Raw genomic sequence first — 57,671 nt, 5'->3', positions numbered from 1 at the left:
CTTGGGCGTCCAGGCCCGAAGGCGCTACGGCCTGGGCGACGGTGGTCAGGCCCAGCAGCGCGGCGGCGGCCAGCGCGCGGCACAGCGCGAGCGGGTGGGAGGGCTTCACGACGGGCTTCCTCTCAAGCCGCTGCGGGCTCGGCGGCGATGACTTCAAGCACGCTGCGCTCGTCCAGCTCGCCGCGGCGGTAGACACCGCCGGCGCGGCGGTCGCGCAGCACGAGGACGCGGTCGCTGCAGTGCAGCACCTCGGGCAGCTCGGACGAGATGAACAGGATGGACATGCCCGTGCCGTCCTCCTTGTGGGCCAGCGCGCGCACGGCGTCCATCAGGTCTTCCTTGGCGCGCACGTCGATGCCGCGCGTGGGCTCGTCGAGGATGAGCACGGCGGGCTCGGTGGCCAGCCAGCGGGCCAGCAGCGCCTTCTGCTGGTTGCCGCCGGACAGTTGCCCGATGGGCGTGTCGGCGCTGGCGGTCTTGATGCCCAGGCGCTGGATGTAGTCGTCGGCCAGGGCTTGCTGCTGTTCATGGCTCATCACCAGGCGCAGGCCATGGCGGGCCTGCAGCGCCAGCAGGATGTTGTCGCGCACCGAGAGGTCCAGGATGGCGCCCTCGTGCTTGCGGTCCTCGGAGCAGAAGGCGATGCCGGCGGCGATAGCTTGGCGCGGCGAGTGCCAGCGGCCGCTGTGGTCGCCGGTCTCGACATGGCCCGCATCGGCAGCATCAGCACCGAACAGCAGCCGCGCGGCCTCGGTGCGGCCAGAGCCCAGCAAGCCGGCCAGGCCGAGCACTTCGCCGCGTCTGAGCTCCAGGTCCAGCGGGTGCAGCGCGCCGCGCCGGGTCAGCCCTTGCGCCTTCAGGACAGGGGCGCCGGTCGTCGGGGCGCGGCTGTCCAGCCGGGTGGGTTGCTGGTCGGGCGGCGCGCCCACCATCTTGTTGACGAGGGCCAGGCGGCTGAGGTCGCTGGCCAGGTACTCGCCCTCGGTCTCGCCGTTGCGCATGACGGTGATGCGGTCGGCCAGCGCGTAGGTCTGGTCGAGGAAGTGGGTGACGAACAGGATGGCCAGGCCCTGGCTGCGCAGGCGCTTGAGCACGGTGAACAGGCGCTGCACGGCGGCGTCGTCCAGGCTGGACGTGGGCTCGTCGAGGATGAGCACCTTGGCCTGCACACGCAGCGCGCGGGCAATGGCAACCATCTGCTGCACGGACAGCGAGTAGCGCGACAGCGGGGCCGTCACATCGATGTCGAGGTCCATCTGCGCGAGGACGCGTTTGGCCTCGGCGTTGACGGCTGGCCAGTCGATGCGGCCCCATTTGCGGGGGAAGCGGCCGGCGCAGATGTTCTCCGCGACGCTGAGGTTGGTGCAGAGGTTGACCTCTTGGTAGACGGTCTGGATGCCCAGGGCCTGGGCTTCCTCGGTGCGCCTGGGGGCGATGGTGTCGCCGTCGAGCGTGATGGTGCCGGCTTCGGGTTGGTAGAGGCCCGTCAGCACCTTGATGAGCGTGGACTTGCCGGCGCCGTTCTGGCCCATCAGCGCGTGGACCTCGCCGGGGTAGAGGCGCAGGCTGACGTCGGTGAGGGCTTTGACGCCGGGGAAGGATTTGTGGATGCCGGAGAGGGCAAGCACGGGGGAGGTGGTCATGTGGGTTGCTCGCTCCACAGCTCTGTAGGGCGGGTCATGACCCGCCGTTTGGTGGCGACTTGCCACCCATGCTGGCGGGTCGCGACCCGCCCTACAGAGCTGTTGACTGTTGGCTGTTGCGGCTGTTTCGGGGCCTCCCCTACAGAACCGCCGAGAAGCGCAGAAGCCCAGGGCGCGCGTGCAGCGCGCTTCAAGAACTGACTCGCGACGCTTGCTTGAACGGAGCGCAGCGAAGTGAGTTCGGCGCGGCCCTGGGTTTCGAGCATCGCAGGGCAGCCCGCAGGGCCGGTTTTGCAGGGGAGAGCTTTTTGCCTACTTCTTGGCGGCGCAAAAAGTAAGTCGGCCGCCGGGACGAAATCCCGGCTGGGCCTCGCCACAAACACCCCTGCAACGAAGCCCACGACCTCAATACTTCCGATTCGGCAATTCCTTCGCCGCCACCTCAGCCGGGAACACGCCCTCGATGACGGTGATGCGCTTCTCCACCGGCTTCTTCGCCACCACATCCTTGGCCAGCTGCATCAGCTGCGGCCCCAGCAACGGATTGCATTCCACCGTCACGTTCAGCTTCCCAGCCTTCATCGCCTCGAACGCGCCACGCACGCCGTCGATGGAGATGATGACGATGTCCTTGCCCGGCTTCAGCCCGGCTTCCTCGATGGCCTGGATGGCGCCGATGGCCATGTCGTCGTTGTGCGCGTACAGCACGTCGATCTTCTTGTCGCGCTGCTTCAGGAAGGACTCCATCACTTCCTTGCCCTTGGCGCGCGTGAACTCGCCGGACTGCGAACGGATGATCTGCAGCTTGGGGTTGGTCTTGATGACCTCCTCGAAGCCCTTCTTGCGGTCGATGGCGGGCGCCGAGCCCACGGTGCCCTGCAGCTCGACGATGTTCAGCGCGGCGCCCGGCGTCTTGGCGGCGCGCTCCAGCAGCCAGCGCGCGGCCTTGCGGCCTTCCTCGACGAAGTCGGAGCCGATGAAGGTCACATACAGCGATTGATCAGCCACCTTGACAGCGCGGTCGGTCAGGATGACGGGAATGCCCGCCTTCTGGGCTTCCTTCAGCACCGTGTCCCAGCCGGACTCGACCACCGGCGAGAAGGCGATCACGTCGACCTTCTGCGCGATGAAGCTGCGGATGGCCTTGACCTGGTTCTCCTGCTTCTGCTGCGCGTCGGCGAACTTCAGCGTGATGCCGGCTTCCTTGGCCGCCGACTTGATGGAAGCAGTGTTGGCGGTGCGCCATTCACTCTCGGCACCCACTTGGGAGAAGCCCATGACGAGCGGGGCGGCGAAGGCGCTGAACGCGGGCGTCAGCAGGGCGGCGGCCAGCAGGCTGCGGCGAAGAAGGTTCATGAGCTTGTCTCCAACTCGGTGGGTCTTGTGGTGGCCGATGGTAGGAAGGCGGGCGATGCGCGACCAATGACATTTCGCCGCCAAGGGATGCCGATTTTGGTATGTATCGACCCTCGGCGGGGGCAATCAGCGCAGCAAGCGCAGGCCGTAAAGCCCGCCGGCAATGGAGCCCGGCTTGGCGACGAACTTCACGTTGAGCTTGCCGCCCGCAGCGCGAACCAGTTCGGGCGGCAGCGGGAACTCGCGCGTGTAGATCTCGTCGGCCATGTCGGGCTTGCCCAGCTCAACTTCGGCCACGAGCTGGCCGTTGACAAGGACGTCGAAGCGGCGGCCGGCGTCGCCCTTGGCGAAGCTCAGGCGCAGCGCCCTGGCCTGGCCGTCGCGGTCGTTCAGGTCGTAGCTGAACCACTGCTTCGCATGCCGCCAGCGGCCGGCCGGGGCGATGCCGTTCTCGGCACCCTCGCCCTTGAAGGCATGGTCCGACTCAGGCTGCTGCTCGCCGGGGGCGACCTGGTCGATGGTCTGCGCGTCCAGTGCCAGGCGCGCTTCCTCGGCCTTGGCCAGCTCGGCGCGCATCAGGCTCTGCTGGGCCGGCGTGCTGCGACCCCAATAGAGCATGTAGCGCGAGTCGTGCAGGCGGAAGAAGGGGATGAGCTGCAGGTTCTCGGCCCCCTTGCGGCCCTGGATCAGATCGGGCGCCGTGAAGGTCAGCGGCTGGCCGGGCACGGGCTTGAAGCGGTTCAGAAAATCCGCCTTGTCACTGACGAAGACGGGCGCGCTGTCCTGCGGGCAGACGGCGCCATGGGCGATGTGGCCCATGCGCGAGGCGTCGGCGCGGAAGTTGAGCTGCTCGCCCGGCTGCGGCGTCTTGGCGGCCAGCACGATGGGGCCGTGCAGCACGGCCACGTAGTTCTTCAGGCCGTGCAGCGGCTCCAGCGCCGTGCGCATGGGCAGCGCCACGTCCACGGTGTCGCCGCTTTTCCAGGCCCGGTTCAGCTCGACGTAGCCGCCCGGCTTGGCCGTCACCTTCACCGGCTTGCCGTTGACCTTGACCTTGAGCGCGCCGGGCGCGACCCAGCCGGGGTAGCGCACCTTGAGCGCGAACGTGCCGGCGCCGTCCACCGTCAGCTTCGTGCGCGACTCGTCGGGGAAGCGGGTGCTCTGCGTCAGCTTGATGCCGCGCTCGCGCCAGTCCACGGTGGAGGCGACGAAGAGGTTGACCGTCAGGCTGCTGTCGTCGTGCGCGTAGATGAACTCGCCGTGCCGCGCGTGGCTCTCGATGCCCGAGCCCACGCAGCACCACATGCCGTCATGCACCTGCGAGTAGACGCGGTAGTGCTGCGGCCGCATGGGCGTGAAGTAGACGAAGCCGCCCTGCGGATGCTGGGACGCGAGGATGTGGTTGTAGAGCGTGCGCTCGTAGTAGTCGGCATAGGCGCCGCGGTCCGGCATCGCCTGCTGCAGCAGCGCGGTCAGCTTCAGCATGTTGTAGCTGTTGCAGGTCTCCGGGCCCTCCACCTCGTTCAACATCGGCTTGAAGTCGGTGTCGGGGTGGAAGTGCTCCTTGACGCTGTTGCCGCCGATGGCGACCGTGCGCTTGTCCACCACCGTGCGCCAGAAGAACTCGGCGGCCTGGCGGCCCTCGTCCTCGCCCGTGAGTTGCGCGATGCGCGCGAAGCCGATGACCTTGGGGATCTGCGTGTTGGCGTGCAGGCCGGTCAGCTTGTCCTGGCCGTTGGCCAGCGGCTGCAGGATGGCCTGGTGCGAGAAGCGGCGGGCCAGCGCCAGGTAGCGCAGGTCGCCGGTCATCTCGGACACGTCGGCCAGCACCTCGTTCATGCCGCCATGCTCGGCGCGCAACATGTCCTGCATCTGCGCGTCCGTCAGTGGCGTGGTCAGGCGCAGCGCCCAGTCGGACAGCTTCACGAGCATGGCCTTGGCGTCGGCGTTGCCGCTGTAGACCCAGGCGTCACGCAGGCCCGCGAAGACCTTGTGGATGTTGTACCAGGGCACCCAGCGGCCGTTCAGCGAGAAGCTGTCCACCTTGAGCTGACCCGCGCCAAGCTGGCCCCAGGCCTTGGCGCCGTCGGGGATGCCGCCGATGTAGCCGGTGCCGAGCGCGTCCTGGCAGCGCTTGAGTTCGGCGACGACGTAGTCGAGGCGCTTCTTCACCTCGGCGTCGCCGGTGGCCGCCCACATCAGCGCCAGCGCCGACACGTAGTGGCCGCCCATGTGGCCGTCCAGGCCCGTGGACTCCCAGTTGCCGTAGGTTGGCGACTTGGCCGGCAGCCCGGCCTCGCGCAGGAAGGGCGCCAGCAGCCGGTCGGCGTCCAGCGCCATCAGGTACTGCCGGTTGGTGTCCTGCGCGGCCAGGAACGGGCCGTCCTGCAGGCGCACGCGGTCCAGCGGGAACAGCTGCGTGGCCGCGCTGGCCGCGTGGGTGCACAGCGCGAGGGTCAGAGCGGCAAGCAGATTCTTCACGTCAGCTCCCGGTGCGGATGGCCCAGAGCGACACGCCGCCCATGGAGAGCGCGCTGAAGCTCACGACAAACGCGCTCGCGTTGGTGTTCCATTGCCGGGACAGTACCCCGGCGTAGGTCGTGCCGCCGCTCACCACGCTGAGTTTGTTGCTGCCCTTGTGCGTCCAGGTGCCCGTCATGCCGCCGGTCACCGTGCCATCGGTGTTGAGCGTGACGACGATGGACGCCTTGCTCACGGCCGTGATGTCCTTGGCGTGGTTGACCAGCTTGTACGTGCCCGCTGCCTGGGCCGCGCTGACGTCAGCCGTCTGCGCGGGGTTGGCCAGGCTCAGCGGCGCATAACGCAGCGGTGCGATGACCAGCCAGTTGTCCTCGTTCAGGTGCATCTCGTGCACGCGGATCTCGTGCGCCTCGCCGGTGCCGGGGAAGCGCGTGTGGAAGATGATGAAGTACTGGCCGGTCGCGGCGTCGTAATAGGCCGAGTTGTGGCCCGGTGACACATAGCCCAGCGCTGTGCCCGTCTCGCCGGTGGCGTTGGTGAACTGGTGGCCGCCCATCAGCTTCATGCCGTGAGGGGCAATGCTGGCGTCGTCGAACAGCGGTTTGCTGGCATCGGCCTTGACGGTCGCCATGCTGGTGCCGGCGCCGTCCACATAAGGGCCGTCGGGCGACAGGGAGCGCGCCACCCGCACGTTGTACGCGCCGATAGCATCCAGCCCGCCGAAGGAAACGAACAGGTAGTAGTACTTGCTCGTCGGGCTGTAGAGGATGTAGGCGCCCTCGATGCGGGCATGGTTGCCGCCCATCAGGTGCTTGCCGTAGCCCTGGCCGGCCAGCGGCAGGCCGGTGGTGGCGTTCAGCTCCATGATGAAGATGCCGCCCGAGTAGGAGCCGTAGACCATCCACAGCTTGCCCGTCGCATCGGCGAAGACCGAGGGGTCGACCGCGTTGGGGTGCTTGGTGGCGTCGTAGACGGTGCCGTCCTCGCTGGGCAGGCCCCACATGCCGGACTTCAGCAGCACCTGCTTGTTGACGTAGGGGCCGTCGACCTTGTCGGCCACGGCAATGCCCAGCGCCGAGCGCGGCGAGTCGCCCTTGCAGGCGCAGTAGTACATGTAGAACTTGCCGTCGGCCAGCTTGGTGACGTCGGGCGCCCACAGCGTGACGGGGCCGAAGTCGGGCTTTGCCCAGGCCAGCGTCTCGGCTAGCTCGGTGGTGACCTTGTTGCCGAACAGCGGGTTGGCATCGTTGACGCCGTCGGCCAGCTTGGTCCAGTTCATCAGGTCCGGCGTCCTGGCGGCCGCCAGGTGGGAGCCGAAGACGTAGAACTGGCCGTCGGCCTTGATGACGGACGGGTCATGCACGCCGGCATTGGCGAAGGTCAGCGCCGTCTGCGTGGGCGGCGGGGGTGCCGGAGGAGGCGGCGGCGGCGGCGGTGGGGGCGGAGGCGGCGGGGGCGTGATCGGGCTAGGCGCGGGGGCGGGGCTGCTGCCACCACCGCCGCCGCAGGCGCTCAGGGCGAGCGCGGCCGTACCCGCGAGGATGTCGCGGCGCTTGTGCAAGGCCATGGTGTCTTGTCTCCGGTAGGTATGGTTGTGGGGGCACAGCCTAGGAGGCCGCGCCCCGTCACACCAATGACATTCCGGGCGCTGTCGATCCCGGTTTCGGTATGCCGCTCAGGCGAGCGCGCAGGGCAAAGCCCCGGGCCATCCGCGAGGACGGCCCGGGGCGGGAAGATCGCTGGATCAGTCGACGGCGACGACGACGACGGACTTGGCCGGCAGCTTGATCGTCAGCTTGCCGCCCACGGCCTGGGCTTCAAACGCGACGGGCACGACCTGCGGCGCCTTGCCCAGCTCGTTCTGCGCGTCCATCGCACCGGCGGTCAACACCTGACCCTTGACGGACTTCGGCGTGGCCGTGCCGACCTGAAGGTCCAGCTCTGCGGCCTGCGTGGCGTTGGCGTTCACCAGGCCCACCCAGAGCTTGCCGTCCTTGCCGCGGCCGGCGGTGGCGGACAGGCCGGGCATCTCCAGCTTGTCGACCTTGTAGACCGGGTTGTTCTCGACCTTGACGGGCAGCGAGGTCGCGTCCTGGAAGGGCGTGTAGAGCTTGAACGCGTGGTAGGTGGGCGTGAGCACCAGCTTGTCCTTGCTGGTGATGATCATGGCCTGCAGCACATTGACCATCTGCGCGATGTTGGTCATCTTCACGCGCTCCGCATGGTTGTGGAACACGTGGAAGTGCATCGCCGCCAGCAGCGCGTCACGCAGCGTGTTGCGCTGAACCAGGAAGCCGGGGTTGCTGCCGGGTTCCGGGTCGTACCAGCTGCCCCACTCGTCGAAGTAGAAGCCGATCTTCTTGGACGGATCGTTCTTGTCGAGCACGGCAACGTTCTTGCGGATCATCTCGTCCACGCGCTGCGTGTGCGCCAGCGTCGACAACCATTCGGCCTCCGGGAAGCCCACGGCCGCGCCCTTGCCCTCCCACTTGCCGGTGGGCAGCGTGTACTCGTGGTGCGAAATCGCGTTGACACCGGGCACGCCCTTGCTCAGCGCCTCGGTCCAGCTGGTCATCTGGCCATGGCCGCCGCTGGCGATCATGATGGGGCGGTTGTGGGCGGGCGTGCGCAGGAAGCTGGTGACCTGGCGGTACTGGTCGGCGTAGTACTCGGGGCGCATGTTGCCGCCGCAGCCCCAGGCCTCGTTGCCGACGGCGAAGTAGTGCACACGGAAGGGCTTGTCACGGCCGTTCTTGCGGCGCATGTCGGCGAGCGTGGACTTGCCCTCGGCCGTCATGTACTCCAGCCACTCGGCCATCTCCTGCGCGCTGCCGGTGCCCAGGTTGCCGTTCACATAGGCCTCGGCGCCGAGCTGCTCGACCAGGTCGAAGAACTCGTGCGTGCCGACGGCGTTGTTCTCGGGCACACCGCCCCAGTTGTAGTTGACCTTGACCGGGCGCTTGTTGCGCGGGCCGATGCCCTCGCGCCAGTGGTACTCGTCGGCGAAGCAGCCGCCGGGCCAGCGCACCAGCGGCACCTTCAGGTCCTTGAGCGCGCCCACCACGTCCTTGCGCCAGCCGCGCACGTTGGGAATCTTGGACTCGGGGCCCACCCACATGCCTTCGTAGATGCCGGTGCCCAGATGCTCGGCGAACTGGCCGTAGATGTTGCGGTGGATGACCGGGCCGGGCTGGTCGGCACTGACGACGACCTTGATGTCGGCGGCCAGCGCGCTAGCGCTCACCGCCAGCGTGACCACGAGGGCCAGCAGTTGCTTCTTCATTTCACTTGTCTCCAGGTTGTTCGGTTCGGCTGGTTTCCGACGGGCTTCTTCGAGCCCTTTGGATCTTGTCCGCGTCAGTTGCGGGTCAGCACACCATCACGGCGGCGCCACACGCCGCGCTCGTTCGGCTCGCGCAGCACCGCAGGCAGCAGCGCGCGCGGCAGGTTCTGGTAGCAGACCGGGCGCAGGAAGCGCTGGATGGCGGCCGTGCCCACCGAGCTGCTGCGGCCATCGCTCGTCGCCGGGAAGGGGCCGCCGTGGACCATGGCCGTCGACACCTCGACGCCGGTCGGGTAGCCGTTGGCCAGGATGCGGCCAACCTTGCGCTCCAGCGCCGGCAGCAGATAGCGGGCGGCGGCGAGGTCGCTCTCGTCGTCGTCCTGCAGTTGCAGCGTGGCGGTCAGCTGGCCTTCCAGGCCCTCGATGACGGCGAGCAGTTCGACGAGGTCGGTGCAGGCGATCAGCAGCGAAGCCGGGCCGAAGATCTCGGACTGCATCGCGTGGTTGGCCAGGAAGGCCGCGCCGGTGGTCTTGAACAGGCTGGGTGCGCCCTGGCAGCCGGTGGACTCGCCGCGAAGCAGCGCGTCGACCTGGGGCTGGCCGGCGAGCTGGTCTTCGCCGCGCTGGTAGGCGCTAGCGATGCCGGGGGTCAGCATCGTCGCCGCGGGCACGGGCTTCAGCGCCTCGGCGGCGGCCACGGCGAAGCGGTCGAAGTCGGCGCCGGCAATGCCCAGCACCAGGCCGGGGTTGGTGCAGAACTGGCCCACACCCATGACCAGCGAGCCGGCAAAGCCGGTGGCGATGTCGGCGCCGCGCTTGGCCAGAGCCCCGGGCAGCAGGACGACCGGGTTGATGCTGCTCATCTCGGCATAGACCGGGATGGGTTGAGGGCGGGCAGCGGCCGCCGCCATCAGCGCGATGCCACCGCTGCGCGAGCCGGTGAAGCCGACGGCCTGGATGGCCGGGTGACGCACCAGCGTGTCGCCGATGCCGTGGCCGCTGCCGGTCAGCAGCGCGAAGATGCCGGCCGGCAGGCCGGACAGGCGCACGGCCTCGACGACCGCGCGGCCGACCAGCTCAGACGTGCCCGGGTGGGCCGAGTGCGCCTTGACGACGACCGGGCAGCCAGCGGCAAGCGCGGCGGCGGTGTCGCCACCGGCGACCGAGAACGCGAGCGGGAAGTTGCTGGCGCCGAACACGGCCACGGGGCCGACGCCGACGAAGCGCAGGCGCAGGTCGGGCCGCGGCGGCGTGCGCGTGGGCAGCGCGGTGTCGATGCGAGCATCCTGCCAGCTGCCTTCGCGCAGCAGCTCGGCGAACAGTTTCAACTGGTTCATCGTGCGGCCACGCTCGCCTTCCAGGCGGGCGCGCGGCAGGCCGGTCTCGGCCATGGCGCGCACGATCAGGTCGTCGCCCAGCGCCAGGATCTGCGCGGCGATCTGCTCCAGGAAGTCGGCGCGCTCCTGGTCGCTGGTGGCGCGGTAGGCGTCGAAGGCGGCGCCGGCCAGGGCGCAGGCTTCGGCCACCTGGGCGGCGTCCACGGCGTTGAAGTCGGGGCCGAGCGCTTCGTTCTTGCTGGGGTCGAACGCCTGGAAGGGCTTGCCGGCGCCGCGCACCGGCTGGCCGTTGATCAGCGCCAGGCCTTGGATGGTGTTGCTCATGAAAACCTCGGAATCAGTGTGAATGGCGCGGCACGGCCGAGCCGCGCTTGCCGCGCAGGAAGTCGAAGTCGCAGCCTTCGTCGGCCTGCAGCACGTGGTTCACGTAGAGCTGGCGGTAGCCGCTGGCGTCCTGCGGGTCCACGGTCTGGGCGGCGGCCCAGGCGGCCAGGCGCTGTTCCAGCTCGGCGTCGGGGATGTCCAGGTGCAGGCGGCCGGCGGCGCAGTCCAGCTCGATCCAGTCGCCCTCCTGCACCACAGCGAGCGGCCCACCGGCGCGCGCCTCGGGCGCCACATGCAGCACGACGGTGCCGTAGGCGGTGCCGCTCATGCGCGCGTCGGAGATGCGCACCATGTCCTTCACGCCGGCGGCCAGCAGCTTGGGCGGCAGGCCCATGTTGCCGACCTCGGCCATGCCGGGGTAGCCCTTGGGGCCGCAGTTCTTCATGACCAGGATGGAGGTCGCGTCGACAACCAGGTCGGGGTCGACGATGCGCGCCTTGTAGTCCTCGAAGTGCTCGAAGACGACGGCGCGGCCGCGGTGCTTCATCAGCTCGGGCGTGGCGGCCGAGGGCTTGAGCACGGCGCCGCGCGGCGCGAGGTTGCCGCGCAGGATGCAGATGCCGCCGTCCTTGATGAGCGGGTTGTCCAGCTGGCGGATGACTTCGTCGTCGTAGATGGGCGCGTCGACGACGTTCTCCCACAGCGTCTTGCCATTGACGGTCAGCGCGTCCTTGTTCGGCAGCAGGCCGCCCTCGCCCAGGCGGCGCAGCACGGCGGGCAGGCCACCGGCGTAATAGAACTCTTCCATCAGGAAGCGCCCCGAGGGCAGCAGGTCCACGACCGTGGGCGTGCCGCGGCCGATGCGGGTCCAGTCTTCCAGCTCCAGGTCCACGCCGATGCGGCCGGCAATGGCCTTCAGGTGGATGACGGCGTTGGTGGAGCCTCCGATGGCCGCGTTGACGCGGATGGCGTTCTCGAACGCTTCCTTGGTCAGCACCTTGGACAGCGTCAGCTCTTCCCACACCATCTCGACGATGCGCATGCCGGACAGGTGGGCCAGCACATAACGTCGTGCGTCCACGGCGGGGATGGCGGCGTTGTGCGGCAGCGAGGTGCCCAGCGCCTCGGCCATGCAGGCCATCGTGGAGGCGGTGCCCATCGTGTTGCAGGTGCCCGCCGAGCGCGAGTGGCCGGCCTCGGCGGCCATGAAGTCGTGCATGCTCAGCTCGCCGGCCTTGACCTGCTCGTGCAGCTGCCACACGGCCGTGCCCGAGCCGATGTTCTTGCCGTTGAGCTTGCCGTTCAGCATCGGCCCGCCGGTGACGACGATGGCCGGCACGTCGACGCTGGCCGCGCCCATCAGCAGCGCGGGCGTGGTCTTGTCGCAGCCCACCAGCAGAACGACGGCATCCATCGGATTGCCGCGAATGCTTTCCTCGACGTCCATGCTGGCCAGGTTGCGCGTCAGCATGGCCGTGGGGCGCAGGTTGCTCTCGCCGCTGGAGAACACCGGGAACTCGACCGGCCAGCCACCCGCTTCGATGATGCCGCGCTTGACGTGCTCGGCCAGCTTGCGGAAGTGGGCGTTGCAGGGCGTCAGCTCGCTCCAGGTGTTGCAGATGCCGATGATGGGCTTGCCATTGAACTCATGGTCGGGGATGCCCTGGTTCTTCATCCAGGAGCGGTACATGAAACCGTTCTTGTCCTGGGTGCCGAACCATTCCGCGGAGCGCAGCTTGACCTTGCTCTTCTTGTCCTCAGTCGTCATGTCTTGTCTCGGTGTCGTTCTCGGGCGCAGGGCAAGCCATTGAAACAGGCTGTCAACCGCTCTTGGCCCATGCTAGGCAGCTGGGGAATTGCAATCCAATCAATTTGCGCGGCGTACCGATGCTGTTTTCGGTATCAGTCGCGCCGAGACGGCCTGCCAAACAGCGGCATGCCCTCAGCGCTCCAGCGCAGCGGCTTCACGAAGCTGTGGCGGTCGGGGTTCCACAGCGGGTCGCCGACGATCTCGGTGTAGGTGCGTGCGTGGTAGACCAGCAGCACCTCGTCCGGGCTGTCGCCCACCGTGAAGCTGTTGTGGCCGGGGCCGAAGACGCTGTCCTCGGCCGCGCTGCGCATCACCGGCTCGGGCGACTTGTGCCAGCTGGCAGGGTCGAGCAGGTCGGCGCCCTCGTCCGCCCACAGCAGGCCCATCGCGTAGTTCTCGTCGGTGGCGCTGGCCGAGTAGCTGATGAAGACCCGACCGTTTCTCTGCAGCACCGACGGCCCTTCGTTGACGAGGAAGCCCCGGCATTCCCAGTCGAACTCGGGCTTGCTGAGCATGACCGGCGGGCCGCCCAGCTGCCACGGCGTCTTCATCGGTGCGATGTAGAGGTTGGAGTTGCCGGCGATGGCCGGGTCCTTCTGCGCCCAGAGGTAATACAGCTGGCCGCGATGGGTGAAGGTGGTCGCGTCCAGGCAGAAGCTGTCCATGCCGGAATCCACCTGGCCGAGGAACTCCCATTCGCCGCCCAGCGGGTCCTTGGCCGTGTTCCTGATCGCATACATGCGGTGCTGGAACATGCCGAGCTGGTCCAGCCTGCGGGTGTGGGCGGCGGCGAAGTAGACGTACCAGGCGCCGTCGTTGAAGTGCAGCTCGGGCGCCCAGACCAGCTCGGACCAGGGGCCTGTGTCGGGCTTGTGCCAGACGTCGAAGACCGGCGCGTTCACCAGTCCTTCGATGCTGGTGGCGCGGCGCACCTCGATGCGGTCGTACTGCGGCACCGAGGCGGTGAAGTAGTAGAAGCCGTCGGCGTGGCGGGAGATGTGCGGGTCGGCGCGCTGGCGGATCAACGGCTGGATCAGGTCGGACATGAGAACTGCAAGGAAGAAAAAAGGGCGTTGTCCGGCAGGCCCGTGCAACGCCCTCAAACGAGGAAAGAGGCCCCTTAAATCTTCCAGCGGAAGCCCACCGACAACGCGCGGCCGATCTGCACCGTGCCGAAGTTGGTCAGCTCGGGGCTGCCGGCGTCGCCGAACTTGTAGTACTGCTGCTGCATCTCGTTCGTCAGGTTGACGCCGCTGAAATCGAGCGCCATGCGATCGTTGATGTTGTAGCTGAACTGCAGGTCCACGCTCTTTTCCGGGTGGCGCCAGATGCCGATCGGGTTGGCGAACAGCGCGGCTTCGTTGGCGGCCAGGAAGGCGGAGCGGCGGACATAGGACAGGCGCGCAGAGAACGGGCCCTTTTCATACGCCAGCGTGGCGTTCCACGACAGCTTGGACACGCCGAAGAAGGGCGCCTCCAGCTGCGAGACGATGTTGCCGGCGCTGTCGGCGGTCGGCACGTTCTGCGACGAGGTCAGGCGCGTCACACTGCCCTGGAAGCCCAGGCCGTCCAGATACCACGGCAGGCCCTTCGGGAAGTAGATGGCGCCCAGCTCGACGCCGCTGATCTTGCCGTCGGACGCGTTGACCGGCGAGCTGATGACGTAGTCGTAGCCGTTGGTGTGGTCACCGCCGGAAGTCGAATTGCGGAACGGGTCGTCGGCCGGGCCGACGCGGACGCGGCGGCGCAGCGGCACGACCAGGCCCTCGATCTTGCGCTGGAACACGGTACCGTAGAGCGCACTGTCCTTCTGGAAATACCACTCGCCCGTCAGGTCGATGTTCTTGGAGCGCGTCGGTTCCAGGTTGGGGTTGCCACCGCTGCCGCCGCCGTAGCCGACGCGCGAGACGTCGTCACTGAGCTGCAGCACCGGGTTGAGGTCACCAAAGCCCGGCCGGCGCAGCGTCTCGCCGTAGTTGAAGCGCAGCAGCACGTCCTTGGCCGCCTCGTAGCGCAGCGTCAGGCTGGGCAGGAACTTCTTGGCCGTCTTCTCGCCAGTGGTCGGCGTCACCACCTTGGTGGTGGCATCGACCTTGTAGGCCGTCATGCCGGTGTCGACCTGCACGTAGCGCACGCCCCAATTGGCGCGCAGCGGCCGGCCGAACAACTGGTGCTCGCTGTCCGCCATCACGAACAGGTTGGTGGTGTCTTCCTTGACGTCGAAGGTCTTCTGCAGGAAGAGTTTGTCGGTCGTCTGGAAGTTCGCATCGGCGGCCTTGTACATCGTGCGCCACGCGTCGATGTTGTCGCGGATGTAGTAGGCATTCGGCTCGATCCAGGAGCGCGGGACGTCCGAGATGTCCGTGCCGAAATCGGAGTTGACGTGGTAGTAGTTCGCGCCCAGCGTGGCCAGGTTGCGGCCCAGGAAGGCCGACTGCGTGCGGTTGGCTTCCGAGGCCTTGCGGCTGTCGAAGCGGAAGCCGAAGTTCAGCGTCTTCAGCGGGCCCCAGTCGGCGTCGTAGCTACCGTTCAGGCTGGCCGTGGCGGCGCTGCCCTCGTTGCGGTTGGCGTTGTCGTAGAACTGCGCGACGTTCCACTTGGTGGGGTCGGCCAGGTCGGCGTTGTTGTTGAACTTGAACGCCATGTTGCCGCCGCCGGAATGGAAGTCGACGGTGATCGACGGCGCGACGCGGTCGATGCGGGTGGCGGTGAATTCCGAATGGAACTTGCTGGTCTGGTACGAGATATCGCCGTCCAGCCGCAGCCGGTCACCGAGGTTCCACTTGCCGTTCAGCGCATAGACATAGGAGTCGGTGGCCGAGGTGGTGTAGTCGCCGCTGTTGAAGCCGTAGACGTCATTCACGGTCCGCGTCTTGATGACGTTGGTGCCCGGGAAGGTGGTGATCGTCGACGCCGGGTTGACGCCGAGGCTGCCCCACCAGTCGACGAAGCTGAACAGCAGCCGGTTGAAGGCCTTGTCGCGATAGCCGTTGTACATCGCCTCGAACGTGTAGACGGCGTCTTCGTTCGGCTGCCACTGCAGCGCGAGGTTGGCGGCCGGGCGCTCGCGCTGGCCCTCCACATCGCTCTGGAACACGGCGTCACGCGCCAGGTAGTAGGGGCGCTGCGTGCCGCCGAAGTTCAGCGTCGAGCCCGCCTTCTGCGGCAGGCCGGTGTAAGTGCCGGGCGTCCAGACGTTGTTGTCGAAGACGCGCTGCAGCGGCGTGTAGCCGGCCGGCACTTCCGCGGCATTGGGGCTGACGAAAGGCACCATGGCGCCCGGCGTCACGCTCTCGTTGCGGTAGTCCGTCTTGACCATCGACAGGTTGACCAGCGCGCCGATGTCACCGGCGCCGGTCTTCCAGCGGTTGCTGGCCATGGCGCTCAGCTGCGGGTTCCACTTCTTCGCGGGGTCGAGATAGGTCTCGCGCGCCAGCAGCGAGAACTTCGAGCCCTTGAAATCGAAGGGGCGCAGCGACTTGACGTCGATCTGGCCGGCAATGCCGTTCTCCAGCTGGCCGGCGTCGCGGGTCTTGTAGACGTCGATCTGGCGCACCAGCGTCGACGGGATGTCCTGCAGCGCCACCTGGGTGCCGGAGGCGGTGAAGATGTTGCGGCCGTTCCAGGTGGTGGCGATGTCGGGCAGGCCACGGATGGAGATGGCGCCGACTTCGCCACCGGCGCGGTTCGTGACCTGGATGCCCGTCACGCGCTGCAGCGCCTCGACGACGTTGTTGTCGGGCAGCTTGCCGATGTCTTCGGCCACCACCGATTCCACGACCTGGTCGTTGGTGCGCTTGTTCGCCAGGCTCTTGGTCAGGGAGGCCCTGACGCCGGTGACGACGACCGTCTCCAGCTCGTTCTTGGCAGCTTCCTGCGCCACGGCGGTGGCGGACAGGGCGGCAAGCGCGGCGGCGGCGGTCAGGCTGAGGGCAAAACGGGTGGACTGGGCGCGCGCACGCTGCGCCGCCAGGGCTGGTTTTCTCATGTTGTCTCCGGGATCGTTGTATGGGAGCGGCCAACCTCTTCAGCCGTCAGCGCCTCTGTAGCGGGCCCGTGTGGCTGGGGTCTAAATTCATGCTAGGGGGCCGACCGATTCGCGACTAATCACATTTTTGGACTTCTCGATGCTGATTTGCGCATCGGCGCTCGGGGTTAGCCCCGAGGCTTCCCAGGAGATCGGACGCAACCCGGCCGCCCTCGATGAAACATCGAGTTTCAGCGGTTGTGGAGTGAGCGCAACAGTCCCGACGCGGGCATGCCCGCCAGCGCTCAGCGCCCGTGCGGCCAGGTCGCCTTGGCTGCCGGCCCCTTGGCCTGCTTGCCGCGCGCGGCCCAGAGCTTGTAGGCCGCCGGCGTCAGCTGGCGCTTGAGCAAGGCCACCAGCTCGCCGTGGCCGATGCCATGCTCGCGCAGCACCTTGCCGTAGGGCGGCAGGTCGTCCCAGGCGGTCGCGATGACGCGCTTGATGTCTTCGGGGCTGAGTCGGGGTGCGGTCTTGGCCATTGGTAGATGTTGGCCCCTATCGAGCCAGAAGGTTTCGATGGAAGCCAACACCCCCGCTCAAACCGTGCATGCGGATTTCCCGCACACGGCTTACCAGTGGTCGTCGGCACGCAGCATTGTGCGGTTCTGCCCCAAAGGACAGGCGCTGCACCGAAGCGTTCGCGCTGCAAGTCGCCAGCAGGGCGTCACCCCTCGTGGTTGGGTACTGCACTTGCGCGCGTCGGCACGGTGCCCGCTTGGCTGCGGCCCAGAGCTGCCTTTGCAGTTGTCGCACTTTGTCGCCGCAGTCTCCTGCGTCGGGGTAGTTAGGTCCGGTCTCGCCGGCCATTCCCTCGCGCTTACCCGCTCCATCAGCATGACCACCGCAGGGACCCTTCCCTCCAGCCGCGTTATGCCGCACGGCCTTCGTCGCCTCGGCTTGCGCCGTGGCATGCAGTACTACGATCCCCTCGGACTCCCGCTGCGCACCGCTCAACTTCGCCTTGGGCTTATATGAGCCAGCTTGCCCCGACAAGGGCCGCGCAGACGGGCCTCTCACGTTCCGCACATGTCCTTGCACGCGTGCTGCGCCCCATACCCCGCCGCAGCCGTCAGCGCGCTTCGGTTCTTGCGCCAGCGGTGTTGCCTTCGCCGTGAGATGAGCGGCTCGGCCTGCGGGTTGTAAATCTGTCGAGGCTGCAGGCTTCACTTCATGTTGCGGCCCGCGTGCTTGCTCCCCGCTGCGCGGCATGCGCCGCCTCACGGGCTTTTGACACCCCGCTCGGGCCAAGAGGTCTCCCTCAACGACCTGGGGTCTGCTACCCGGCGCTCCGACGCCTACCGGGACGGGACTCTCACCCGTTGGACTGGCGCAGCATGCAGCAGCTCTCCCTTGCCCTTGCGGGTTCAGTCGAACCTTTGCTTCGTGACGCACCATGCCGCGATTGTCATGCTCAGTTGAATTTCTGCGCCACCCAGGCCGCCACCGCGCCGGCCGCCATGCTCGCGAACGTGCCCCAGGCCGTATCCACCAGCGCAAGCCGCACGGGCCAGTGACGCAGCGTGGCCAGGTTGGTCAGGTCATAGACGCCGTAGGCCACCAGGCCCACCAGCGCCGCGCGCGCGACCTGGTGGCTGAAGGGCTGGCCGGCCGGGAACAGCGCCAGCGCGACCAGCGCTGCCGGGTAGGCGAAGTAGAAGATGGCGGCGGGCGCCCAGCGGATCTGCTCCACCATCTGCGCGCCGATCTGCTCGCGATAGAAGTCCTTGGCGATGACGCCCAGCCAGAGCGCGTCCAGCACACCCATGACGATCAGCGCGGCTAGGTAGGGCTTGAAGGCGGCGTTCATGACGGTGGCGATTGAGCGGAGTGTGCATGCTGCGTCGGCCCGCAAGCACGCCGTGTAGGAGACCACCGCGACCGCCCCGCGAGAGGAGCGACGCCGTTCGTCCTACAGCGCCTGTGGCGCCGCGCTGGCATGTCGCTGCGGGCAGCGGCCCCAGCATCGAGCCACCGAAAACCCGCTCGGCTCAGCCGCCCAGGCCATGACCACTTCCGCCCTGTCCCTGACCGCCAAGACCGCAGCTTCTGCCGTCCTGCCCGGCGCAACACCTGGCCCCGCGCCGCACCGCCGGCCGTCGCTGAGGCTGCTGGCCACCGAGCCGGCGCGTGCGACGCTGGAGGCCTGCGCCGCGCTGAACCACTGGCGCAAGGCGCCCGCGAACGTCGGCGGGGGCCACACGGTGGTGCTGTTCCCCGGCCTGGGCACCGACGGCCTGACGATGTGGCCGCTGCGCCGCCACCTGGAGCGTGCCGGCTTTCGCACGCTGGACTGGGGTCAGGGCATGAACACCGGCCCCAAGGGCGACGTGGACACCTGGCTGGACCGCCTGGCCGAGGCCGTGCACGAGCGCATCGCGCCGGCCACGCACGCCAGCCTCGTCGGCTGGAGCCTGGGCGGCTTCTATGCGCGTGAGCTGGCCAAGCGCCTGCCCGAGCGCGTGCCGCACGTCATCACCATCGGCACACCCTTCAACGGCGGGCCGGATGACACGCATGTGGGCTGGCTGTTCCGCCTGCTCAACGGCCGCCGCGCGCAGGAGCACGCGGCGCTGCGCGAACGCCTGGCCGAGCCGCCGCCGGTGCCGACCGTCTCGCTGTACAGCCGCCGCGACGGCGTGGTCTCGTGGGAGGCCTGCACGCATGCGCGCCCCTGGCCGCTGGCGCGCGACATCGAGGTGCAGGCCAGCCACATGGGCATGGGCTGGGCGCCGGAAGTGCTGAACCGCGTGACCGGCGTGCTGGCCTGCCGCCGCGACACCCACGAGAAGGACGCCGCGTGACCACCGCCGTGATGACCGCCCCCGCCCGCGTGGCCTACCAGCGCAGCGGCCCACGCGAGGACTCGCCCGCCCCCACGCCGCCGCCCGAGAAGCTGCCGCCGCGCGAGCCCGTCGTGCCGGCCAAGCTGCGCAGCACGCTCAAGCGCGTGTTCGGCCTGCATGCGCTGCGGCCCGGGCAGACCGAGGTGATCGCGCGCGTGCTGGCCGGGCAGAACACGCTGGCCGTCATGCCCACCGGCGCCGGCAAGTCGCTGTGCTACCAGCTGCCCGCCGTGCTGAGCGAGGCGATCACGGTTGTCATCTCACCGCTGATCGCCTTGATGAAGGACCAGTGCGACGCCCTCAATGCGCGCGGCGTGGCCGCCGTGCAGCTGCATTCGGCGCTGGATGCCAACCGCCGCCTGGCGAGCGAGGCGCTGCTGACGCGCGGCGCGGTGCGCGTGGTGTTCACGACGCCCGAACGCCTGGCGGACCCGCGCACGCGCGGCCTGCTGCAGGAGCAACGCGTGGGCCTGCTGGTGGTGGACGAGGCGCATTGCATCTCGCAATGGGGCCACGACTTCCGCCCCGCCTTCAGCGCGATCCGCGATGCCCGCCGCGCATTGGGCCGCCCGCCCGTGCTGGCGCTGACGGCCACGGCCTCCGCACCCGTGCAGCGTGAGATCGCGGCGCTGCTGGACATCCCGCGCGACGGCATCCTCAGCCACGGTGTCTACCGACCCAACCTGAACCTGGCAGTGGAGCTGCCGCAGACGGAAACGGAGCGCCGCGAGTTCATCCTGCGGCGGCTGAAGGCCCTCGAAGGCAATGCCATCGTCTACTGCGCCACCGTGCGTGAGGCCACGGCGCTGTTCCGCCAGCTGCGCGAGGCCGAAGTGCCTGCCGGGCTCTATCACGGCAAGCTGCCGTCCAAGGAACGCACGGCTGCGCAGGAGGCCTTCATGCGCGACGAGACGCGCATCATGGTCGCCACCAACGCCTTCGGCATGGGCATCGACAAACCCGACATCCGCCTCGTGCTGCACGCGCAGATGCCGGCCACCATCGAGGCCTATGTGCAGGAGTGCGGCCGCGCGGGCCGCGACGGCGAGCCGGCCGACTGCGTGCTGATGTTCCGCGAGGGCGACCGCGCGCTGCAGCAGTTCTTCGCCGGTGGCCACGCGCCCAGCCGCGAGGAGCTGAGCGGCGTCTGGCGGGCACTGGTCAGCCACACGCCGCAGGGCGGCTGGCTGCCGGCCGCGCTGGCCGAGATGGTGAGGTTGCCGCAGCGCCGGCTGGACCAGGTGCTGGCCGCGCTGCGCTCGGTGCGCGCCGTGCGTGGCAGCGAGGCCGACGGCCTGCGCGCGTCCACACGGCGCGAGGCGGTGGATGTCATAGCCGCCGCGCAAGCCGCCGCCCAGCAGCGCCAGCAGCACGACCGCGACGGCCTCTCGGCCATGGTGCTCTACGCCAAGGCCGGCAGCTGCCGCTGGGCGGGTGTGCTGGCCCACTTTGGCGAGGCGCTGGACGAAGGCGCCGCACGCTGCGGCCATTGCGACAGCTGCGCGCGCTTCGAGAAGCTGCTGGCGGCGGAGCGGTCGACGCCCGAAGTCATCGATGCCGCCGCCGCGCCGGCCTTGGCGTTCAAGCCGGGCCAACGCGTGCGCGTGCGCCGCTTCGGCTGGGGCGAGGTGCAGGCCTGCAGCGGCGACGCCGTGCGCATTGCTTTCCCGCGCCATGGGGTTCGCGACATCCACCCCGATTTCGTGCTGGCGACGGCGCGGGGGTAGGGCGGGTCGCGACCCGCCGTTTCGCCCCGCCAACCCACGTTGAATTTCGGCTTCGACCACGCCCACAAACGGCGGGTCGCGACCCGCCCTACCCGTCAACCACCACGCGTGATGGGCATGCTGATCTTGTCCGCCGGCAGCTTCATATGGCTGGCCAGCTCCAGCTTCGCCAGCGAATTGCGGTGCACCTCGTCCGGGCCGTCGGCCAGCCGCAGCGTGCGCTGGTGGGCCCACATCATGGCCAGCGGCGTGTCCTGCGACACACCGGCGCCGCCGAACACCTGGATGGCCCAGTCGATGACCTGCAGCGCCATGTTGGGCGCGACGATCTTGATCATCGCGATCTCGGCCTTGGCGACCTTGTTGCCCACGGTGTCCATCATGTAGGCGGCGCGCAGCGTCAGCAGGCGGGCCTGGTCGATCATGCAGCGCGACTCGGCGATGCGCTCCTGCGTGACGGTCTGCTGCGCAATCGTCTTGCCGAAGGCGGTGCGGGCGATGGCCCGCTCGCACATCAGCTGCAGCGCGCGCTCGGCCGCGCCGATGCTGCGCATGCAGTGGTGGATGCGGCCCGGGCCCAGGCGCCCTTGCGCGATCTCGAAGCCGCGGCCTTCGCCCAGCAGGATGTTGGCGGCCGGCACGCGCACGTTCTTCAGCTCGACCTCCATGTGGCCGTGCGGTGCGTCGTCGTAGCCGAACACGGACAGCGGGCGGATGACGCGGATGCCCGGCGTGTCGGCCGGCACGACGATCATGGACTGCTGCTCGTGGCGGCCGGCGTCGGGGCTGGTCTTGCCCATGACGATGTAGACGGCGCAGCGCGGGTCGCCGGCACCGCTGCTCCACCACTTGCGGCCGTTGATGACGTAATCGTCGCCGTCCCGCTCGATGCGGCACTCGATGTTGGTCGCGTCGCTGGAGGCCACGTCCGGCTCGGTCATCAGGAAGGCCGAGCGGATCTCGCCGCGCAGCAGCGGCTCCAGCCAGCGGTCCTTCAGCGACTCGGACGCGTAGCGCTCCAGCGTCTCCATGTTGCCGGTGTCCGGGGCCGAGCAGTTGAAGACCTCGGGCGCCCAGAACACGCGACCCATGATCTCGCACAGGGGCGCGTACTCAAGGTTGCTCAAGCCCTCCGGCGCACGACTGGACCTGGGCAGGAAGAGGTTCCACAGCCCCGCCGCGCGGGCCTTGGGCTTCAGCTCCTCGATGACCTGGGTCGGCAGCCAGGGGTTGCCGGCGCGGCGGTTGGCGTCGACCTCGGCCAGGTAGCGCTGTTCGTTGGGGTAGATGTGCGCGTCGAAGAAGGCAAGCAACTGCTCGCGCATCTGGGCGACCTTGGGGCTGTAGTCGAAGTTCATGGCGCGGCTTGTCGGTGGGGTGAGGCAGTGTGGCGCAGCCCCGCCGTGGCGCTTGTCACGCAGGCGGCATCGGTCGTTCGCGCACGACCGGCGCTGGCGCTGCTACCCTGTGCCGCTGCCTTCCACCCACACCTGACGTGACATTGGCCACCCTCGCCCGCGCGCTGCTGCTGGCTTTGCCGGCATTGGTGGTGGGCTGCGCCTGCGTGGTGCTGCAAGCGCCTGCCGCCGCCACGGCGGTGGCCGTGGGCCTGGCGGCGTATCTGCCGGCCGCCGTCGGCTTCCTGCTCGGCCGCCGCCAGCGCGCCGCCATGGCCGAGCGCGCGAACGACCTGGTCGAGGCACTCATCGACGCCATCCCCGACCCCATCCACATCAAGCGGCGCGGCGGCCGCTATGTGATGGTCAACGAGGCGTTCGCGCGCTACCACGGCACCAGTCGCCAGCAGGTGCTGGACGACGGGCTGGTGGGCCGCACGTGCGATGTCGCCAACCACGCGCTGACGCTGCAGGAGGACGAACAGATCCTGGCAGGCGGCGCGTTGACCAAGGAGGAGCACACCGTGCGCCGCCACACGGGCGAGGAGGTCTTCCGCATCATCAGCAAGCACCGCAGCGTGGACATCAGCGGCGAGCCGGTCGTCGTCGGCATCGACCACCACATCACCCAATGGCGGGTCGCCGAGCGCGAACTGACGCAAGCGCTGGAGCGCGAGATGGCGCTGCGCATGCGCACCGAGCGCTTCGTGCAGGACCTCATCGACGTGATGCCCGACACCATCCTCATCAAGGACGCGTCCAGCCGGACGGTGATGGTGAATGACGCTGCGGCACGCATCCGGCACATGACCAAGGAACAGCTCATCGGACTGAACGCCCTCGACCTGGCGCCGCGCCCCGAAGTGGGTGAGCTGTCCTTGAGTGAAGACGTGCGCGTGCTGGCCGGTGAAGAAGTCGTGAAGGAAGAGGCCGGCGTGCTGCCGGTGACCGGCGAGGAGTGCCACCGCATCGTCATCAAGCGACGCTGTTTCAACGTGGACGGCAACCCGGTGGTGGTCTCCATCCAGCACTACGTGACCGAGTGGCGGCTGGCCGAGCGCGAGCTGCGCCGGCTGGCGCAGGAGGATGTGCTGACGGGCATTGCCAACCGCCGCTACTTCAGCGCCGAGGCCGAGCGCGCCATGCATGCCGTGGAGCGCAACGGCCAGCCGCTGTCCCTGCTGCTGCTGGACCTGGACCACTTCAAGGACATCAACGACCAGCACGGTCACAACGTCGGCGACGAGGTGCTGGCCGAGATGGTCAGGCGGCTGCGCGAGGTGCTGCGCAAGTCCGACCTGCCGGGGCGCTGGGGTGGCGAGGAGTTCATCGCCCTGCTGCACGGCGACGCCGAGGCGGCGATGGCCGTCGCCGAGCGCGTGCGCCTGGCGGTGGCCGACACGCCGTTCGCCACGTCCCACGGCCCGGTGGCGGTGACGCTCAGCGGCGGCTGCGCCCGCCACCGGCCGGGCGATACGCTGTCCCGACTGGTCGGCCGCGCCGACAAGGCCCTCTACGCCGCCAAGCACCAGGGGCGCAACCGTATCCTGGATGCCTCGGAGCAGCCCGACACGCTGCCGGCCTCGCTCAGCGGCGAGTTGGGCTGAGCGGCTCAGCTTCTTAGCAGCTTCGCCTCGGCCAGTGCCAGTGCCGGCGGCAGGCCGGAGATGACGAGCACGTCGTTGCCCGCCAGCACCACGTCGTCAGTGGCCGCCTGCACACGGCCCGAGGCACGGCGCAGCGACACGACCTGCACGCCGGTGGCATGCAGCGCCAGGTCGCCCAGCCGCTCGCCGGCCAGCGGCGTGGCCAGCGGCAGCGTGACCGAGCTGAGCCGCGCCTGATCGACCTCGTCGGCCGTGTCGTCGTCGGCGCCGTGGAAATAGCCGCGCAGCAGGCCGTAGCGCTTGTCGCGCGCGTCGCGCGTGATCCGGATGACGCGGCGCATCGGCACGCCCACCAGCGCCAGCGCATGCGAGGCCAGCATCAGCGAGCCCTCGATGGCCTCGGGCACGACCTCCGTGGCGCCGGCCGCGCGCAGCTTTTCGAGGTCGGTGTCATCGATGGTGCGCACGACCACGGGCACCTGCGGCGCATGGGTCTGCACGAGGTGCAGGATCTTCAGCGCCGAAGGGGTGTCGTGATAGCTGACGACGACGGCGCTGGCCCGTGCCAGGCCGGCCGCCATCAGGCTCTGCACCTTGGCCGCGTCGCCGAAGACGACGCTCTGCCCGGCGGCCGCGGCCTGGCGCACGCGGTCGGGGTCCAGGTCCAGCGCCATGTACGGGATGCCTTCGCCCTCTAGCAGCCGTGCCAGGTTTTGCCCCGAACGGCCGTAGCCGGCAATGATGACGTGGGCCTCGGCCTTGATGCTCTTCTTGGCGATGGTGGTCAGCTGCACGGACTGCATCAGCCAGTCGCTGCTGGACAGCTTCATGACGATGCGGTTGCTGTACATGATGATGAAGGGCGTCAGCAGCATGGACAGCACCATGCTGGCCAGCACCGGGCTGACCCACTCGTGCGCGATCAGCCTGTGCTGGGCACCCAGCGTCAGCAGCACGAAGCCGAACTCGCCGGCCTGGGCGAGGTACAGGCCCGTGCGCAACGCCACGCCCGGCGGCGACCGGAACAGCCGCGCCAGCCCGGCAATGAGCGCGAACTTGGCGACCACGGGCAGGGCCGTCAGCAGCAGTACCAGCCACCAGTGGTCCACCAGCGGCCGCCAGTCCAGCTTCATGCCGATGGTGATGAAGAACAGGCCCAGCAGCACGTCGTGGAAGGGCCGGATGTCGGTCTCCACCTGGTGCTTGTATTCGGTCTCGGCGATCAGCATGCCGGCCACGAAGGCGCCCAGCGCCAGGCTCAGACCGGCGTGCTCGGTCAGCCAGGCCAGGCCCAGCGTGACCAGCAGCAGGTTGAGCATGAACAGCTCGTCGCTCTTGCGCCGCGCCACCAGCGTCAGCCACCAGCGCATCAGCTTCTGGCCGCCATAGAACAGCAGGCCCAGCAGCACGGCCGCCTTCAAGCCGGCCCAGGCCAGCGCCTCGGCCATCTCGCCGCCGCTGCTGTTCAGCGCCGGGATCAACACCAGCAGCAGCACGACGGCCAGGTCCTGGAACAGCAGCACGCCCATGACCAGCTTGCCGTGCGGGCTTTCCAACTCCAGCCGTTCGGCCATCAGCTTGACGACGATGGCCGTCGAGCTCATGGCCATGGCCGCGCCCAGCACCAGCGCGCCCTGCCAGCGCAGGTCCCAGGCCTGGGCCAGCATCGCGAAGCCGGCCATCAACATCATGTTGCCGACCAGCGCTCCGGCGACGGTCAGCCCCACCTGCGCCAGCCCCAGGCCGAACACCGCCGTGCGCATGGTGCGCAGCTTGGGCAGGTTGAACTCCAGCCCGATGGCGAACATCAGGAAGACGACGCCGAACTCGGCCAGGTACTGGATGCCGGCCGAGTCCTGCGCAAAGGCCAGCGCATTCGGCCCGATGACCACGCCCACCGCCAGGTAGCCCAGCATGGGCGGCAGCTTCAGCGAACGGCAGACGACAACGCCGAACACGGCGGCGACGAGATAGAGGAGGGCGAGGTCCAGGGAGGTCACCGGGCGATGGTATTCGGGCGGCCACAATGCGAACCGCAAGCCGGGAGCTTGTATGACCCCAGAGGCCCAGGCCCGACAAGTCATCGATCAATGGTGGCGCGTCGACTGCAGGCAAGTGCAGGACGACCGACAGCTCAACCTGGGCGCGGCCATGCGCGAGCAGCGCCCACAATCCCGGCTACCGCTTCGCTCCGCTGCTTCCAAGGCTTACGCATGAAGATCGAAACCATCCGCCTGCGCAATTTCAAGGCGTTCCGGCAAGTCGACCTGACCGACATGCCAAGCTTCCTGGTCGTGGTGGGCGCCAACGGCGCTGGCAAGTCCACGCTGTTCGATGTGTTCGGCTTTCTGCACGACTGCCTCAAGGGCAATGTCCGCTCGGCGCTGGACAAGCGAGGGCGCTTCAGGGAGGTATTGAGCCGGGGCTGCGATCCCGAGACGGACACCATCCTGATCGAGATCCAGTACCGCATGGAAATCACGGGCGTGGAGCGCCTGGTGACCTACTCGGTCGAGATCGCCGAGCGGCAGGGCCAGCCCATCGTCGAGCGAGAAATGTTGCGCTACAAGCGCGGGCGCTACGGGAGCCCCTATCACTTCCTGAACTTCTCGCGCGGTGAGGGCTATGCCATCACCAACGAGGAAGACTTCGACGAACCGGACGAGGAACTCAAGCGCGAGGACCAGAAGGTCGCGCCGGATGCGCTCGCCATCAAGGGGCTGGGGCAGCTGGAACGCTTCAAGGCGGCCAACGCCTTCCGCCAGCTCATCGAGAACTGGCATGTGTCCGACTTCCACATCAGCGCGGCGCGTGGTCGCAAGGACGCCTCGGGCGATTCCGAGCACCTGAGCGAGTCGGGCGACAACCTACCGCTGGTGGCGCGCTCGCTGCACGAGCAGCATCCGCAGCTGTTCCAACGCATCCTGGACACGATGGCGCGGCGGGTGCCGGGGGTGTCGTCGGTGGAGCCCAAGCTGATGGACGACGGCTACCTGACGCTGCGCTTCCAGGACGGGTCGTTCAAGACGCCGTTCCTGGACCGCTACGTGTCCGACGGCACGATCAAGATGTTTGCCTACCTCGTGCTGCTGCACGACCCCAAGCCCCATCCACTGCTGTGCGTGGAGGAGCCGGAGAACCAGCTCTACCCGCAGCTGATGGGCGAGTTGGCGGAGGAGTTCCGCAGCTATGCCAACCGAGGCGGGCAGGTGTTCGTGTCCACGCACTCGCCGGACTTCCTGAACGCCATCGAGCTGGAAGAGGCCTGCTGGCTGGTCAAGCGCGACGGCTGCACCGAGATCCACCGCGCCAAGGACAACGCGCAGATCGCGGCCTACATGGCCGAGGGCGACCAACTGGGCTACCTCTGGAAGCAGGGCTTCTTCGACGGCGTAGACCCCGCATGAAGGAGCTGGTCTTCCTGGTCGAAGGCCAGGCCGAGAAGGACCTGCTGGACGTCCTCCTGCCCAGGGCGCTGCCCGACGGTGTGCGACACCGGGTCATCCCATTCGAGGGCAAGCAGGATCTGGAGAAACAGATGGGTCGGCGCATCCGCGGTTATCAGAACCCGGCGGCGCGCTTCATCGTGCTGCGGGATCAGGACAGCCATGCCGATTGCAAGGCCCTCAAGGCGGGTTTGCTGGCACGGTGCGAAGGCACTGGCCGGGAAGCGCACTGCCTGGTCCGCATTGCCTGCACGGAGCTGGAGACCTTCTATCTGGCCGATCTCGCAGCGGTCGAGCGTGCCCTGGAAATGCCGGGTCTGGCAAGACAGCAGGGCAGCAGGAAGTTCCGACGCCCGGATGCGCTGGGCAGCCCGAGCCGGGAACTCAAGACGCTGACGAAGCTGCGCTACGAGAAGCGGGCCGGGTCACGCTTGATCGGCCAGCAGCTCGATCTCGACAACGAGCGCTCGCCGAGCTTCAGGCATTTAGTGGCCGCAATCCGCCGGCTGAGCGCAGAGCTGGATAGCGCCTGAGCGCGACGTGGCGGCATCACTCGTGCGCTGATGCACAAAGCCGCGCACTCATGCGTTGCTTGCATAGGCGCATACCCACTTGGCTAGACATGTTGTGGCGGCGAACCCAGCCTTCGCGCTACCGTTCGCTCCACTCAAAGTTACGGAGCGTTTCATGCCCAACCTGTCCTTCGTCACGCCCACGCGCAACAGCCCGTGGGGGACGTATCTGTCGCAGATCGACGCGGTCGAGCCCTATCTGGGCCACCTGGCCCGCTGGGTCGAGACGCTGCGCCGGCCCAAGCGCGCGCTGATCGTGGACATCCCCATCGAGATGGACAACGGCAGCATCGCCCACTTCGAGGGCTACCGCGTGCAGCACAGCCTGACGCGCGGCCCGGGCAAGGGCGGCGTGCGCTACCACCCGGACGTGACGCTGGAAGAAGTGATGGCGCTGTCGGCCTGGATGACGATCAAGAACGCGGCCGTCAACCTGCCCTATGGCGGCGCCAAGGGCGGCATCCGCGTCGACCCCAAGCTGCTCAGCCTGAAAGAGCTGGAGAAGATGACGCGCCGCTACACCAGCGAGATCGGCATCATCATCGGCCCGCAGCAGGACATCCCGGCGCCGGACGTCAACACCAACGGCCAGATCATGGCCTGGATGATGGACACCTACTCGATGAACACCGGTGCCACGGCGACCGGCGTCGTCACCGGCAAGCCCATCGAACTGGGCGGCTCGCTGGGCCGCGTGGCCGCCACCGGCCGCGGTGTGTTCGTCGTCGGCCGTGAGGCGATGCGCCGCCTGGGCCAGCCGCTCGAAGGCGCGCGCATCGCGGTGCAGGGCTTCGGCAACGTCGGCTCCATCGCCGCCAAGCTGTTTGCCGCCAATGGCGCCAAGGTCGTCTGCGTGCAGGACCACACTGGCACGATCCTCAACGAGAACGGCTTCGACATGGCCAGCCTGCTGGCGCATGTGGCCACCTACAAGGGCGTGGCCGGCTTCACGGGTGCCGACAAGATCGACGACGAGAACTTCTGGGACGTGGCCAGCGACGTGCTGATCCCGGCCGCACTGGAAGGCCAGATCACCGCCGAGCGCGCCCAGCGCCTCAAGACCCGCCTCGTGCTGGAAGGCGCCAACGGCCCGACCACGCCCGACGGCGAGGCCGTGCTGGCCGACCGCGGCATCGTCGTCGTGCCCGACGTCATCGCCAACGCGGGCGGCGTGACGGTGTCCTACTTCGAATGGGTGCAGGACTTCTCGTCCTTCTTCTGGACCGAGGACGAGATCAACGTCCGCCTGGACAAGATCATGATCGGCGCCTTCAAGCACATCTGGGAAACCAGCGAGCTGCACAAGATCACGCTGCGCACGGCGGCCTTCACGGTGGCGTGCACGCGGGTGCTGCAGGCGCGTGAGGAGCGCGGTCTCTATCCTTGAACTGGTTGCGCTGACCTGACGAAACGCCGGCTTGCTGCCGGCGTTCTTCATTCAATCCGGGCTGACGGTGACGCGCCAGTCACGGTCCTGCTTCTCCGCCGTGAAGCGCACGGGCAAGAAGGCAGACACCGTCTCGATTTGCGTGCGAGCGTGCTGGCTCAGGGCGGTGCAGGTGAATGCCGCCGGCCGGCCACTGGCCTGAACGGCGAGCGCCAACGGCAGCATCCACTGGTCTGCAAGGTGCTCGCCAAGGGCGCCGTCGCTGCGCAGATAGCTTTGCACCTCACGCACCAGTGCCACGGCCACCTGATCAGCGGGCCGGCCCTTCTCGCCGAAGCTCGTGAACACCTCGGTGACGTCGACATGGGCCAGGGTCGCCATCAGCGCATTGCCCGGGCCTTCGTCCTGGCGCGCTTCGGCACGAACAAGCTTGTCCGCCGGCCAGTTGAGCCGCTCGCCAATGACGGCCAGCTCCTGCGCTGCCACTCGTCCCGGCACGCCGGGGGTCAGGCATTCGGCGAAGGCATCCAGCCGCTCGCCGCGCGCGAGCACATTCACCGGCACCAGTTGCGCCGCCGGGACGATGCGCGCCGTGAAGCGGCCACCGCCGGCCGGGTAGAAGCCATGCCGCTCCAGCGCCAGATCCAGCCCCACGCCCAGCCGATGCAACAGCGGCGCGAAGCTGCGCTGCAGGAAGTGGAAAGGCGGCGCCATCGGGTTGTGCGTGCCGCCGGTCAGCGTGATGTGGCTTTCGCCGGCCGCCGTCATCAGCGCCGGCAGCACGGTCTGCAGCACCAGCGTGGAGCTGCCGGCCGAGCCGACGTCGAAGCGGTAGTCGCCCGCAAGGATGTCGCCCGGCTCGAAGACCAGCGTCTGCGAGCCCAGCCCGGCGCCGTCCACGCGAGCGCCGCTGACTTCTGCTGCGGCATTCACGCAGGCCAGGTGCTGGCGCATCAGGCCCGGCTTGGCGCGGCCGGCGCGGATGCGGTTGAAGCGCACCGGCTGGCGCGTGCACATGGCCAGCGCGAGGCCGGTGCGCAGGATCTGGCCGCCACCTTCACCGGAGGCGCCGTCGAGTTCGATCATTGTTTTCTCCCTTCCTCTTCTCTGTTCTAGCCTTTCACGCAGACCACCTGCTTGAGCACGTAGACCACCTCCACCAGATCGCGCTGCGCCGCCATCACCGCGTCGATATCCTTGTAGGCCATCGGGATCTCGTCGATGACGTCCTTGTCCTTGCGGCACTCGACGCCTTCCGTCGCCTTCACCTGATCAGCCAGCGTGAACATCTTCTTGGCCTGGGTGCGGCTCATCACGCGGCCGGCGCCGTGGCTGCAGCTCTCGAAGCTCTCGGGGTTGCCCAGGCCGCGCACGATGAAGCTGCGCGCACCCATGCTGCCCGGGATGATGCCCAGCTCGCCGCGCTTGGCGCTCACTGCGCCCTTGCGGGTCACGAACACGTCCTCGCCGAAATGGCGCTCCTTGGAGACGTAGTTGTGGTGGCAGTTCACCGCCTCCACGTGCGCCTCGAAGGGCTTGGTGATGACGGTGCGCACGGTGGCGATCAGGTTGGCCATCATCACTTCGCGGTTCTTGGCCGCGAAGGCTTGAGCCCAGCCCACGCCACGCACGTAGTCGCCGAAGTACTGCGCGCCTTCCTCGAAGTAGGCCAGGTCCTTGTCGGGCAGGTTGCGCTGGTGCTGTTCGGCATCCTTCTTGGCCAGCTCGATGAAATGGGTGCCGATGGCATTGCCCACGCCGCGCGAACCGCTGTGCAGCATGAACCAGACCGCGCCGGCCTCGTCCAGGCAGACCTCGATGAAGTGGTTGCCCGTGCCCAGCGTGCCCAGGTGCTTGCGGTTGTTGGTGTTCTTCAGGCGCGGGTGCAGCTCGCACAGCGCGTCGAACTCGTCCTTGAGGCCGGCCCAGGCCTGGTCCACCAGGTTGGGCGGGTTCTCCCAGGCGCCCGGGTCGCGGCCGTGCGACCGCGGGCCGCCGCCGTGCGGCACGGCGCGCTCGATGGCACTGCGCAGGGCCGCCAGGCTGTCGGGCAGGTCCTCGGCGGTCAGCGTGGTCTTGCAGGCCATCATGCCGCAGCCGATGTCCACGCCCACGGCCGCCGGGATGATGGCCTTCAGCGTCGGGATCACCGAGCCCACGGTGGCGCCAATGCCCACGTGAACGTCGGGCATGGCCGCCACGTGCTTGAACACCACGGGCAGACGGGCCGCGTTGGCCAGCTGCTCCAGCGCCTTGGGTTCCACGGGCACGCCGCGCGTCCAGGCCTTGATGGGCACGCCGCCTTCCGGCTGGGTGAGGTTGTAGTTCTTGTCCATGTTCTTCTCGATAAAAGTGACGTGCGGGGCGACAAAGGTTGGTGAAACATTCGTGCTCTATCCCCTGAGCTACGGTCCCCCTGTATGGGACCGACGGGACTTGAACCCGTGACTACGAGCATCTGAAGCTGTAGTTCCGCCGGCATTCGCCGCGCAACGCCGAAACAAAAGAGGTGCGACAAGGGAGGCAAGACGTTAGCCGCCCTGGTTACCCAAGGCTGGGGAGTTGAACCCCCGGCGTTCCAGATGTAGTCCTGCCGGCATTCGCACCGGAAAAAACGAGGCCCCCGCGTGGCGACCAACGGTTGATGAGACGGTCATGTTGGAAATGGAGTCCCATCGGCATTCGCCACGCGACGACGCAAATCAAAAGGGGGTGCCTCGGGCGACCAGAGTCGCAAGAGCGGTCTACGGGTTCTCCGTTGCAGACTTGCGGGCCTGCGCGACCAATGTGCGCTGTACTCCTGCGGGCATTCCCCCGAGGCACCCTTCAAACTTCTCCTACTGCGGGTCGAGCTGGATCTTGTCGATCTCGCCCACCCAGTGCTCGGCGCCCGTCTGCCCTGCGGCAAAACGCGCCATCGTCGTGAACACGGCGTCCGAGAAGCCACCGACGTTCATCACGTCGGCCCGCTCCGCGGCCTGGGTCGTCGTGTTCGGCTGCAGGTCCAGGCAGATCAGCTTCGCTTGCGGGTTGCGCTGCTTCAACAGCTCCCACTCGACCAGCATCTGCGTGGCACCACGCCGCGCATCGACCCAGGACTCGTTGTCCGACACGAACACCACCACGTCCACCTTCGCCTTATCGCGGTTCAGCAAGGCCAGCGGCGCACTGCAGTTCGTACCCCCACCACCGATGGCGGCGAGGGCCTGGGCCTGCGTCAGCACCGAATCCCGCGGGTTGAGCTTCACGTTCACCACGTCGTTCTCGAACGGCAGCACGCGAGCGTCGCCGTTCTTGGCGCGGATGGCCGCAGCCACCAGCGCCGCCACGTCGATGCAGCGCACCGTGGACGTCGCCGACCCGCGATGACCCGTCACCGGCGAGGACATCGACCCGGACACGTCCGGGCAGACGACCACGCGGCCCTCGAACACCGGCACATTGGCCAGCGCCACGTCGAGCGCCTCCTGCAGCGCCTCGCGCACCTTTGCCGGCACGTCGTCGCCGGCGGCCTTGTAGGCCGACAGCAGCTGGAACGGCAGCACACGGGCACGGCGAACCGCTTCAGCGTTGCGCAGCTTGTTGGCCACCAGGTCCGCCATGCCATCGACACCGAACACGCCTTGGCGGGCAAAGGTGTTCAGGTTCTGGCGCACCATCTGCCAGGAGCCGTCACGGGCGATCTGCGCCCAGTGCGCGGTCGTCAACGGCAACGCGGTCAGCAGCTGGAAGGGCAGGCCCGGCGCCTCGGTCACCGCGCCCGCAGCCAGCTCGCGCTTGAAGCGCTCGAAGGCGGCCGTCAGCGGTGGCAACTCGGCTTCGTCGTAAGCGCGGCCGATCAGCCACGCGAACCACGCCGCACGCCAGGCCTCGGTGGGCTTGGGGTGGACCATCTTCACCACGTCCGCCAGCGACGGCGTGGTGCCGACAGCCGCGTTCAACAGTTGCTGCTCCGTGGCCGACAGCAGCCATTGCTGCACCAGCTTCTTGGGCCGCGTGCCCAGCGACTTGCGACCGAGCTGGCCGCTACGCAAGACCTGCACAAAGCCGCGCAGCAGCTTGCCGTTGTCCACCAAGCGGCCGAACACCTGGGCCAGCAGGCCCACGTCGCGCACGGCCAGCTGGGCGGCCAGCAGCACGGGCATGTCCTTCATGTGCCCCGCCTGGCGGGCGTAGATCGCGGTCTTGGCGACGAAGGCGGGCTCGACCTGTTGGGCCAGTGCCAGCACGGCGTCCAGCTGAGACTCAGCGGCGGCGTAGAAGGTCTGGTTCAGGCAGCCGGTGGCAGCGAGCTGGGCCAGCTGGTGGCGAGGGCTCAAAGCGTAAGCCGGTGCGCCGTGCTGGTTGACGGCAGTGGCGGCGGGCAGCAGGGCGCCCTTGGCGGTGTGGAAGAGTTGGGTGTTGACCATGTCGTTCTCGTTTGCATTCAACTTTGTGCCTCTGTCATTGCAACGGGTGTGCCAGCAGCGCAAGCTCACGGCAAAACACCTGCAAGCTGTTGATTTGCATAGACATCCATCTTTTCCATCGAGACTGATCGCGGAACTGGCATCGGGCAAAACTAGAATTCAATCTAGTCAACTAGCTTTCTCGCCATGCCCAAGCGCAAGGTCATGATCGGTTTTCTCGGCAGCCAGCTCGACAGCGGCCAGGGCGCGGGTCGTTGGGAGAAGTGGCGGCCGACCGTGTCCATGGCCCAGCACGATGACCTGCTGGTGGACCGCCTGGAGCTGCTGTACGCGCCCGCCCATCAGGGCCTCGCCGAGCAGGTCGTCCGCGACATCGCCTCCGTCTCTCCCCAGACCGAGGTGCGCCTGGTGCCGATGGGCACGCGCGACCCCTGGGACTTCGGCGAGGTCTACGGCGCGCTCTACGACTGGGTGCGCACCTACCCCTTCGACCCCGACGCCGAGGACTACTGGGTGCACATCACCACCGGCACCCACGTCGGCCAGATCTGCCTGTTCCTGCTCGTCGAGTCGCGCTTCATCCCCGGCGTGCTGCTGCAGACGGCGCCGCCCAAGCGCCAGGTGCGTGGCGATGCCGGCAAGTACACGCTGATCGACCTGGACCTGTCGCGCTACGACGACCTGGCGCGCCGCTTCGAGCAGGCGCAGGCCGATGCGCTGAACTTCCTGAAGAGCGGCATCGCCACGCTCAACCCGGCCTTCAACGCGCTCATAGCGGAGATCGAGCGCGTGGCCGTGCGCTCGCGCGCGCCGGTGCTGCTGACCGGGCCGACCGGCGCGGGCAAGTCCCACCTGGCGCGGCGCATGTACGAGCTGAAGAAGGCACGCCACCAGATCAGCGGCGACTTCGTCGAGGTGAACTGCGCCACGCTGCGCGGCGACGGCGCGGCGTCCACGCTGTTCGGCCACAAGAAGGGCTCGTTCACCGGCGCCGCCGCCGACCGCGCCGGCCTGCTGCGTGCGGCGGACGGCGGCGTGCTGTTCCTGGACGAGATCGGCGAGCTGGGCGCCGACGAGCAAGCCATGCTGCTGAAGGCGGTGGAGGAGAAGCGCTTCTTCCCCGTCGGCGCGGACCGCGAGGTGGCCAGCGACTTCCAGCTCGTGGCCGGCACCAACCGCGACCTGCGGCTGGAGGTGGCGGCTGGCCGCTTTCGCGAGGACTTGTTCGCCCGCATCAACCTGTGGGCCTACACGCTGCCCGGCCTGGCCGAGCGGCCGGAAGACCTGGCGCCCAACCTGGACCACCTGCTGCAACGCGCCGGCGCCGAGCTGAAACAGGCGGTGCGCTTCAACGCCGAGGCCAAGGCGCGCTACCTGGCCTTCGCACAGTCCGCCGACGCGCACTGGAGCGGCAACTTCCGCGACCTGAGCGCCAGCATCACGCGGCTGGCCACGCTGGCGGAGGGCGGCCGCATCGACACCGAGCTGGTGGACGCCGAGATCCAGCGCCTGCGCTGGATGTGGCAGCGCGACGTGGCCGACACCGCACCGGCGCCCGACATGGCCACGCTGCTCGGCGAGGATCGCTGGCAGGCGCTGGACCTGTTCGACCAGCTCCAGCTGCAGGCCGTGGCCGAGGTCTGCCGCCAAAGCAGCAGCCTGTCCGACGCCGGCCGCCGGCTCTTCAACCAGTCACGCGACAAGCGGCAGGTCGTCAACGATGCCGACCGACTGCGCAAATACCTGCTCAAGCATGGGCTGGGCTGGGAACTACTCCGCGCCTGAGAGGCCGCAGCGGTCCAGAGTAGGCACGTAGGCACAATTCGGCCAGCACGGATGGACAGTCCGCGCGACCTTGGCACAGTGGCCGGACCCGCCGTCATGACCCCCGAACCGCTCGACTCCCCCTCCACCGGCCTCGCCCGCCGCCAGCTGCTGCAAGGCCTGGCCGCTTCGGCGCTTGTCCCCGCGCTGCCGGTCCTGGCGGCTGACAAGCCGCTCATCGTCGGCGGGCTGCCGGTCACCTGCAACCTGACGCTGCCCGTCGCCTGCGCGGCGCGCGTGGCGTCCAACAAGGCGTCGGGCAGCAAGGCCTTCGAGTTCGAGTACAGCAAGTACAGCGGCTGGCCCGAGATCAAGGAATCGCTGATGACGGGCAGCATCCAGGCGGCCTACATGCTGGCGCCGCTGGTCATGGACCTGGCCGACAAGAAGATCCCCGTCAAGGTCGTCTCGCTGGGCCACCGCTCGGGCGCCGTCATCATGGTGCGCACCGACTCGCCGCACAAGAAGTTCAAGGACCTGACGGGCAAGCGAATCGCCATCCCCAGCCGTTTCGCCGTGGACTTTTTGTTCCTGCGCAAGATGCTGGCGCAGGAGGGCATGAGCCCGAAGGACATCCAGATCGTCGAGATGCCGCCGCCCGACATGCCGGCGGCGCTGTTCGCCAAGGCCGTGGACGGCTACTGCACCGGCGAGCCCTTCGGCGCTGCCGCTCAACGGGCGGGTTACGCGCGGCCGCTGCGCATGACGCGCGACGAGTGGCGCAACTACATCTGCTGCGTGCTGACGGTGCGCGAGGAACTCATCAAGACGAACCGGCCGCTGGTGCAGAACCTGGTGGACCACGTGCAGGGCGCCGGCAACTGGCTGGACCAGCAGGCGGCCAACCGCGAGAAGGCCATCAAGATCGCCGCCGGCCGCAAGTTCTTCAACCAGGACCCCAACATCCTGCGCTTCGTGATGGAGAACCCGACCGACCGCGTGACCTATGGCGACCTGCGCATGATCCGCAGCGAGTTCGACGAGCTGATGCAGCTGTCCATCGAGGCCGGCACGCTGAAGCGGCCGGTGGCCTACGAGAAGTACGTGGACGACAGCTTCGTCAAGGCGGCCAAGGCTGCGCCCATTCCGATATGAAACGCCGTTCGCTGTTGCTTGCCGCGCTGCCGGCATCCGCGCTGGCCAACGCGCCGCGCCTGAAGGCCGGCGTCTTCGAGCCCGCACAGGCCGCTCCGGAGTTCGCGCTCAAGGGCAGCGACGGCGCCACGCTCAACCTCGCCCGCTTCAAGGGCAGGCTGGTGCTGCTGACCTTCGGTTTCACGAACTGCCCCGAGGTCTGCCCGACGACGCTGGCCACGCTCGCCCAGGCACGCAAGCAACTGGGCGCACAGGCCGCCGACGTGCAGGTCGTCTACGTGACGGTGGACCCTGATCGCGACGACATCCCGCACATCCGCCAGTACCTCACCGCCTTCGACAACAGCTTCGTCGGCGGCACCGACACGCCGGACAAGCTGGCCGCCATGCGCAAGCGCTACGGCGTCGTCGCCGAGAAGATCCCGAAGCCCCAGCCCAACGCCTACGGCATGAACCACTCCACGTCGGTCTTCATCATCGACCGTGCCGGCAAGCTGCGGGCCATGATGCCCTACGGCCACGAGGCCAAGGACTTCGTGCACGACCTCAAGCTGCTGTTGGTGAGATGAAGCCCCTCGTCCAAGGCGTACCTTGGCCGGTCCCCCGAGGGGACGGCGATGCTTGCCGGATTGACCGGCAAGCACATCGCCATGACGGGCCGGCTTGGGAGCGGCCCGGCGCTCGGCCCGAATGCGGGACGGGCAACTGACGTGAACCGCTGGCTCAGGCTCCTGCCCCTCGTTCTGGTGGCGCCGCTGTCCTGGCTTGGCTGGGCCGCATTCGCGCCGCTGCAACTGCCCAGCCGCGACGAGCTGTTCGAGATCCCGGCCGGCACCTACGCCCGCCGCATGGCCGGTGACAAGGTCGAGATCCTGCCCGACCGCATCGACCTCACTCTGGGCCTGAATGACGTGCTGCTGCTGCGCAACCTCGACGACGTGCCGCAGCAGTTCGGGCCCGTCCTCATCATGCCGGGGCAGAGTTTTCGCCTGCCCTTCGAGGTCGCGTCCACCTACAGCTTTGATTGCAGCGCGCATGCCAGCGGCCAGATGGCCGTCGTCGTCGCGCCCACGCCCGAGGCCGGCTGGCAGCGGTTGCAATGGCGCTGGCAGCACAGGAAAAGATCATCCAGAACGGAGACCGCCTCTTGAATTCCCGCCTTGGCAAGGTATTGCCGCCCCTGGCCGTCATCGCCGTCGTCATCGCGATCTGGTGGTACATCGTCGACCGCAACGACAGCCCCATCTTCCCGAGGCCCTGGGCCGTCGTCACCGGCACGCTGGAGCTGGCCGAGGATGGCACGCTGTGGGAGCACATCGGCGCCTCGCTCTACCGCGTCGGCGTCGGCTTCGGCCTCGCCATGCTGGTGGGCATTCCGCTGGGGCTGTGGATGGGCTGGGTGGCGGGCGCCTACCGCACCTTCAACCCCATCTTCCAGATGCTGCGGCCGATCTCGCCGATCGCGTGGATACCGCTGGCCATCCTGTGGTTCGGCATCGGCGAGGCGTCGCCCATCTTCCTGATCTTCATCTCGTCGGTGTTCCCGCTGATCGTGCAGACGACCTCGGGCGTGCACACCATCGACCGGCGCTACCTGCGCGCGGCGGCCAACTTCGGCGTCACGCGCTGGGTGATGTTCCGCCGCGTCGTCATCCCGGCCGTGCTGCCCGAGATCATCATCGGCATGCGCATCGGCATCGGCGTGGCCTGGCTGGTCGTCGTGGCGGCCGAGATGATCGCGCTGCGCTCGGGGCTGGGCTACCTCATCATGGACTCGCGCAACGCCGGCAACCGCTACGACCTCGTCATCGCCGCCATGATCATCATTGGCCTCATCGGCCTGCTGCTGGACGGCGCGACCCGCCTGCTCGAAAGATTGAAAACAGTCCGGTGGCGCTATGTCAGATAAGCAACCCAAGATCGCCGTCAAGGGCCTGACCAAGAGCTTCAAGGCGGCCAAGGGCAAGCTGCTGCCCGTCATAGCCGGCGTGGACTTCGACGTCGCCGAGGGCGAGTTCGTCGCCATCGTCGGCCCCTCGGGCTGCGGCAAGTCGACGCTGATGAACATCCTCGCCGGCTTCGAGAAGCCCGACGGCGGCTCGCTGCTCATCAGCGGCCAGCCCCACCCCGGGCCCAGCCCGCAAGGCATCGTCATCTCGCAGTACGGCTCGGTCTTCCCGTGGCTGACCGTGCAGCAGAACCTGATGTTCGGGCTGAGTGGCGACAACAACGCGCCCAATGCCGAGCTGGCCGACCACTACGCCGCGATGGTCGGGCTCAAGGGCTTCGAGGGTGCCTATCCGCACGAGCTGTCGGGCGGCATGCTCAAGCGCGTGGAGCTGGCGCGGGCGTTCATCGTCAAGCCCGAGATCCTGTATCTGGACGAGCCGTTCTCGGCGCTGGACGCGCTGATGAACCTGCGCATGCGCAACGAGTTATTGCGCATCCTGGCCGAGGAGAAGCACACCGTGCTGCTCATCACTCACGACGTCGACGAGGCCCTCTACATGGCCGACCGCGTGCTCGTGTTGTCACCGCGGCCGACGCGCATCCAGGCCCGCTTCGAGCTGGACATGCCGCATCCGCGGCGGCTGATCAGCCCGGAGATGGATCAGCTGCGCGAGGCGATCCTGAAGGAGCTGGGGCTGGAGATGCCCGCCTAGCCTTTGAGCACGGCGCCCGTGCTGTCCAGCACGCGCAGCGTGATCGGAATGGCGGAGGCCACGCTCTGCGTGACGGTGCAGTAGTCCTCGAACGTGTCTAGCACGCGCTGCAAATGTCCCACCTCAGCGGCCGGCCGGCCCAGGTGCAGGTCCACGGCCAGCCCCAGCACACGCATGCGGTTGCGCTCGTTGCGGCCCACCGTTGCCTGCACCTCGGCGCGCAAGGTGCCCGGGTCGTCCTTGTACTTCTGGCAGGCGAACAGCAGCGACGCGCTGAGGCAGTTGCCCACCGCCGACGCGAGCAGCTGGACCGGGTCCGGGCCTTGAGCCGTGCCAAGCGGCGCGGGCTCGTCGGACAGCAGCACCGGGATGCCCGGCGCGTAGTGGTGTTCGAACTGGTAGCCCTGACGCTGGATCAGGGTGACGCTGGGGTTGTCCATTGACGGCTCTCAGTTTGGGCAGTGGGATAGCGAAGTGTCAGACAGCCAAAGGGCTTTTCAACGTGACAGCCCTCCAGATGGCCGATACCGACGTCAGCTGTCAACTGTCTAGGTCGATGACGCCCTGGAGTTCGCGGCACTCCGGCGATGATCCCCTGCACCACATCTACTGTTCACCGGCATGGATGGATATCTTGATCTGAATCGCAGCTTCGCGGCCATCACGGAGTACAGCCCACAAACGCTGCTGGGAGCGACGCGCTGGGGCCGGCATGCCAGTTGGAACACCATCCTGCAGAGCAGGTTCTCGGTCGTCGTAGCTCGCGCAAACTTCGGCAAGACGATGGAGTTCAAGGCCAAGAGCCTTTCGTTGCGTGCGGAAGGGAAGGCGGCGGTCTTCGTCCCCCTTCATCGAGTCCTCGGCGACGCAACCCTCGACGACGCCTTCGACGCTGAAGACTTACAGGCGCTGGCCTCTTGGCGTTTGGTCGGCGGCAAGCTGACGGTTTTCATTGACTCGCTTGACGAGGCAGGGCTCGCGGCTGAAGACGGGATCCGCCGGGCGCTACGCAGACTGATGCGAGGGTTGGATTGGCCGAACCCTGCCATTTCCTTGGTGCTGTCGTCCCGACCTGCGGTACTAACCGATGCCGTTCTTGAGCTTCTACAGGTCGAGCTCAGCGCCAAGCTGTTTGTGCCATCCAAGAAGTCGGGCGACGACACTGATTTCGAGGACATCTTCGACACCACCGCTGACGAGGACGAGCATCCGCCAGGAAGCACAGCCGCAGCGCAACCGGAGGGGCTCGATGCCGGCAGCACGACCGCAGTTCTGTCTGAACCGCCACAAACTCTTCGGCTGTTCGCGTTGCGACCACTCGACAGCGCTGGCGCGATCAAATATCTGAAGGAGGCGCGAGGCATCAATCACGCCACCGAAACCCTTGCTGCTGCACGCCGATACGGCCTTGTGCGGTTCGCCGAAGGGCCTGGCGGGCTCGACATCCTCGCGTATGTCGATCCAGCAAATCGGCCACCGCAGAGCCTCACCGACGCCTACCAGCGTGCGGTCGACGCGATCTCACAGCAGCAACGCGTCGATCCGCGTGAAAGGAGGATCGGGAATCCCTCACCCCAAAGCCTCGACAAATCCATCGAGTTGCTTGCCAGCGCTTCGATGGTGTGCCGGCTGCAGAACATCGAGATTTCCTCCAAGGCCTTGAACTACAGAGAAGGGGTACTGGCTGCACGCGTGATCGTTGGGCACCTGGTCTCTGACGACTCGCTGGCCTACCTGCTTGGATCCAGGCTGTTCATCGACGCCGGCCATCATCAGGTCAAGCTCTATCCAGACGAGCTGCTCCCGTTCCTGGCAGCCAAGCGGCTCGCGTCGCTCGTCCACTCACCAGAGGATGCCGGCCGACTGCTTGCAAACTTCATCTGGCGCTCGACGACCGGCGAGTGCGGTGTGCAACGCTACTGGCTTCCATTGGTCGGCTGGCTTTCCGCATTCAGCTCGCACTGTCGTCAGGTGCTGCTCGACGTCGAACCACAGGCTGTGGCGTTTTTCGGTGACCTGCGCCGACTCGACGTGTCGATGTCGGACGCGACCAAAGCGATCGAACGGACAGTTGCTCGGCTCCTGGATGGCGACAGCATTGGCCGCACTGTCTACACACTGACCGCCGAGAACTATTGGCAGGCGGCCAAGCCCGGTTTGGAGCCTGTGTTGAAGAGGCTCATGAGCGTGCATGGCGATGACTTCGCCGTGCGAGACGCGTTGCTGAATGTCGCGGCAAACGCTGACCTGGACATTTTTCGTGACGAAATCTTGGCGAAGCATGGCGGCCACTACAGCAAGCTGCTTGCGGAGCATCTCGACCTGTACTACATCCTGGCACTGGGGCGGCAAGACGATCTGAAGGGATTGGCGGCCGCATTCATCGCCGATCCCACGCGACCGGGCACTGATGCCCCGCGCCTGGTTGCCGAACTCGCCTGGAAGACCTTGGACGCCAAGTCCATCGCAGCCATTGCCACCGCCCGAATGAACAGGCGGGACGGCGTGGGCTTCAGCCTGGAATGGATCTTGACGCGTGAGGTGGGTCCATCAGCTCCTCCAGAAAAGCTGCACGATCTGAGTCGCTCATTGCTCCTGAAGTTGATCCGCCGCAAGGACCGGCACAACGGTGGAGAGAGCTACTGGGCCGGTGAGAAGCTATTGGAGATCGTGACAGCGCTGATCGCGCTGACCGTCAAGCGCAAAGCCGTGAGAACGAAGCGCGCCGTTTGGCTGTGCCTGGTCCTCGCTCGCCACATCGAACGCAAGCACATGGGTGGGTCCGACCTTCAACCGTTGCGGTCGGCGCTTGCCGGCGACAAAGAGCTGCGCCTCGAATACCTGCGGGCGCGCTTTGCCCTTTTGGCACCTGCGGGCGATGCGTTCAATGCGGCGTACAGCGATTCGAGGCTGTACTCCTATGTGGAAGGTGATGAAGTCGAGCTCGGCAGGCCAGACTTCGACGCACTGGTCGCCAGCACCAAAGCTGCTGAGGCGAGGGCGAAGGCAAAGGCACCAGTGCCAGCGCGGCGTCGGCGTTTACTGAAGGTCGAAGAGGCATCTAAGGCCAAGCTTGAAGCGTCACTCAATGGGCTGCGAGATGGCTCAGACCTTGACGGGCTGGCGTTGGCTGCAGCGCTGCTGGTCGAGACCATCGTCCCCGTGAGATACGGCGAGTGTCGTTTCGAAGAATTCGGCGATGCAGCTGGTGCAGAGATCGCCGATGCTGTGCGCTCAGGATTGAGCAAGCATTGGCGCCAATGCGAGCCGGTGTGGGAAGAAGCTGAGCCTCACTCTCTGTACAACGTCACCATTGCGGGTCTTCAAGGTCTTCATCTCGATCTTGGCGACGGTGCTCAGTTGCCCACCATGACCGACGACGAAGTGAGGCGCGCGATCCGTTACGCGCCGTTCGAAGTGAACGGATACCCAAGATGGTTTTGGCCGTTGATCACGCAGCGCCAGCGTGTTGCTAGCGAAGGACTGGCGGCGATGTTGGACCAGGCGAACCGTGGTCCTCTATCTGTTGACAAGGCCGAAGCGCTTTTACGTCATCTCGACAAGGCACCCCCCAGCGTTCAGGCTCGCCTTGTTTCTGCCGTCTGGCGCTTCGTCTCGCAAGGGTTTCGGCTCAGCGAGCACACCCTGCGTACCGCGCTATCACGCATCGGCACCACGGGTGCGATCAATGCGAATCAGCTGGCGACCGAGGCATCCAAGAACATCTTCCACGCCTTCGACGAAGAACTCCCTGTCCTGACGGATACCAAGCCGTCCGAGCCGTTGGAGGAGACCAGGGCTCGCGAGGCGCTCACGCATAGATTCAAAGAACTCACGCAGCTCCGTAGCAACGCTGCAGCGTGGGCCGGCGCGTGGCTGCTGAGTAGCCCTGGCACGTTCGTCGCGCGGTTCACCGATTGGTGGCAGTCGCATCCTGCGCAGGCGCGGCAGTGCCTGTTCGCGTTGGCTGCGGATTTCGGCGAACAGCGGGGTATCCAGCTCAAGGAGCTCGCGCTGAGCGGTAACGCGGGCTTGGAAGCTCTAAGGTGTCTCTACGCCTGGATTCACGAGGTCGTGAAGCAAGAAGACGTCATCGATCGGCGAGGCAAAGGGGCCTACTCGCTCAGAGCGCGGGACTACGCGCAGCGCATGCGTGAGGCAATGGTGCCGGCGATCCTGGCCGCCAAGACCGAGAAGGCCTACGAGGTCTTGGACGACCTCCGCAAGGCCGCCACCGGGTCCGAGGCCAAGTATCTGCGTCATACCCAGATCATGATGCGTGAGGATCAGCTCGCTACGTCGCCGGTTCGCCAGGACGACTACTTCCAGTTCGAGCAAACATTCGCCCCTCCGGTCTCGTCTTTCAAGCAGTTTGCCTTGGCCATCGAGACCGACTTGATGGCGGTGAAGGCACAGATCGAGCATGGCGAGTTCAGTCTCAGACGGTTCTTCAGCACGATCAAGTTCGAGCGTATCAAGACAGACAAGGATGGCCTTGCTTTGGAGGCGGATTTCCAGGCGCTACTCGGAAGCGAGCTCAACCACGCGGCTGGCGGCCGCTACTCAGTCATGCTTGAGCCGGAGCTTCCCGAGGGGACCAGGCGCGATATCTTGTGCCAGACAAGCTCGTTCCGTGCGTCCGTGGAGCTGAAGATGTCCGAGCGCTGGACTTTTGACCACTACGTCGAGGCGCTCGACAAGCAGTTGCACCGTCAGTACCTGCGCGCACCCGACTCGAAGATTGGATTCTTGGTGATCGTCTTGCAGCGGAACAGGCCCTGGTTCCTTCCTGACGGCTCGGAGGTCGACTTCAGCGGGCTACTGGCGATCTTGAGGGCGAAAGCCCGAGAGAAGGAGGTCGGCGACGGAGACCTGTTCCTTCGCGTCATCGGCATCGATGCAGTCGCGCCGGAGGATTTCCGAGCGAAGAAGGTAGAGCAGGCTGACGGCTTGAGCAATCCACAACTCGCTCAGACGAGCGGCGGGAGCGTCGTCGCGAAATACGTGAGCCCCAGCGGTCTGACCTGGAGTGGCCGCGGCCGGATGCCGACTTGGATGAAAGACGCCATTGCCGCTGGCGCCACACGCGAAGACTTTCTCATCCCACCTCCGCCGACCACCTCTTGATGGCGCCGCTGCGTCAGCGCAAGTCGTCGGTCTCGAAGTAGATCCCGGTCAGGCCCGTGGCCTGGAAGGCACGCTGGACGGCGGCATCAGGCCGGGCCAGGCCTTGCAGGGGCACATCGACCTCGCCCCGCACCTGCGGTGCGTCCAGCCGCACGATGTGGTCAAAGTCCGGCCGCCGGTCAATCGTCTTGAAGGCGAACCACTCACTGCCCTTGCCGATCAGCCGATAGCGCCCCGTCGAGGCCTCTCGCGGCGCGGTCTTGAGGCGCCGGAACAGCAGCACCTCGTCGAAGACGACACGCTGCTCGCCCGCCTGCGGCTTGCCGCCGCGCTCGAAGTGTCCCTCGAAGAAACGCGCCTTGAACTCGCGCAGTGGCTGGGCGTGGCCAGCGCCCAGCCGTAGCAAGTCGATAGTCTCGGGGTCGAAAGTCCAAAGCCTGGGCTCGCGCGCCAGCGTCTCGCGCAGCGCCTTGTCGGCGGAAGCGTCGGCCAGGTGGAAGCGCAGCAGGATCTGGCTGTCATGCGGCGTGTGGAACATCGGCAGGTGCGAGGCATACAGCCCCTCGCGACCACCGAAGACGGCCATGCCGTGGCCGCCGATTGCGGTCTCGGCATGCAGGGTGGCCGGAAGGCCGGCGGCCAGAACAAGGAGTGCGCGGCGACGGGTGTTCATGCCGCCATTCTGGAACGTTGCTCGCGCCATGTCGCGCCGGGGTTGGGCCTGTCATCGGCCGCTGCGCCCTGCGCGTTGGCAGCTGCGCAAGGGGCAAACCGCCCAACAACACCGACGACGGAATAATCCCCCCATGCCACGTTCCCGTCTTGCCCTGATCCTGCCCCTGCTGCTTGGCACCCTGCTCGCCGGCTGCGGCGCCCTGCCCTCTGCGGCCGACAAGGCCAGCAAGGTCTACCTGCGCGAAAGCTTCGCCGCCGAGGAGACCTTCTCGCGGCTGTTCGACGCCAATGTCGAGTCCACCTGCGAGGCCGCCCGCCGGGCGCTGCTGAGCCAGGGCTATGTCATCAGCAAGGCCGAGACCGGGGCCGTGCGCGGCAGCAAGCACTTCCAGCCCGGTGGCGAGGCGCATGTGGAGATCGCCTTCAACGTCGTCTGCGTCGGCGACGGCCCCAAGCAGCAGATCGCCACCGCCTACGTCAGCGCCCAGCAAGACCGCTACGCGCTGAAGAAGAGCAACCAGGCCGCCAGCCTGGGCGTCAGCGCACTGGGCTCGATCTCGGTGCCGATGTCGTCAAGCGACGATTCCCTCGTCAAGGTCGCCTCCGAGACCATTCCCGCCGGGGAGTTTTACGACCGCTTCTTCGTGCTGATGCAGCGGATGCTGCGCGAGAACACGAGCGAGCGTTGAACGCGCGCTGCGGGAGCGTCGCGCCAGTTTCAGCCGGCAGGACCGCCTGACCGTCGATTGCATCCTGGGTGCGAGCCGCCGGCGTGCGTGGGGCAACCGGGGAACCGCGTAAAACCGCACGCGCACCGTCGGGAACGTCGTTTCCACGGTATTGCGCGAATAAGTGATCCCCAGAACACTCGCGAGCTCAGATCTTCCGAATCGGCCTGTGCCGGTTTCCTCGGCCCGCAAGCGCGTGCCGCTGCAATCGTTTGGCACTCGTTCCATGTCCAACCCCCTGAGCACTCCATGTCAACCTTGTCTGGTTCACCCCACCCCGTTGGCTCCAAACCCTCCAGCACGCCGGTGTGGGCGCGCTTCGGCGTGGGGTTGTTCCGCAACATGCGCTTCCCGGCCAAGGCGGCGGTGATCCTGCTGTTCCTGCTGGCGCCCATCCTGGTGACCTTCTGGACGCTGGTGTCGGACCGGCTGGCCGTGGTGGCCGCCACCCAGCTGGAGCGCCAGGGGCTGCGCGGCGTGCAGCTGGTGGTGCCGGCGATGCAGGCGACGCAGTTGCTGCGCCGCGCCCTGGTGGACCAGGCCAACGGCGTGGACCGCCCGGACGTGGCCGAGCTGCGCAACCGCTTCAAGGCGGCCATGGACAGCCTCGCCACGCAAGGCAAGCCGCTGCTGGACAGCCTGCCCCACCCCGGCACCGAGCACTGGGACGCGCTGGTGGCAGCCCGCAAGGCCGCAGACGGGCAGCCTGCCGGGCTCAGCGCGGCCGACGTGCGCAAGCCCTACGTCGAGATCAGCCTGCAGCTGGGCGAACTGGTGCAGCACCTGGTCGATGAAAGCGGCCTGGCGCTGGACCCGGAAGGCGACTCCTACTACCTGATGCTGATCGGCACGGTCAATCTGCCCGACCTGCTTGAGACCTTTGGCCTGACGCGCGCCGCGCTGGCCAATCTGGCGGCGGCAGAGGCGCCGAGCAGTCAACTTACCGCGCAGGCGGCCGCCAGCCTGGCGGTCGACAAGAAGTCGGTGTCGCAGGTCGAGGCCAATCTGGCTCACGCCGCCGACTTCAACACTGCACTGGCAGTGGCCCAGCACAGGGCTGCACTGCAACCTGCCAAGGCGTTCGTCGCCCAGATGGAGCCGCTGGTCATGCGCCAGACCACCCAGCTGCCCCCTTCGGCCGAGATCGTCAGGCAAAGCACGGCGGCCCTGCAGAGCCTGGGCGAACTGCAGAAGGCTGTGGCCGCCGAGCTGGACGGGCTGCTGGCAGCCCGCGAAGCGCGCCTGCACCGCCGCATCGCCTTCGTGAGCGCCGTGGTCACGGTGCTGGTCCTGGGCGGGCTGTACTTCTTCTATTCGTTCTATCTGTCCATGCGGTCCGGCATGCGCACGCTGACCCAGCGCATGGGCGCGATGGCGGCAGGCGACCTCACGGACACGCTGGTGGCCAAGGGCAAGGACGAAACCGCCGACCTGCTGCGCTCGCTGGCGGAGATGCAGACCTCGCTGCGCGGCACCGTGCGCGACGTTCGCCACGCTGCGGACGCCATCATCCTGTCGTCCCAGGAGGTGGCTGCGGGCAGCCTGGACCTGTCCCAGCGCACCGAGCAGGCGGCGGCCAACCTGGAGGAAACCGCCTCCGCGATGGAAGAGATCAGCGCCACCGTGGCCAGCACGACCGACGGCGCCGGCCAGGCGGCCAATGCGGCCGCAGGCAATGTGAAGCTGGCCAACCGCAGCGGCGAGGTGATCGAGCAGGTGGTGGGCACGATGTCGGGCATCGAGGCTTCCAGCCGGCGCATCGGCGAGATCATCGGCGTCATCGACAGCATTGCCTTCCAGACCAACATCCTGGCCCTGAATGCCGCGGTGGAAGCGGCCCGGGCCGGCGAACAGGGCCGGGGCTTTGCCGTGGTGGCCAGCGAGGTGCGCGCACTGGCGCAGCGCAGCGCCGACGCGGCCCGCGAGATCAAGCAGCTCATCCTGGAAAGCGGTGAGCGCGTGGACGGCGGCCAGAAGATCGTCGCCGAGGCCGGTGCCACGATCCGCGCCGTCGTCGACAGCACCCGCGAGGTGGGCGACCTGCTCGGTGCCATTTCCAGTGGCGCGCGCGAACAGGCCCAGGGCATTGCCCAGATCGGCGTGGCCATCAACGAGCTGGACCAGATGACACAGCAGAACGCTGCGCTCGTCGAGCAGACGGCTGCGGCATCCAGCGCCATGCGCCAGCACGCCGAGCAGTTGGCGCAGGCCGTGGGCGCCTTCCGCCTGCCCTGAGCAGCACGACGGTGCCGGGCGGCGCAATGGTCGACTGGCTGAACCGGCTGCGCCAGCACGCCAGCCTGTACGACGTCAACGACGAACAGGCCGGCGCGTTCCGGGCCCAGCAGATGCAGGCCGTGCTGGGGCTGACGCCGCTGGCGATGTCCATCCAGCTGCTGTGCGCGCTGGTCGTGCCGCTGGCCCTGTGGCAGCAGCTCAGGCACGACGCCCTGCTGCTCTGGTCATGCGCCATCACCGCGCTGGCGACCGTGAGCTTTCGTGCCTGGTGGCAGTCCCGCTCGGGGCCGCCGCGCCGGACGGCGTCCACCCGGTCGCTGCGGCGCGTGATCCTGCACGCAGCGCTGCTGGGCTCGTTGTGGGGCCTGCTGCCGCTGCTGTGCCACGACCTCGCCGACGCCGACGCGCGCTACTTCGTCGGCCTGCTCGTCACGGGCATGGTGTGCGCGGGCGGCTTCGCGCTGGCGGCAGTGCCGGTGGCGGGCACGCTGTTCGTGGCCCTCGTGGGCAGCGGCGCTGCGGTGGCGCTGGCATGGCGTGGCGGCGCGCTGGCGCCCGCCTTTGCATTGCAGCTGGGCGGCTACTCGGCCATCGTCGTCTACACCGTGTGGGCATCGGCTCGCATGATGGCCGCGCGCATGGTGGCCGAGGCCCGGGCATCGCACCAGAACGATGTGATCTCCCTGCTGCTGCGGGATTTCGAGGACCACGCCACCGACCTGCTCTGGGAGCTTGACGCCGACTACCGCTTTGTCCACGTCTCACCCCGGCTCGCGCTGGCGCTGAACATGGACGAAGTGCAGCTGCGCTCCGCTCCCGCGTTGCAACTGCTGGAGCCCGTGGTGGCGCAGGACGACGAGGCGGCCCGGCTCTGGGCCGACCTGAAGGCCCTGCTGCAGCGCCGCGAGTCATTTCGCGACCAGACCTTGATCGCGCAGTCGAAGGCGGGCCGCAAGTGGTGGTCGCTGAGCGCCCGGCGCCTGACCGACCACCAGGGTGGCTTCAAGGGCTGGCGTGGCGTGGCGAGCGACATCACCGAGCGCCAGAAGGCCATGCAGCGCCTGAACTGGCTGGCGCACAACGACGCACTGACCGGCCTGGTGAACCGCACGCAGCTGCGCTCGCTGCTGGAAGGCCTGCTCACCGGCGACCCCTCCTCGACGCAGCCGCTGGCGCTCATCGTGCTGGACCTGGACGGCTTCAAGCATGTCAACGACAGCAAAGGCCACGCGACCGGCGACCAGCTGCTGCAGGTGTTCGGCCAGCGCCTGCTGGCCACGGCGCGCCGCAGCGACGCGGTGGCACGCTTGGGCGGCGACGAGTTCGCCATCGTCGTGCAGAGCGCCCCCGAGCCGGCCGCCCTGGCGCAGATGCTGGAGCGGCTGCTCAACAGCCTGGCGGAGCCCTGCCGGGTCGACGGGCAGCTGTTCGCGCTGCGTGCCAGCCTCGGGGTGGCGTTGGCGCCCGCCGATGGCTGCGACGCCGACACGCTGATGAACCACGCGGACATCGCCATGTACGCGGCCAAGCACGCCGGCGGGCACCAGTACTGCTTCTTCAACCCGGCCCTGGCCGAGTCCGGCCGACGCCGGGTGGCGATGACGCAGGCACTGCGCGGCGCCCTGTCACGCGGGGAGTTCCGCCTGGTCTACCAGCCGCAGGTGAGCTCGCAGGACTGGCATGTCAGCGGGTTCGAGGCCCTCATCCGCTGGCGCAACCCCGAGTACGGCGAGGTCGGCCCGGCCGACTTCGTGCCGATGGCCGAGGCGGCGGGCCTGATGCCCGCCATCGGCGACTGGGTGCTGGCACAGGCCTGCGCCGACGCGGCCGATTGGCCCGGCGCGCCGCAGATCTCCATCAACGTGTCTGCCACGCAGCTGGACCGGCCCGACTTCGTCGCGCGTGTCGAGGAGCTCGCTGCACGGCTGGCGCCGGGCCAGGTGGAGCTGGAGATCACCGAGTCGACGCTGATCAACGACGCCGACGCGGCGGTGGCCATCCTGCGCTCGCTGCGCGCCTGCGGCGTGCGCATCGCGCTGGACGACTTCGGCACCGGCTACTCGGCACTGGGCTATCTGCGGCGCTTCCCGTTCGACACGCTCAAGATCGACCGCAGCTTCGTCAAGGACCTGACCCGAGACGGCGAAGCGCAGGTGCTGGTGGACGCCATCCTCGCGATGGCACGCGCGCTGGGCATGTCGGCCGTGGCGGAGGGCGTGGAGAGCCAGACCGAGGCGGACCTGCTGCGGGCCAAGGGCTGCGAGACGCTGCAGGGCTACCTGTTCAGCCGGCCGCTGGAGGCGGACCAGGTCGCGCCCTTCCTCGCGGGCTGGCGCACCCGCGCGCAGACGCCGCCGCCCGCCACGGCGCCCGCCAACGAAGGCTAGTCGGTCTGCGCGGCAGCAGGCATCGCTGGCCACCGCCCTTCGCCCATGGGGTAGATTCGCCCCGCCGCCTGCCGCCCCGCTCCCCGCCATGAATCGACTCCAGTCCGAGTTGCAGCGCCTGTATCTGCTGCCCTCAGCCCGCCCGACCGATGTCGGCGACGGGGCGGAGCCCGTGCGCTCGATGGTGCTGGAGCTGGCCCGCCCGGCCGACTGGGACGCGCTGTCCCGCGTCTGGCGCGGCGTGCAGGCGGACCTGGACCTGCCCGCACCGGCCATCGCCGTGTCGGGCACGGACGGCCTGCAGCTGTGGTTCTCGCTGCAGCAGCCGGCGAGCCCTGCGCGCGCGGCGGCCTTCCTGGCGCAGTTGCAGTCGCGCTACCTGCCGGATGTCGCACCGGCAAGGCTGCGCGCCATGCCGTCGGCCACCGCGCCGGCATGGCAGGCCGCGCCGGTGCCGACACAGCAGGCGGCCACGGAGAACTGGTCGGCGTTCGTCGCGCCCGACCTCGCACCGGTGTTCGCCGACACGCCCTGGCTGGACATCCCGCCCGGCATCGAAGGCCAGGCGGACCTGCTCGCACGGCTGAAACCCATCACGCCCGACGCGCTGGAAGCGGCGATGCAGCGGCTGCAGCCGCCGCAGGCCCCGTTGCCCGCAACGCCGTCACCGAGCGAGCACCGCAGCGAGACGCCTGGCGTCGACCCGAGGCAGTTTCTTCAGCAGGTGCTCAACGACGAGACCGTGGCGCTGGCGCTGCGCATCGAGGCGGCCAAGGCGCTGCTGCACCGCCCATGACCCTGCTGCAGCGGCTGGGCTTGCAATCCCGCACGCGGCGGCGCTGGCTGACGTTTGCCTTCGCCATGCTGGCGCTGAGCGGCTTCGCGGCGCTGGCCGGCGAGATGCGCGAGGCGGACACCGCCCGCTGGGACACGGCTGCGCTGCATCTGGCGCAGCAGTGGCGCGCCACGCACCCGCTGGTGGAGGCCATCATGCGCGAGCTGAGCAGCCTGGGCAGCACGGCGGTGATGACGCTGTTCACGGTGCTCGCTGCCGGCTACCTGTGCGCGGTGGGCCGGCCGGCGCGGGCGGTGGCGGTGAGCCTGGCCATGGTCTCTGGCGCGCTGGCCGTCACGGCGCTGAAGATGGGCTTCGGCCGCGCGCGACCCGACCCCGCCTTCGCCGCGCTGGTGCAGGAAGGCCTGAGCTTCCCCAGCGGCCACGCCAGCATGTCCGCCGTGTTCTACCTGACCATGGGCGTGCTGCTGGCGCAGCGGCAGCAGGGGCTGCGGGTGCGGGCCTACCTGATCAGCATCGCGGCCTTCATGACGGGCTTGATCGGCGTGACCCGCGTGATGCTGGGCGTGCACTGGGCCAGCGACGTGCTCGCCGGCTGGGCCTTCGGCGCCGGCTGGGCGGCGCTGTGGTTCTGGATCGCGTCCCACCTGCGGGATGCGCGGCGGTCGGGCGGGTCATGACCCGCCATTGGGTGGCGTGGGCCCGCACCCCGCAGCCATCGCGTGATGCCACCGAACGGCGGGTCGCGACCCGCCCTAGGCCTAACTGGCGCCTAACTGGCCAACCGCTTGGCCCGTTCCAGCAGCAGCGCCCGCTGCACCTCGTTGTCCGTCAGCTCTGCCGCGCGCTGGTAGGCGTCGCGCGCCTCGCCGACGCGGCCCAGCCGCTCCAGCACGTCGGCCTGCGCGCCGGCCAGCCACGGGTAGCGCTTGAGTTGCGGCTCGGCGGCCAGCGCATCCAGCAGCGGCAGCGCGGCCGCCGGACCCTGCGCAAAGCTGAGGGCCACCGCGCGGTTCAGCGCGATGACGGGCGAGGGGTTCAGCGCCAGCAGGCGGTCGTAGCCGGCGACGATAGAGCCCCAGTCCGTGTCCTCGGCGCGCGCCGCGCGGGCGTGGCAGGCGGCGATGGCCGCTTGCAGCGTGTAAGGCCCCGGGTCACCGAACGACAGCGCGCGCTCCAGCGCGGCCAGGCCGCGGCGGATCAGCAGCGTGTCCCAGCGGCGGCGGTCCTGGTCGGGCAGCAGCACGGGGCGGCCTTGCGCGTCCAGCCGCGCGGGCAGGCGCGAGGCCTGCACCTCCAGCAGCGCCGCGAGGCCGTGCACCTCGGCGTCATCGGGCAGCAGGTGCTGCAGCTGCCGCGCCAGCCGCAGCGCCTCGTCGCACAGCGCCGGGCGCAGCAGGCTGGCGCCGCTGCCGGCGCTGTGGCCCTCGTTGAAGATCAGGTAGACGACGGCCAGCACGGCGCCCAGGCGCTGCTCGCGCTCGGCCGGCCCGGGCAGCTCGTAGGCCTGGCCGTTGAGCGCCTTCTTGGCACGCACGATGCGCTGGGCGATGGTGGCCTCGGGCTGCAGGAAGGCGCGGGCGATCTCGGCCGTCTCCAGGCCGCCGAGCAGACGCAGCGTTAGCGCCACCTGGGCCTCACGCGGCAGCACGGGGTGGCAGGCAATGAAGATCAGGCGCAGCAGTTCGTCGCCGATCTCGGCCTGGTCGCGCGCGGCGTCGAGGTGGTCGACGAAGTCGGGCACGACGTGCGTGCCGGCGGCCTCGTCGTCGGCTGCCAGGTGCTCGTGCTCGCGCTCCAGCATGGCGCGGCGGCGCAGGCGGTCCAGGGCCTTGTTGCGGGTGGCGGTCATCAGCCAGGCGGCGGGGTTGGCGGGCTGGCCGTCGCGCGGCCAGTGCTCGATGGCGGCGATGAGCGCGTCCTGCGCACAGTCCTCGGCTTCGTCCAGGTCGCGCAGCAGCTTGGCCGCCGCGCCGACGAGCCGGCTGCGCTCGATGCGCCAGACGCCGGCAGCGACATCCGCATGGCTCACGGTGTCAGCGACCCTCGTAGGCCTTCTTGAGGGCCGCGAGGTCGATCTTTTCCATGGCCCAGATCGCCTGGAAGACGCGCTGCACGCGCGCCGGGTCGGTGTCGCGGATCATGTCGTACCAGGTGGCCGGAATGATCTGCCAGGACAGGCCCCAGGCGTCTTCCACCCAGCCGCAGGACTTGCGCTTGCCGCCGCCGGCGGGCAGTTGCTCCCACAGGTGATCGATCTCCGCCTGGTCCCCGCAGGCGACGGTCAGCGAGAAGGCCTCGTTGAGCTTGAAGTGCGGGCCGCCGTTGAAGGCCGTCATCTGCAGGCCCAGCAGCTCGAACTGCACCACCATGACCGTGCCGGCCGCGCCGGGCGCGTTCTCGCCCCAGCGCTGGGTATGCAGGACCTGGCCGCTGCCGAAGACCTTCAGGTAATGCGCCACCGCGTCTTCGGCGCCCTTCTCGTACCAGATGAAGGGGGTCAGCTTTTGCTGGATGTGCATGGGTTTACTCCTGCGGGGGCTCACCGGACATCCAGGCCAACTCCCAGATGTGGCCGTCCAGGTCCTCGTAGCCGTGGATGTACATGAAGCCGTGATCCTGCGGCTCGCGCGGCACGCTGGCGCCGGCGGCGCGGGCCTTGGCGACGAGGCTGTCGACCTCCTCGCGGCTTTCGCAGCTCAGGCACACCAGCACCTCGGTCCCCGCCTTGGCGTCCACCAGCGGCTTGGCCGTGAAGCTGCTCGCGAAGTCCTCGGCCAGCAACATGGCGTAGAGGTTCTCGCCCAGCACCATGCAGGCGCCCTGGTCGTTGGTGAACTGCGGGTTGAAGGTGTAGCCCAGCGCCTCGAAGAAGGCCTTGCTGGCGGGCAACTGCTTGCAGGGCAGGTTGACGAAGATCTGCTTGTGCATGGTGAGTCCTTTCAGTGTGTCGACTCGGCGAGGGTCTTCAGGCGCTGCAGGGCGTTGGGCCAAAGACCGGCCATCATGTCGGCGAAGCCATCGTCCCAGCCGCTCAGGTGGATGACGAGGTGGGTGCCGCCGCCGGCCGTGGCGCTGAATTCGTAGATCTCGCGCGCCGGGTTGCTAGCGATGCTGCTGCCGGGCTTGGGGCGGCCCTCGGCCAGTTCGCCCACCAGCTTCAGCGCCACGCGCTGGTGCAGGCGGTTCTCCTCGACGATGGCGTCCATGCCGTTGCCGTCGGGGTCCAGGAAGCGCATGCGGCTGCCCTGCGCCCACGAACCTTCGTAATACGAGCCCTCGCAGAACGCGCGGGTCCAGTCGCGGTAGGCGATGGCGTCGAACATGCAGTCCCACACCCGTGCCACCGGCGCGGCGATGTCGATGCTGAATTCGAGATCCTTCATGGCGGCACCTCAGGCGGTCCGGATGGCCATGTCGCCACCGGGCGCGAAGTCGGCATCTTCGTAGAGCCGGCGCACCTCGATCTCGCAGGCGATGCCGACGAAGGGCGCGGGGAAGCGGCTGGCCCAGGCGCGGGCCTCCTCTTCGTCGCGCACCTGGATCAGCGTGTAGCCGGCGATCAGCTCCTTGGCTTCGGCGAAGGGGCCGTCGATGACCTCGGGCCGGCCATCGGCGTCGTAGCGCTGGCGCCAGCCGTCGCGGCTGGGGCGCAGGCCGGCGCCGTCCAGCAGCACACCGGCGCGCGCCATCTCGCCGTGGAAGGCGCCCATTTCCTCGAACAGCTTGGCGTACTCGGGGCCGGGCGGGTCACCGCGCTCGCTGACGGCGGTGGCGCGGACCTGGATCATGAATCGCATGGGGTCTCTCCTGGGTTGCTGAGGCGGCTCGTTCGCTGCCTTCACACCCACGACGATCCACGCAGAGCGGTTTCGACAGCGCTCGGGAATCTACTTACTCGTAGCAGGGGCCGACGCCGCGGATCTCCACGGTGGCCCACTCCGCTGCCGGGCAGCGCTCGGCCCAGGCCAGCGCGACGGCCTCGTCCTCCGTGTCCAGCAGGAAGTAGCCGCCCACCATTTCCTTGGCCTCGGCGAACGGGCCGTCCAGCACCTGGGCGCCGCCGTCGCGCTTGCTCAGCCGCTTGGCGGCAGTGCCCAGCGAGTTGACGCCCAGCAGCAGCCCTTCGGCCTGCAATTCGGCGGCGAAATCCAGCATGCGCTGGTAGGCGGCTTCGCCGCCGGTGCGGCCGCGTTCGGCGCGCTGGCCGAGGGGTTCGACGATGAGCAGCATCTGGGGCATGGCGGGTCCGCAGTCGGTGTGTGCAATGACCGCGATTCTGGCTTCCTCACTGTCACGGATATGACAGTTGCAGCATGCCCCCGATACGGCGCACAGTTGGGGTCTTAGCGGTCGGCGCAAACCTAAGGCCGCAACTCAGCGGAGGCCGAGATGGACGACATGACCCATGTCGCGATACTGCTCGCGAAGGCAACCCCCGGGCTGCCCATCATCGGCACGGCCGCAGGCCGGGCCAAGGTGCTGGGCTACGACCCACTGGCGCTGAGCGGCATGCCGCTGTCGCTGCTGTGCCCGCTGCGCCAGCCAGACGGCCGGCCCTCGGCCGAGACGCTGGACGAGGTGCTGGCCCAGGTGCAGCTGGCGGGCGCCCTGAGCCTGCCGTGGAGCCTGCAGACCCGCACCGGCGAGACCCGGCCCCACGAGCTGCACCTGACGCTGACCGAGCGCGACGGAGAGACGCAGGTCGCCGTGTGCCTGGTGGACGTGAGCCGCATGCAGTTCGCCGAGGTACTCAACCAGGCGAAGAACGAGCTGCTGGAGATGGTGGCCACCGGCCAGCCGCTCACCCCGGTGCTGAACCGGCTGACGGCGCTCATCGAATCGCCGTTCGACGGCCTGTACTGCACCGTGCTACTGCTGGACCTGGAGGGCCGCCGCGTGCGCGTGGGCGCCGGGCCGCGCATGCCGGCCGGCTACATGCAGGCGCTGGAGGGCGCCGAGATCGGCCCAACAGCCGGCTCCTGCGGCACGGCCATGTTCGACGACCGCCTCGTCATCGTCGACAACATCGCCACTCACCCGCTGTGGACGCACTACCGAGACCTCGCGCTGCCCTATGGCTTCAAGGCCTGCTGGTCCGCCCCCATACACGGGCCCAGTCAAACCGTCATCGGCAGCTTCGCGATGTACTACCGCGAGGTGCGCCGGCCCACGCCAGAGGAACTCGCCGCGCTGAATGCGGCCACGCACCTGGCCGGCATCGCGATCGACCAAGAACGTCGCGCCGAGGAGCGCCGCCGCGCCGAGCAATGGCTGGAGGAGCAGGTGAACAAGCGCACCCGGGAGCTGCTGGCCGCACAGGACGAGCTGGTCAACAGCCGCAAGCTGGCGGCGCTAGGCCAGTTGCTCTCGGGCATTGCGCACGAGCTGAACACGCCGCTGGGCAATGCGCTGCTGAGTGCCAGCGCGCTGCACGCCAGCAGCGCTGGGCTTGCCGAGCGCATGGCCGACGGCGTGCCGCTGAAGCGCCAGGAACTGGTGAACTGGGTCGCGCAGACGCGCACCGGCACCGAACTCATCGAGCAGAACGTGGACCGTGCGCTGCGCCTGGTCAGCCGCTTCAAGCAGCTCACCGAGGGCAGCGGCCGCGCGGTGCGCTCGCGCTTCGACCTGCGCGAGGCCGTGCTGCAGGCCTGGGCGCGCGTGCGCACCCACCTCGATGTGGAGCGCGTGCGCCTGAGCTGCGAGCTACCCGAGGGTTTCATGCTCAACGGCTATGCCGACGTGCTGCAGCAAGTGCTGGAGCAGTTGCTGGAGAACGCCTGCGTGCACGCCTTCCGCGAGCAGGGCGGCCAGATCCGCGTGACGGCGCGCCGCACGGCCGGCGACCGGCTGACGCTGGAGGTGCGCGACGACGGCGCCGGCATGCCGGCCGCCGACCTGGCGCGCGCGTTCGAGCCGTTCTTCTCGACCACCTTCGGCCAGGGCGGCAGCGGCCTGGGGCTGTTCGTCGCGCACAGCCTCGTGCAGGGCATGCTGGGCGGCAACCTGGAGCTGGACAGCCAGCCGGGCAAGGGGACGACCGCCCGACTGGAGCTGCAACTGCAAGCCGACGCGGCCCTCGCCCTCGCGGCATGAAGCTTCGGGCCGAGCGCCGGGCCGCTCCCAAGCCGGCCCGTCCTGGCGATGTGCTCGCGGTTCGATGCCGCGAGCATCGCCGTCCCCGCGGGGGACCGGCCAAGGTACTCCTTGGACGAGGGGCGCCATCTAGCGGCGTATCGGCGAGCCGCCGCGCCACGCCGGGTCGCTCCAGCGCTGGAACGCACCCAGCAACGCCGGCTCGGGCGACTGCCGCTCCACGGCCAGCCCAGCCAGCGTGACAACCTCGAAGCTGCGGCGGTACTTGCCCTCGGCGCGGAACTCGCGGGCCACCAGCATCTGCGCGCCGCCCGGCACCCAGCCGGCAAACTCGGCCACGCCCAGGCCGGGCTGGGCCGGCGCGGGCGGCATGACCTCGATGCGCCAACC

Annotated in this window: 45 protein-coding genes (2 of these 45 running past the window's edge); 19 read left to right on the top strand and 26 right to left on the bottom strand. The window is 68.2% G+C overall.

The features are described 5' to 3' along the window. The 12 genes from ACG00Y_RS10470 to ACG00Y_RS10415 all read right to left on the bottom strand — a co-directional run. A protein-coding gene (locus tag ACG00Y_RS10470) for a glycoside hydrolase family 31 protein (protein WP_394478524.1) crosses the window boundary here: on the bottom strand, window positions 1-109 show its beginning. It extends 2,810 nt beyond the left edge of the window; 109 of the gene's 2,919 nt are visible here — the first part of the coding sequence; its start codon is at window positions 107-109; the stop codon falls past the left edge of the window. A gap of 13 nt (window positions 110-122) precedes the next feature. Then, a complete protein-coding gene (locus ACG00Y_RS10465) occupies window positions 123-1,643 on the bottom strand; it encodes a sugar ABC transporter ATP-binding protein (RefSeq protein WP_394478522.1) in 1,521 nt (506 codons plus the stop codon). A gap of 405 nt (window positions 1,644-2,048) precedes the next feature. Continuing rightward, window positions 2,049-2,999, bottom strand: a complete 951-nt coding sequence (locus ACG00Y_RS10460; protein ID WP_394478520.1) for an ABC transporter substrate-binding protein — start codon at window positions 2,997-2,999, stop codon at window positions 2,049-2,051. A gap of 126 nt (window positions 3,000-3,125) precedes the next feature. Continuing rightward, window positions 3,126-5,480, bottom strand: a complete 2,355-nt coding sequence (locus tag ACG00Y_RS10455; protein ID WP_394478518.1) for a beta-L-arabinofuranosidase domain-containing protein — start codon at window positions 5,478-5,480, stop codon at window positions 3,126-3,128. 1 nt (window position 5,481) lies between these two features. Then, on the bottom strand, window positions 5,482-7,047 hold the full coding sequence (locus ACG00Y_RS10450; RefSeq protein ID WP_394478516.1) for a glycoside hydrolase family 43 protein: 1,566 nt from the start codon (window positions 7,045-7,047) through the stop codon (window positions 5,482-5,484). Window positions 7,048-7,224: 177 nt separating this feature from the next. Further along, the gene (locus ACG00Y_RS10445) at window positions 7,225-8,763 is read right to left on the bottom strand and encodes an alpha-N-arabinofuranosidase (RefSeq protein WP_394478514.1); all 1,539 of its coding nucleotides are present in this window, start codon (window positions 8,761-8,763) and stop codon (window positions 7,225-7,227) included. Window positions 8,764-8,837: 74 nt separating this feature from the next. Then, window positions 8,838-10,424 (bottom strand): aldehyde dehydrogenase (NADP(+)), encoded by a 1,587-nt coding sequence (locus ACG00Y_RS10440; protein ID WP_394478512.1) that lies wholly within the window; start codon window positions 10,422-10,424, stop codon window positions 8,838-8,840. A gap of 13 nt (window positions 10,425-10,437) precedes the next feature. Then, the gene (locus ACG00Y_RS10435) at window positions 10,438-12,192 is read right to left on the bottom strand and encodes an IlvD/Edd family dehydratase (RefSeq protein WP_394478510.1); all 1,755 of its coding nucleotides are present in this window, start codon (window positions 12,190-12,192) and stop codon (window positions 10,438-10,440) included. A 134-nt stretch (window positions 12,193-12,326) separates the two neighbouring features. Beyond that, window positions 12,327-13,280, bottom strand: coding sequence for a glycoside hydrolase family 43 protein (locus ACG00Y_RS10430; RefSeq protein ID WP_394478508.1), 954 nt, complete (start codon window positions 13,278-13,280; stop codon window positions 12,327-12,329). A gap of 74 nt (window positions 13,281-13,354) precedes the next feature. Then, window positions 13,355-16,222, bottom strand: a complete 2,868-nt coding sequence (locus ACG00Y_RS10425) for a TonB-dependent receptor (RefSeq protein WP_394478506.1) — start codon at window positions 16,220-16,222, stop codon at window positions 13,355-13,357. Between the two features lie 284 nt (window positions 16,223-16,506). Then, on the bottom strand, window positions 16,507-16,740 hold the full coding sequence (locus ACG00Y_RS10420) for a DUF2805 domain-containing protein (RefSeq protein WP_394478504.1): 234 nt from the start codon (window positions 16,738-16,740) through the stop codon (window positions 16,507-16,509). 932 nt (window positions 16,741-17,672) lie between these two features. Further along, entirely contained in the window at window positions 17,673-18,068 is a 396-nt protein-coding gene (locus ACG00Y_RS10415) for a DUF2177 family protein (RefSeq protein WP_394478502.1), read from the bottom strand. 196 nt (window positions 18,069-18,264) lie between these two features. Between ACG00Y_RS10415 and ACG00Y_RS10410 the strand changes: the two genes are divergently transcribed. Continuing rightward, window positions 18,265-19,062, top strand: coding sequence for an esterase/lipase family protein (locus ACG00Y_RS10410; RefSeq protein ID WP_394478500.1), 798 nt, complete (start codon window positions 18,265-18,267; stop codon window positions 19,060-19,062). Continuing rightward, complete coding sequence (locus ACG00Y_RS10405; RefSeq protein ID WP_394478498.1) at window positions 19,059-20,831, top strand: RecQ family ATP-dependent DNA helicase; 1,773 nt, start codon at window positions 19,059-19,061, stop codon at window positions 20,829-20,831. Before ACG00Y_RS10410 ends, ACG00Y_RS10405 begins: the two co-directional genes overlap by 4 nt. Before the next feature lie 95 nt (window positions 20,832-20,926). On the opposite strand, the gene ACG00Y_RS10400 is transcribed toward ACG00Y_RS10405, so the two are convergent. Beyond that, the gene (locus ACG00Y_RS10400; RefSeq protein WP_394478496.1) at window positions 20,927-22,189 is read right to left on the bottom strand and encodes an acyl-CoA dehydrogenase family protein; all 1,263 of its coding nucleotides are present in this window, start codon (window positions 22,187-22,189) and stop codon (window positions 20,927-20,929) included. Window positions 22,190-22,326: 137 nt separating this feature from the next. Here ACG00Y_RS10400 and ACG00Y_RS10395 point away from each other — a divergent pair, with 137 nt between their 5' ends. Beyond that, window positions 22,327-23,835 (top strand): sensor domain-containing diguanylate cyclase, encoded by a 1,509-nt coding sequence (locus ACG00Y_RS10395; protein WP_394478494.1) that lies wholly within the window; start codon window positions 22,327-22,329, stop codon window positions 23,833-23,835. A 5-nt stretch (window positions 23,836-23,840) separates the two neighbouring features. On the opposite strand, the gene ACG00Y_RS10390 is transcribed toward ACG00Y_RS10395, so the two are convergent. Further along, on the bottom strand, window positions 23,841-25,835 hold the full coding sequence (locus ACG00Y_RS10390; RefSeq protein WP_394478493.1) for a monovalent cation:proton antiporter family protein: 1,995 nt from the start codon (window positions 25,833-25,835) through the stop codon (window positions 23,841-23,843). A 213-nt stretch (window positions 25,836-26,048) separates the two neighbouring features. On the opposite strand from ACG00Y_RS10390, the gene ACG00Y_RS10385 reads away from it, so the two are divergent. The 3 genes from ACG00Y_RS10385 (at window position 26,049) to ACG00Y_RS10375 (ending at window position 29,240) form a co-directional block, all read left to right on the top strand. Next, on the top strand, window positions 26,049-27,242 hold the full coding sequence (locus tag ACG00Y_RS10385; protein WP_394478491.1) for an AAA family ATPase: 1,194 nt from the start codon (window positions 26,049-26,051) through the stop codon (window positions 27,240-27,242). Beyond that, entirely contained in the window at window positions 27,239-27,814 is a 576-nt protein-coding gene (locus tag ACG00Y_RS10380; protein WP_394478489.1) for a DUF4276 family protein, read from the top strand. Before ACG00Y_RS10385 ends, ACG00Y_RS10380 begins: the two co-directional genes overlap by 4 nt. 94 nt (window positions 27,815-27,908) lie before the next feature. Then, window positions 27,909-29,240: a Glu/Leu/Phe/Val family dehydrogenase gene (locus ACG00Y_RS10375; protein ID WP_394478603.1), complete on the top strand. Its 1,332-nt coding sequence runs from the start codon at window positions 27,909-27,911 to the stop codon at window positions 29,238-29,240. A 51-nt stretch (window positions 29,241-29,291) separates the two neighbouring features. Here ACG00Y_RS10375 and rtcA read toward each other — a convergent pair whose 3' ends face one another. From rtcA to ACG00Y_RS10360, 3 genes are all read right to left on the bottom strand, one after another. Next, complete coding sequence (gene rtcA, locus ACG00Y_RS10370; protein WP_394478488.1) at window positions 29,292-30,326, bottom strand: RNA 3'-terminal phosphate cyclase; 1,035 nt, start codon at window positions 30,324-30,326, stop codon at window positions 29,292-29,294. A gap of 26 nt (window positions 30,327-30,352) precedes the next feature. Continuing rightward, window positions 30,353-31,576 (bottom strand): RtcB family protein, encoded by a 1,224-nt coding sequence (locus ACG00Y_RS10365; RefSeq protein ID WP_394478486.1) that lies wholly within the window; start codon window positions 31,574-31,576, stop codon window positions 30,353-30,355. A 501-nt stretch (window positions 31,577-32,077) separates the two neighbouring features. Then, window positions 32,078-33,649 carry an RNA-binding protein gene (locus tag ACG00Y_RS10360; RefSeq protein ID WP_394478484.1) on the bottom strand — a complete coding sequence of 524 codons (1,572 nt, stop codon included), beginning with the start codon at window positions 33,647-33,649 and terminating at the stop codon, window positions 32,078-32,080. 186 nt (window positions 33,650-33,835) lie between these two features. Here ACG00Y_RS10360 and rtcR point away from each other — a divergent pair, with 186 nt between their 5' ends. From rtcR to ACG00Y_RS10330, 6 genes are all read left to right on the top strand, one after another. Continuing rightward, window positions 33,836-35,434, top strand: a complete 1,599-nt coding sequence (gene rtcR / locus ACG00Y_RS10355) for an RNA repair transcriptional activator RtcR (RefSeq protein WP_394478482.1) — start codon at window positions 33,836-33,838, stop codon at window positions 35,432-35,434. Window positions 35,435-35,530: 96 nt separating this feature from the next. Then, the gene (locus ACG00Y_RS10350) at window positions 35,531-36,568 is read left to right on the top strand and encodes an ABC transporter substrate-binding protein (protein ID WP_394478480.1); all 1,038 of its coding nucleotides are present in this window, start codon (window positions 35,531-35,533) and stop codon (window positions 36,566-36,568) included. Next, complete coding sequence (locus tag ACG00Y_RS10345) at window positions 36,565-37,137, top strand: SCO family protein (RefSeq protein WP_394478478.1); 573 nt, start codon at window positions 36,565-36,567, stop codon at window positions 37,135-37,137. Before ACG00Y_RS10350 ends, ACG00Y_RS10345 begins: the two co-directional genes overlap by 4 nt. A gap of 48 nt (window positions 37,138-37,185) precedes the next feature. Beyond that, on the top strand, window positions 37,186-37,719 hold the full coding sequence (locus tag ACG00Y_RS10340) for a cupredoxin domain-containing protein (RefSeq protein WP_394478476.1): 534 nt from the start codon (window positions 37,186-37,188) through the stop codon (window positions 37,717-37,719). Then, window positions 37,716-38,477, top strand: a complete 762-nt coding sequence (locus tag ACG00Y_RS10335) for an ABC transporter permease (RefSeq protein ID WP_394478474.1) — start codon at window positions 37,716-37,718, stop codon at window positions 38,475-38,477. Before ACG00Y_RS10340 ends, ACG00Y_RS10335 begins: the two co-directional genes overlap by 4 nt. Continuing rightward, on the top strand, window positions 38,467-39,231 hold the full coding sequence (locus ACG00Y_RS10330; RefSeq protein ID WP_394478473.1) for an ABC transporter ATP-binding protein: 765 nt from the start codon (window positions 38,467-38,469) through the stop codon (window positions 39,229-39,231). Before ACG00Y_RS10335 ends, ACG00Y_RS10330 begins: the two co-directional genes overlap by 11 nt. Here the strand turns inward: ACG00Y_RS10330 and ACG00Y_RS10325 are convergent. Continuing rightward, window positions 39,228-39,671: an OsmC family protein gene (locus ACG00Y_RS10325; RefSeq protein ID WP_394478471.1), complete on the bottom strand. Its 444-nt coding sequence runs from the start codon at window positions 39,669-39,671 to the stop codon at window positions 39,228-39,230. The two genes, ACG00Y_RS10330 and ACG00Y_RS10325, sit on opposite strands and share 4 nt — an antisense overlap. A 181-nt stretch (window positions 39,672-39,852) precedes the next feature. Here ACG00Y_RS10325 and ACG00Y_RS10320 point away from each other — a divergent pair, with 181 nt between their 5' ends. Further along, window positions 39,853-44,358 carry an H-NS histone family protein gene (locus ACG00Y_RS10320; RefSeq protein WP_394478469.1) on the top strand — a complete coding sequence of 1,502 codons (4,506 nt, stop codon included), beginning with the start codon at window positions 39,853-39,855 and terminating at the stop codon, window positions 44,356-44,358. Window positions 44,359-44,371: 13 nt separating this feature from the next. On the opposite strand, the gene ACG00Y_RS10315 is transcribed toward ACG00Y_RS10320, so the two are convergent. Continuing rightward, window positions 44,372-45,031, bottom strand: a complete 660-nt coding sequence (locus ACG00Y_RS10315; protein ID WP_394478467.1) for a hypothetical protein — start codon at window positions 45,029-45,031, stop codon at window positions 44,372-44,374. A gap of 133 nt (window positions 45,032-45,164) precedes the next feature. Here ACG00Y_RS10315 and ACG00Y_RS10310 point away from each other — a divergent pair, with 133 nt between their 5' ends. The 5 genes from ACG00Y_RS10310 (at window position 45,165) to ACG00Y_RS10290 (ending at window position 51,862) form a co-directional block, all read left to right on the top strand. Further along, a complete protein-coding gene (locus ACG00Y_RS10310) occupies window positions 45,165-45,722 on the top strand; it encodes a DUF2242 domain-containing protein (RefSeq protein WP_394478465.1) in 558 nt (185 codons plus the stop codon). 288 nt (window positions 45,723-46,010) lie between these two features. After that, complete coding sequence (locus ACG00Y_RS10305; RefSeq protein WP_394478463.1) at window positions 46,011-47,996, top strand: methyl-accepting chemotaxis protein; 1,986 nt, start codon at window positions 46,011-46,013, stop codon at window positions 47,994-47,996. Between the two features lie 26 nt (window positions 47,997-48,022). Further along, the gene (locus ACG00Y_RS10300) at window positions 48,023-50,386 is read left to right on the top strand and encodes a putative bifunctional diguanylate cyclase/phosphodiesterase (protein WP_394478461.1); all 2,364 of its coding nucleotides are present in this window, start codon (window positions 48,023-48,025) and stop codon (window positions 50,384-50,386) included. A gap of 88 nt (window positions 50,387-50,474) precedes the next feature. Beyond that, a complete protein-coding gene (locus ACG00Y_RS10295; protein ID WP_394478460.1) occupies window positions 50,475-51,182 on the top strand; it encodes a hypothetical protein in 708 nt (235 codons plus the stop codon). Then, window positions 51,179-51,862, top strand: a complete 684-nt coding sequence (locus tag ACG00Y_RS10290; protein ID WP_394478458.1) for a phosphatase PAP2 family protein — start codon at window positions 51,179-51,181, stop codon at window positions 51,860-51,862. The genes ACG00Y_RS10295 and ACG00Y_RS10290 overlap by 4 nt, the downstream gene beginning before the upstream one ends. Window positions 51,863-51,954: 92 nt before the next feature. Here ACG00Y_RS10290 and ACG00Y_RS10285 read toward each other — a convergent pair whose 3' ends face one another. The 6 genes from ACG00Y_RS10285 to ACG00Y_RS10260 all read right to left on the bottom strand — a co-directional run bounded on the left by ACG00Y_RS10285 (window position 51,955) and on the right by ACG00Y_RS10260 (window position 55,424). Then, entirely contained in the window at window positions 51,955-53,214 is a 1,260-nt protein-coding gene (locus ACG00Y_RS10285; protein WP_394478457.1) for an RNA polymerase sigma factor, read from the bottom strand. A 4-nt stretch (window positions 53,215-53,218) separates the two neighbouring features. After that, window positions 53,219-53,704, bottom strand: a complete 486-nt coding sequence (locus tag ACG00Y_RS10280) for a VOC family protein (RefSeq protein WP_394478455.1) — start codon at window positions 53,702-53,704, stop codon at window positions 53,219-53,221. Window positions 53,705-53,708: 4 nt separating this feature from the next. Continuing rightward, window positions 53,709-54,113, bottom strand: a complete 405-nt coding sequence (locus ACG00Y_RS10275) for a VOC family protein (RefSeq protein WP_394478453.1) — start codon at window positions 54,111-54,113, stop codon at window positions 53,709-53,711. An 11-nt stretch (window positions 54,114-54,124) separates the two neighbouring features. Next, on the bottom strand, window positions 54,125-54,568 hold the full coding sequence (locus ACG00Y_RS10270) for an SRPBCC family protein (RefSeq protein ID WP_394478451.1): 444 nt from the start codon (window positions 54,566-54,568) through the stop codon (window positions 54,125-54,127). Window positions 54,569-54,577: 9 nt separating this feature from the next. Beyond that, a complete protein-coding gene (locus ACG00Y_RS10265) occupies window positions 54,578-54,982 on the bottom strand; it encodes a YciI family protein (RefSeq protein ID WP_394478449.1) in 405 nt (134 codons plus the stop codon). Window positions 54,983-55,076: 94 nt separating this feature from the next. Next, the gene (locus ACG00Y_RS10260; RefSeq protein ID WP_394478447.1) at window positions 55,077-55,424 is read right to left on the bottom strand and encodes a YciI family protein; all 348 of its coding nucleotides are present in this window, start codon (window positions 55,422-55,424) and stop codon (window positions 55,077-55,079) included. A gap of 150 nt (window positions 55,425-55,574) precedes the next feature. On the opposite strand from ACG00Y_RS10260, the gene ACG00Y_RS10255 reads away from it, so the two are divergent. Then, window positions 55,575-57,281 (top strand): ATP-binding protein, encoded by a 1,707-nt coding sequence (locus ACG00Y_RS10255; RefSeq protein ID WP_394478445.1) that lies wholly within the window; start codon window positions 55,575-55,577, stop codon window positions 57,279-57,281. A gap of 129 nt (window positions 57,282-57,410) precedes the next feature. Here the strand turns inward: ACG00Y_RS10255 and ACG00Y_RS10250 are convergent, their stop codons facing one another. Next, on the bottom strand, window positions 57,411-57,671 hold the end of the coding sequence (locus tag ACG00Y_RS10250) for a hypothetical protein (RefSeq protein WP_394478443.1). It continues 1,203 nt past the right edge of the window; only the last 261 of its 1,464 coding nucleotides appear in the window; the start codon falls outside the window, past its right edge — the gene reads right to left on this strand; it ends in the stop codon at window positions 57,411-57,413.

This window comes from Pelomonas parva, from assembly GCF_043555835.1.
GTDB lineage: Bacteria > Pseudomonadota > Gammaproteobacteria > Burkholderiales > Burkholderiaceae_C > Pelomonas > Pelomonas parva.
The sequence above is the reverse complement of the archived record's forward strand: the minus strand, read 5'-3'. Positions and strand labels throughout refer to the sequence as shown.

Bases quoted from the DNA above. Each gene is read 5' to 3' on its own strand.
- ACG00Y_RS10460 (WP_394478520.1), bottom strand. From the start codon at position 2,999: ATGAACCTTCTTCGCCGCAGCCTGCTGGCCGCCGCCCTGCTGACGCCC.
- ACG00Y_RS10435 (WP_394478510.1), bottom strand. From the start codon at position 12,192: ATGACGACTGAGGACAAGAAGAGCAAGGTCAAGCTGCGCTCCGCGGAA.
- ACG00Y_RS10415 (WP_394478502.1), bottom strand. From the start codon at position 18,068: ATGAACGCCGCCTTCAAGCCCTACCTAGCCGCGCTGATCGTCATGGGT.
- ACG00Y_RS10310 (WP_394478465.1), top strand. From the start codon at position 45,165: ATGCCACGTTCCCGTCTTGCCCTGATCCTGCCCCTGCTGCTTGGCACC.
- ACG00Y_RS10380 (WP_394478489.1), top strand. From the start codon at position 27,239: ATGAAGGAGCTGGTCTTCCTGGTCGAAGGCCAGGCCGAGAAGGACCTG.
- ACG00Y_RS10305 (WP_394478463.1), top strand. From the start codon at position 46,011: ATGTCAACCTTGTCTGGTTCACCCCACCCCGTTGGCTCCAAACCCTCC.
- ACG00Y_RS10385 (WP_394478491.1), top strand. From the start codon at position 26,049: ATGAAGATCGAAACCATCCGCCTGCGCAATTTCAAGGCGTTCCGGCAA.
- ACG00Y_RS10350 (WP_394478480.1), top strand. From the start codon at position 35,531: ATGACCCCCGAACCGCTCGACTCCCCCTCCACCGGCCTCGCCCGCCGC.
- rtcA (WP_394478488.1), bottom strand. From the start codon at position 30,326: ATGATCGAACTCGACGGCGCCTCCGGTGAAGGTGGCGGCCAGATCCTG.
- ACG00Y_RS10365 (WP_394478486.1), bottom strand. From the start codon at position 31,576: ATGGACAAGAACTACAACCTCACCCAGCCGGAAGGCGGCGTGCCCATC.
- ACG00Y_RS10425 (WP_394478506.1), bottom strand. From the start codon at position 16,222: ATGAGAAAACCAGCCCTGGCGGCGCAGCGTGCGCGCGCCCAGTCCACC.
- ACG00Y_RS10275 (WP_394478453.1), bottom strand. From the start codon at position 54,113: ATGCACAAGCAGATCTTCGTCAACCTGCCCTGCAAGCAGTTGCCCGCC.
- ACG00Y_RS10450 (WP_394478516.1), bottom strand. From the start codon at position 7,047: ATGGCCTTGCACAAGCGCCGCGACATCCTCGCGGGTACGGCCGCGCTC.
- ACG00Y_RS10400 (WP_394478496.1), bottom strand. From the start codon at position 22,189: ATGAACTTCGACTACAGCCCCAAGGTCGCCCAGATGCGCGAGCAGTTG.
- ACG00Y_RS10440 (WP_394478512.1), bottom strand. From the start codon at position 10,424: ATGAGCAACACCATCCAAGGCCTGGCGCTGATCAACGGCCAGCCGGTG.
- ACG00Y_RS10360 (WP_394478484.1), bottom strand. From the start codon at position 33,649: ATGGTCAACACCCAACTCTTCCACACCGCCAAGGGCGCCCTGCTGCCC.
- ACG00Y_RS10270 (WP_394478451.1), bottom strand. From the start codon at position 54,568: ATGAAGGATCTCGAATTCAGCATCGACATCGCCGCGCCGGTGGCACGG.
- ACG00Y_RS10330 (WP_394478473.1), top strand. From the start codon at position 38,467: ATGTCAGATAAGCAACCCAAGATCGCCGTCAAGGGCCTGACCAAGAGC.
- ACG00Y_RS10280 (WP_394478455.1), bottom strand. From the start codon at position 53,704: ATGCACATCCAGCAAAAGCTGACCCCCTTCATCTGGTACGAGAAGGGC.
- ACG00Y_RS10295 (WP_394478460.1), top strand. From the start codon at position 50,475: ATGAATCGACTCCAGTCCGAGTTGCAGCGCCTGTATCTGCTGCCCTCA.
- ACG00Y_RS10300 (WP_394478461.1), top strand. From the start codon at position 48,023: ATGGTCGACTGGCTGAACCGGCTGCGCCAGCACGCCAGCCTGTACGAC.
- ACG00Y_RS10345 (WP_394478478.1), top strand. From the start codon at position 36,565: ATGAAACGCCGTTCGCTGTTGCTTGCCGCGCTGCCGGCATCCGCGCTG.
- ACG00Y_RS10265 (WP_394478449.1), bottom strand. From the start codon at position 54,982: ATGCGATTCATGATCCAGGTCCGCGCCACCGCCGTCAGCGAGCGCGGT.
- ACG00Y_RS10320 (WP_394478469.1), top strand. From the start codon at position 39,853: ATGGATGGATATCTTGATCTGAATCGCAGCTTCGCGGCCATCACGGAG.
- ACG00Y_RS10315 (WP_394478467.1), bottom strand. From the start codon at position 45,031: ATGAACACCCGTCGCCGCGCACTCCTTGTTCTGGCCGCCGGCCTTCCG.
- ACG00Y_RS10410 (WP_394478500.1), top strand. From the start codon at position 18,265: ATGACCACTTCCGCCCTGTCCCTGACCGCCAAGACCGCAGCTTCTGCC.
- rtcR (WP_394478482.1), top strand. From the start codon at position 33,836: ATGCCCAAGCGCAAGGTCATGATCGGTTTTCTCGGCAGCCAGCTCGAC.
- ACG00Y_RS10340 (WP_394478476.1), top strand. From the start codon at position 37,186: ATGCTTGCCGGATTGACCGGCAAGCACATCGCCATGACGGGCCGGCTT.
- ACG00Y_RS10430 (WP_394478508.1), bottom strand. From the start codon at position 13,280: ATGTCCGACCTGATCCAGCCGTTGATCCGCCAGCGCGCCGACCCGCAC.
- ACG00Y_RS10325 (WP_394478471.1), bottom strand. From the start codon at position 39,671: ATGGACAACCCCAGCGTCACCCTGATCCAGCGTCAGGGCTACCAGTTC.
- ACG00Y_RS10420 (WP_394478504.1), bottom strand. From the start codon at position 16,740: ATGGCCAAGACCGCACCCCGACTCAGCCCCGAAGACATCAAGCGCGTC.
- ACG00Y_RS10465 (WP_394478522.1), bottom strand. From the start codon at position 1,643: ATGACCACCTCCCCCGTGCTTGCCCTCTCCGGCATCCACAAATCCTTC.
- ACG00Y_RS10255 (WP_394478445.1), top strand. From the start codon at position 55,575: ATGGACGACATGACCCATGTCGCGATACTGCTCGCGAAGGCAACCCCC.
- ACG00Y_RS10260 (WP_394478447.1), bottom strand. From the start codon at position 55,424: ATGCCCCAGATGCTGCTCATCGTCGAACCCCTCGGCCAGCGCGCCGAA.
- ACG00Y_RS10290 (WP_394478458.1), top strand. From the start codon at position 51,179: ATGACCCTGCTGCAGCGGCTGGGCTTGCAATCCCGCACGCGGCGGCGC.
- ACG00Y_RS10445 (WP_394478514.1), bottom strand. From the start codon at position 8,763: ATGAAGAAGCAACTGCTGGCCCTCGTGGTCACGCTGGCGGTGAGCGCT.